This is a genomic window from Paraherbaspirillum soli, assembly GCF_042654985.1.
Taxonomy (GTDB): domain Bacteria; phylum Pseudomonadota; class Gammaproteobacteria; order Burkholderiales; family Burkholderiaceae_D; genus Paraherbaspirillum; species Paraherbaspirillum soli.
Genome location: NZ_JBHSMT010000025.1, coordinates 1 through 57,671 on the forward strand (window position 1 = coordinate 1; position 57,671 = coordinate 57,671).

The 57,671-nt window shown below is 60.2% G+C and carries 51 protein-coding genes (1 of these 51 running past the window's edge); 26 read left to right on the forward strand and 25 right to left on the reverse strand.

Features of this window, described 5'->3' with window-relative positions; all coding sequences use genetic code 11:
- From ACFPM8_RS13345 to ACFPM8_RS13355, 3 genes are all read right to left on the reverse strand, one after another.
- A partial coding sequence (locus ACFPM8_RS13345; protein WP_378998048.1) for a type VI secretion system Vgr family protein occupies positions 1–631 on the reverse strand: 631 nt, incomplete at its 3' end.
- Positions 632–742: 111 nt separating this feature from the next.
- Complete coding sequence (gene ygiD, locus ACFPM8_RS13350; RefSeq protein WP_378998049.1) at positions 743–1,543, reverse strand: 4,5-DOPA-extradiol-dioxygenase; 801 nt, start codon at positions 1,541–1,543, stop codon at positions 743–745.
- Between the two features lie 20 nt (positions 1,544–1,563).
- Positions 1,564–1,980 carry a DoxX family protein gene (locus ACFPM8_RS13355; protein WP_378998050.1) on the reverse strand — a complete coding sequence of 139 codons (417 nt, stop codon included), beginning with the start codon at positions 1,978–1,980 and terminating at the stop codon, positions 1,564–1,566.
- Between the two features lie 126 nt (positions 1,981–2,106).
- Here ACFPM8_RS13355 and ACFPM8_RS13360 point away from each other — a divergent pair, with 126 nt between their 5' ends.
- Positions 2,107–3,024 carry a LysR family transcriptional regulator gene (locus ACFPM8_RS13360; protein ID WP_378998051.1) on the forward strand — a complete coding sequence of 306 codons (918 nt, stop codon included), beginning with the start codon at positions 2,107–2,109 and terminating at the stop codon, positions 3,022–3,024.
- 81 nt (positions 3,025–3,105) lie between these two features.
- Here ACFPM8_RS13360 and phaP read toward each other — a convergent pair whose 3' ends face one another.
- From phaP to ACFPM8_RS13375, 3 genes are all read right to left on the reverse strand, one after another.
- Complete coding sequence (gene phaP, locus ACFPM8_RS13365) at positions 3,106–3,666, reverse strand: TIGR01841 family phasin (protein WP_378998052.1); 561 nt, start codon at positions 3,664–3,666, stop codon at positions 3,106–3,108.
- 202 nt (positions 3,667–3,868) lie between these two features.
- Complete coding sequence (locus ACFPM8_RS13370) at positions 3,869–4,654, reverse strand: M15 family metallopeptidase (RefSeq protein ID WP_378998053.1); 786 nt, start codon at positions 4,652–4,654, stop codon at positions 3,869–3,871.
- Entirely contained in the window at positions 4,654–5,871 is a 1,218-nt protein-coding gene (locus ACFPM8_RS13375; RefSeq protein ID WP_378998054.1) for a patatin-like phospholipase family protein, read from the reverse strand. Before ACFPM8_RS13375 ends, ACFPM8_RS13370 begins: the two co-directional genes overlap by 1 nt.
- Positions 5,872–6,095: 224 nt before the next feature.
- On the opposite strand from ACFPM8_RS13375, the gene ACFPM8_RS13380 reads away from it, so the two are divergent.
- The 3 genes from ACFPM8_RS13380 (at position 6,096) to ACFPM8_RS13390 (ending at position 11,082) form a co-directional block, all read left to right on the forward strand.
- Positions 6,096–7,604, forward strand: a complete 1,509-nt coding sequence (locus ACFPM8_RS13380) for a B12-binding domain-containing radical SAM protein (RefSeq protein ID WP_378998055.1) — start codon at positions 6,096–6,098, stop codon at positions 7,602–7,604.
- Positions 7,605–7,801: 197 nt separating this feature from the next.
- Positions 7,802–10,156, forward strand: coding sequence for a lysozyme family protein (locus tag ACFPM8_RS13385; protein WP_378998056.1), 2,355 nt, complete (start codon positions 7,802–7,804; stop codon positions 10,154–10,156).
- Positions 10,153–11,082, forward strand: coding sequence for a hypothetical protein (locus ACFPM8_RS13390; protein WP_378998057.1), 930 nt, complete (start codon positions 10,153–10,155; stop codon positions 11,080–11,082). The genes ACFPM8_RS13385 and ACFPM8_RS13390 overlap by 4 nt, the downstream gene beginning before the upstream one ends.
- A gap of 160 nt (positions 11,083–11,242) precedes the next feature.
- Here the strand turns inward: ACFPM8_RS13390 and ACFPM8_RS13395 are convergent, their stop codons facing one another.
- From ACFPM8_RS13395 to ACFPM8_RS13425, 7 genes are all read right to left on the reverse strand, one after another.
- Positions 11,243–11,476: a DUF3717 domain-containing protein gene (locus ACFPM8_RS13395; protein WP_378998058.1), complete on the reverse strand. Its 234-nt coding sequence runs from the start codon at positions 11,474–11,476 to the stop codon at positions 11,243–11,245.
- Between the two features lie 180 nt (positions 11,477–11,656).
- The gene (gene rbsD, locus ACFPM8_RS13400; protein ID WP_378998059.1) at positions 11,657–12,049 is read right to left on the reverse strand and encodes a D-ribose pyranase; all 393 of its coding nucleotides are present in this window, start codon (positions 12,047–12,049) and stop codon (positions 11,657–11,659) included.
- A gap of 5 nt (positions 12,050–12,054) precedes the next feature.
- Positions 12,055–12,975, reverse strand: coding sequence for a ribokinase (gene rbsK, locus ACFPM8_RS13405; protein ID WP_378998060.1), 921 nt, complete (start codon positions 12,973–12,975; stop codon positions 12,055–12,057).
- Between the two features lie 45 nt (positions 12,976–13,020).
- The gene (locus ACFPM8_RS13410; RefSeq protein ID WP_378998061.1) at positions 13,021–14,034 is read right to left on the reverse strand and encodes a LacI family DNA-binding transcriptional regulator; all 1,014 of its coding nucleotides are present in this window, start codon (positions 14,032–14,034) and stop codon (positions 13,021–13,023) included.
- Between the two features lie 19 nt (positions 14,035–14,053).
- Positions 14,054–15,019 (reverse strand): ABC transporter permease, encoded by a 966-nt coding sequence (locus ACFPM8_RS13415; RefSeq protein ID WP_378998062.1) that lies wholly within the window; start codon positions 15,017–15,019, stop codon positions 14,054–14,056.
- Positions 15,016–16,563: a sugar ABC transporter ATP-binding protein gene (locus ACFPM8_RS13420; protein ID WP_378998063.1), complete on the reverse strand. Its 1,548-nt coding sequence runs from the start codon at positions 16,561–16,563 to the stop codon at positions 15,016–15,018. Before ACFPM8_RS13420 ends, ACFPM8_RS13415 begins: the two co-directional genes overlap by 4 nt.
- Before the next feature lie 110 nt (positions 16,564–16,673).
- Entirely contained in the window at positions 16,674–17,636 is a 963-nt protein-coding gene (locus tag ACFPM8_RS13425) for a sugar ABC transporter substrate-binding protein (protein ID WP_378998064.1), read from the reverse strand.
- Between the two features lie 202 nt (positions 17,637–17,838).
- Between ACFPM8_RS13425 and ACFPM8_RS13430 the strand changes: the two genes are divergently transcribed.
- Positions 17,839–18,969, forward strand: coding sequence for a nucleoside hydrolase (locus ACFPM8_RS13430; protein ID WP_378998065.1), 1,131 nt, complete (start codon positions 17,839–17,841; stop codon positions 18,967–18,969).
- A gap of 218 nt (positions 18,970–19,187) precedes the next feature.
- Here ACFPM8_RS13430 and ACFPM8_RS13435 read toward each other — a convergent pair whose 3' ends face one another.
- The gene (locus tag ACFPM8_RS13435) at positions 19,188–19,529 is read right to left on the reverse strand and encodes a hypothetical protein (protein WP_378998066.1); all 342 of its coding nucleotides are present in this window, start codon (positions 19,527–19,529) and stop codon (positions 19,188–19,190) included.
- A 360-nt stretch (positions 19,530–19,889) separates the two neighbouring features.
- Between ACFPM8_RS13435 and pip the strand changes: the two genes are divergently transcribed.
- From pip to ACFPM8_RS13485, 10 genes are all read left to right on the forward strand, one after another.
- The gene (pip, locus tag ACFPM8_RS13440; RefSeq protein ID WP_378998145.1) at positions 19,890–20,825 is read left to right on the forward strand and encodes a prolyl aminopeptidase; all 936 of its coding nucleotides are present in this window, start codon (positions 19,890–19,892) and stop codon (positions 20,823–20,825) included.
- Positions 20,826–20,977: 152 nt separating this feature from the next.
- Entirely contained in the window at positions 20,978–22,186 is a 1,209-nt protein-coding gene (locus tag ACFPM8_RS13445; RefSeq protein WP_378998067.1) for an EAL and HDOD domain-containing protein, read from the forward strand.
- A 235-nt stretch (positions 22,187–22,421) separates the two neighbouring features.
- Positions 22,422–23,546 carry a tRNA 2-selenouridine(34) synthase MnmH gene (gene mnmH, locus ACFPM8_RS13450; protein ID WP_378998068.1) on the forward strand — a complete coding sequence of 375 codons (1,125 nt, stop codon included), beginning with the start codon at positions 22,422–22,424 and terminating at the stop codon, positions 23,544–23,546.
- Complete coding sequence (gene selD, locus ACFPM8_RS13455; protein WP_378998069.1) at positions 23,513–24,571, forward strand: selenide, water dikinase SelD; 1,059 nt, start codon at positions 23,513–23,515, stop codon at positions 24,569–24,571. The genes mnmH and selD overlap by 34 nt, the downstream gene beginning before the upstream one ends.
- 42 nt (positions 24,572–24,613) lie before the next feature.
- A complete protein-coding gene (locus ACFPM8_RS13460) occupies positions 24,614–25,486 on the forward strand; it encodes a putative selenate ABC transporter substrate-binding protein (protein ID WP_378998070.1) in 873 nt (290 codons plus the stop codon).
- A 635-nt stretch (positions 25,487–26,121) separates the two neighbouring features.
- Positions 26,122–26,946 (forward strand): phosphonate ABC transporter ATP-binding protein, encoded by an 825-nt coding sequence (locus tag ACFPM8_RS13465; RefSeq protein WP_378998071.1) that lies wholly within the window; start codon positions 26,122–26,124, stop codon positions 26,944–26,946.
- Between the two features lie 2 nt (positions 26,947–26,948).
- Complete coding sequence (locus ACFPM8_RS13470; RefSeq protein ID WP_378998072.1) at positions 26,949–27,794, forward strand: PhnE/PtxC family ABC transporter permease; 846 nt, start codon at positions 26,949–26,951, stop codon at positions 27,792–27,794.
- On the forward strand, positions 27,791–28,588 hold the full coding sequence (gene phnE / locus ACFPM8_RS13475) for a phosphonate ABC transporter, permease protein PhnE (protein ID WP_378998073.1): 798 nt from the start codon (positions 27,791–27,793) through the stop codon (positions 28,586–28,588). The genes ACFPM8_RS13470 and phnE overlap by 4 nt, the downstream gene beginning before the upstream one ends.
- Positions 28,589–28,725: 137 nt before the next feature.
- On the forward strand, positions 28,726–29,403 hold the full coding sequence (locus tag ACFPM8_RS13480) for a response regulator (protein WP_378998074.1): 678 nt from the start codon (positions 28,726–28,728) through the stop codon (positions 29,401–29,403).
- Positions 29,390–30,793 carry a sensor histidine kinase gene (locus ACFPM8_RS13485; protein WP_378998075.1) on the forward strand — a complete coding sequence of 468 codons (1,404 nt, stop codon included), beginning with the start codon at positions 29,390–29,392 and terminating at the stop codon, positions 30,791–30,793. The genes ACFPM8_RS13480 and ACFPM8_RS13485 overlap by 14 nt, the downstream gene beginning before the upstream one ends.
- Before the next feature lie 168 nt (positions 30,794–30,961).
- Here the strand turns inward: ACFPM8_RS13485 and ACFPM8_RS13490 are convergent, their stop codons facing one another.
- Both ACFPM8_RS13490 and ACFPM8_RS13495 read right to left on the reverse strand, forming a co-directional pair.
- The gene (locus ACFPM8_RS13490; RefSeq protein ID WP_378998076.1) at positions 30,962–31,372 is read right to left on the reverse strand and encodes a putative toxin-antitoxin system toxin component, PIN family; all 411 of its coding nucleotides are present in this window, start codon (positions 31,370–31,372) and stop codon (positions 30,962–30,964) included.
- Positions 31,372–31,611 carry a ribbon-helix-helix domain-containing protein gene (locus ACFPM8_RS13495; RefSeq protein ID WP_378998077.1) on the reverse strand — a complete coding sequence of 80 codons (240 nt, stop codon included), beginning with the start codon at positions 31,609–31,611 and terminating at the stop codon, positions 31,372–31,374. Before ACFPM8_RS13495 ends, ACFPM8_RS13490 begins: the two co-directional genes overlap by 1 nt.
- 246 nt (positions 31,612–31,857) lie before the next feature.
- Here ACFPM8_RS13495 and ACFPM8_RS13500 point away from each other — a divergent pair, with 246 nt between their 5' ends.
- Positions 31,858–32,991, forward strand: a complete 1,134-nt coding sequence (locus ACFPM8_RS13500; protein ID WP_378998078.1) for a porin — start codon at positions 31,858–31,860, stop codon at positions 32,989–32,991.
- Between the two features lie 253 nt (positions 32,992–33,244).
- On the opposite strand, the gene ACFPM8_RS13505 is transcribed toward ACFPM8_RS13500, so the two are convergent.
- From ACFPM8_RS13505 to ACFPM8_RS13520, 4 genes are all read right to left on the reverse strand, one after another.
- Positions 33,245–33,451, reverse strand: a complete 207-nt coding sequence (locus ACFPM8_RS13505; RefSeq protein ID WP_378998079.1) for a hypothetical protein — start codon at positions 33,449–33,451, stop codon at positions 33,245–33,247.
- 148 nt (positions 33,452–33,599) lie between these two features.
- On the reverse strand, positions 33,600–37,223 hold the full coding sequence (locus ACFPM8_RS13510; protein ID WP_378998080.1) for an ATP-binding protein: 3,624 nt from the start codon (positions 37,221–37,223) through the stop codon (positions 33,600–33,602).
- Positions 37,220–37,963 carry a DUF4194 domain-containing protein gene (locus ACFPM8_RS13515; protein ID WP_378998081.1) on the reverse strand — a complete coding sequence of 248 codons (744 nt, stop codon included), beginning with the start codon at positions 37,961–37,963 and terminating at the stop codon, positions 37,220–37,222. Before ACFPM8_RS13515 ends, ACFPM8_RS13510 begins: the two co-directional genes overlap by 4 nt.
- Positions 37,960–39,318 (reverse strand): Wadjet anti-phage system protein JetA family protein, encoded by a 1,359-nt coding sequence (locus ACFPM8_RS13520; RefSeq protein ID WP_378998082.1) that lies wholly within the window; start codon positions 39,316–39,318, stop codon positions 37,960–37,962. Before ACFPM8_RS13520 ends, ACFPM8_RS13515 begins: the two co-directional genes overlap by 4 nt.
- Before the next feature lie 235 nt (positions 39,319–39,553).
- On the opposite strand from ACFPM8_RS13520, the gene ACFPM8_RS13525 reads away from it, so the two are divergent.
- From ACFPM8_RS13525 to ACFPM8_RS13540, 4 genes are all read left to right on the forward strand, one after another.
- Positions 39,554–40,093 (forward strand): isochorismatase family protein, encoded by a 540-nt coding sequence (locus ACFPM8_RS13525; RefSeq protein WP_378998083.1) that lies wholly within the window; start codon positions 39,554–39,556, stop codon positions 40,091–40,093.
- Between the two features lie 435 nt (positions 40,094–40,528).
- The gene (locus tag ACFPM8_RS13530) at positions 40,529–41,731 is read left to right on the forward strand and encodes an MFS transporter (RefSeq protein ID WP_378998084.1); all 1,203 of its coding nucleotides are present in this window, start codon (positions 40,529–40,531) and stop codon (positions 41,729–41,731) included.
- 187 nt (positions 41,732–41,918) lie between these two features.
- Positions 41,919–42,206, forward strand: coding sequence for a type II toxin-antitoxin system Phd/YefM family antitoxin (locus ACFPM8_RS13535; protein WP_378998085.1), 288 nt, complete (start codon positions 41,919–41,921; stop codon positions 42,204–42,206).
- On the forward strand, positions 42,203–42,580 hold the full coding sequence (locus tag ACFPM8_RS13540; RefSeq protein WP_378998086.1) for a type II toxin-antitoxin system RelE/ParE family toxin: 378 nt from the start codon (positions 42,203–42,205) through the stop codon (positions 42,578–42,580). Before ACFPM8_RS13535 ends, ACFPM8_RS13540 begins: the two co-directional genes overlap by 4 nt.
- Here the strand turns inward: ACFPM8_RS13540 and ACFPM8_RS13545 are convergent.
- Both ACFPM8_RS13545 and ACFPM8_RS13550 read right to left on the reverse strand, forming a co-directional pair.
- Positions 42,556–42,897 carry a hypothetical protein gene (locus ACFPM8_RS13545; RefSeq protein WP_378998087.1) on the reverse strand — a complete coding sequence of 114 codons (342 nt, stop codon included), beginning with the start codon at positions 42,895–42,897 and terminating at the stop codon, positions 42,556–42,558. The genes ACFPM8_RS13540 and ACFPM8_RS13545 overlap by 25 nt on opposite strands.
- Before the next feature lie 304 nt (positions 42,898–43,201).
- On the reverse strand, positions 43,202–44,083 hold the full coding sequence (locus tag ACFPM8_RS13550; RefSeq protein ID WP_378998146.1) for a LysR family transcriptional regulator: 882 nt from the start codon (positions 44,081–44,083) through the stop codon (positions 43,202–43,204).
- Between the two features lie 100 nt (positions 44,084–44,183).
- Here ACFPM8_RS13550 and ACFPM8_RS13555 point away from each other — a divergent pair, with 100 nt between their 5' ends.
- Entirely contained in the window at positions 44,184–45,506 is a 1,323-nt protein-coding gene (locus tag ACFPM8_RS13555) for an MFS transporter (RefSeq protein ID WP_378998088.1), read from the forward strand.
- 34 nt (positions 45,507–45,540) lie between these two features.
- Positions 45,541–46,551 carry a DUF2804 domain-containing protein gene (locus tag ACFPM8_RS13560; RefSeq protein ID WP_378998089.1) on the forward strand — a complete coding sequence of 337 codons (1,011 nt, stop codon included), beginning with the start codon at positions 45,541–45,543 and terminating at the stop codon, positions 46,549–46,551.
- Positions 46,552–46,678: 127 nt separating this feature from the next.
- On the opposite strand, the gene ACFPM8_RS13565 is transcribed toward ACFPM8_RS13560, so the two are convergent.
- Complete coding sequence (locus ACFPM8_RS13565) at positions 46,679–47,980, reverse strand: NCS2 family permease (protein WP_378998147.1); 1,302 nt, start codon at positions 47,978–47,980, stop codon at positions 46,679–46,681.
- Between the two features lie 665 nt (positions 47,981–48,645).
- Here ACFPM8_RS13565 and xdhA point away from each other — a divergent pair.
- From xdhA to guaD, 4 genes are all read left to right on the forward strand, one after another.
- A complete protein-coding gene (gene xdhA / locus ACFPM8_RS13570; protein WP_378998148.1) occupies positions 48,646–50,127 on the forward strand; it encodes a xanthine dehydrogenase small subunit in 1,482 nt (493 codons plus the stop codon).
- 144 nt (positions 50,128–50,271) lie between these two features.
- Positions 50,272–52,647 carry a xanthine dehydrogenase molybdopterin binding subunit gene (gene xdhB, locus ACFPM8_RS13575; protein WP_378998090.1) on the forward strand — a complete coding sequence of 792 codons (2,376 nt, stop codon included), beginning with the start codon at positions 50,272–50,274 and terminating at the stop codon, positions 52,645–52,647.
- 20 nt (positions 52,648–52,667) lie between these two features.
- Positions 52,668–53,753: a xanthine dehydrogenase accessory protein XdhC gene (gene xdhC, locus ACFPM8_RS13580; RefSeq protein ID WP_378998091.1), complete on the forward strand. Its 1,086-nt coding sequence runs from the start codon at positions 52,668–52,670 to the stop codon at positions 53,751–53,753.
- A 78-nt stretch (positions 53,754–53,831) separates the two neighbouring features.
- Entirely contained in the window at positions 53,832–55,196 is a 1,365-nt protein-coding gene (gene guaD, locus ACFPM8_RS13585; RefSeq protein WP_378998092.1) for a guanine deaminase, read from the forward strand.
- Positions 55,197–55,271: 75 nt separating this feature from the next.
- Here the strand turns inward: guaD and ACFPM8_RS13590 are convergent, their stop codons facing one another.
- Both ACFPM8_RS13590 and ACFPM8_RS13595 read right to left on the reverse strand, forming a co-directional pair.
- On the reverse strand, positions 55,272–56,801 hold the full coding sequence (locus ACFPM8_RS13590; protein ID WP_378998093.1) for a SpoVR family protein: 1,530 nt from the start codon (positions 56,799–56,801) through the stop codon (positions 55,272–55,274).
- Positions 56,798–57,671, reverse strand: partial view of a YeaH/YhbH family protein gene (locus tag ACFPM8_RS13595; protein WP_378998094.1) — the 3' portion only. 392 nt of this gene lie beyond the right edge of the window; only the last 874 of its 1,266 coding nucleotides appear in the window; its start codon lies beyond the right edge, outside the window — the gene reads right to left on this strand; the stop codon is at positions 56,798–56,800. Before ACFPM8_RS13595 ends, ACFPM8_RS13590 begins: the two co-directional genes overlap by 4 nt.

Below are 57,671 nucleotides of genomic sequence, written 5' to 3' on the forward strand. Positions count from 1 at the left end.
TGAACGCCGCATTGGCGTCGGCCAGGATCAGGCGATGCGCGCCGTCGCTGTGCTCAAAGAAATAGCTGATGCCCCATTCTTCGCACAGGCGGCTGAAAAAAGCGAAGTCGGTTTCGTTGTATTGGGTTTGGTAGTCGCGCTTCGGGTAACGGGTGAAGTCGTACAGGCGTTTCTCGACCGGGAAAGCATAATCGACCAGCAAATCTTCCAGCACTTCCACCACGGTCTGTTCCTGGAATATCTTGCTGTTGGTGCGCAGCGTCGCCAGATGCAGCCAGGGCCGCAAAGTCAATTCGTAGGACACATCCCGGCCTGCTTCGCGCAGCATTTTTGCGTCGCTGATCAAGCCCGAGATTTCGCGAGTGCCGACGCCGGGATAGTCGCTGCCGCTGTCGTCCAGTGCGATGCTGACGGTCAGGTCGCGGCCGATGAAATCGTCCAGGTTGAAGCGGGCGGCGAGAGAAAACCGATTATTGACGGCGTCGGGGGTTTTAAGCAGCAGGCGATATTCAAACAGGGAATTGATCCCTTCGCTGCCGCTCAGTCTGACTGCAATCAGTGCCGGCCGGCCCGGCAAGTGTTCGGGGATGGCGGGGCTCTTCGCACTGAGGGTGCGGGAGGCGGTCGGCATGGGGCGGCTCCTTGGTGCGTGTCAGTTTGGCAACTATTGCAAAAGCGGCAATCGTAGCACACTAACAACACCCCATCGGCGGCTGATCAGCCCCGCCTTCCATTCGAATCTTTAGGCGCTGCCAACCACCGCCGTCAACATGCTGATCGAACCGGCATCTATCCCATCCACCGCAACCGAAATCGACTCGTTGGCTTGCTTGCTGCCGATCACGTACAGCAGCGGCAAGAAGTGCTCCGGCGTCGGCACCGCCAACTGCGCATCCTGGCCCAGGTCGGCGTAGTCGATCACTTGTTGCAGGTCGCCATTGAGCAGGCTGTCGCGAATGCGGTCGTTGAAGCGCGTCGCCCAGTCGGGCGCCGGCGCATGCGGGCCGCGGTTCATCAGGCGCAGGTTGTGCACCACGTCGCCGCTGCCGATCAGCAGCACGCCCTGCTCGCGCAAAGCCGCCAGTTTGCGGCCCAGGTCGAAGTGGAATTGGGCCGGCTGGGTGGCGTCGATGCTGAGCTGGATCACCGGCACATCGGCTTTTGGGAAAGCCTTGACCAGCACCGACCAGGTGCCATGATCGAGTCCCCACCCGTGATCCATGTGAACCGGCAGCGGCGCCAGCAAGTCGCGCACCTGCGCCGCCAATTGCGGATCGCCGGCGGCCGGATATTGCATATCGAACAGCGCCTGCGGGAAGCCGCCGAAATCATGGATGGTCTGCGGCATCGCCATCGCGGTGACGGCCGTGCCGCGGGTATACCAATGCGCGGAAACGGACAGGATCGCCTTTGGCTGGCGCGCCGCCAGGCTGGCGCCCAGCTGTTCCCAGGCGGCGGTGTAGCGATTGTCCTGCAAGGCATTCATCGGACTGCCGTGGCCGAAGAAAATCGCCGGCATGCGGCTGGAAACAGTGGTGTTCATCTGCGCATCTCCAAAGAGAATTATTGCTTGCCGTTAGCGGCGGTCCGACCCAGAGCGAACGCGCCGTTGCCCAATAATGCGACCGAGATCGCAGTCACGATCATGAATGCCGGAAATTCCCAGCCGCCGTTGGGGCTGGTGAACAGCCAGCCGTTGCCGGCGTGTACCGATAGCGCGCCTAGCAGCACCGGCAACGACGCCAGGGCGGCGATCCGGGATTGCACCCCAAGCACCATCGCGATGCCGGTCAGCGTTTCGATCAGCACCACAGGGTACACCGACCACGCCGGGAAACCCTGGCTGGCGAAAAAACCGGCAGCGCCCGGCAAAGTGAAGACAAATACTTTCAGATAAGCATGCGCCAGTAAGGCGATCCCCAGCGTGAGCCGGAGCAGCGTTGCGGCGTAGATGGCGGGAGCGGTTTGTTGCGTGTTCATGGTGCGTACCTTGGTGAAATAGAGATTGAAGTGGGCTAAAGCCGCAATGTACATTTTTCCGATTGAAAGAAAAATACTGATCAGAGAAAATGCTATTTCCGGATTTCGAAACAATAAGGTGTTGCGATGAATTTGTTCGAAGCAATGAAAGTATTCGTCAAAGTGGCCGAACTCGGCAGTCTGTCCGGCGCGGCGCGCGCGCTAGGCCTGTCGAATCCATCGGTCAGCCGCCACATCGCCGACCTGGAGCAGTATCTGCAAGCCCGGCTGCTCAACCGCAGCACCCGCCGCTTGAGCCTGACCGATACCGGCAGCGCCTACCTGGAACGCAGCAAGCAAGTGTTGTTCGACCTGGAGCAGGCGACTCTAGCGGCCGGCATGCATGCGGCCAAGCCCAGCGGGGTGCTGCGGCTCAACGCGCCGGTATCGTTCTCCGTCAGTCATCTGGGGCGGGTGCTGCCGCTGTATGCGCAGCGCTATCCCAACGTGGCACTGGACGTGACGCTGTCGGACCGGATCGTCGACCTGATCGAGGAAGGCTTCGACCTGGCGATCCGCATCGGCCGGCTGCAAGACTCCAACCTGGTCACGCGCAAAATCGCGCCGGCACGGCTGCTGCTGTGCGCTTCTCCCGCCTATCTGGAACAACACGGCACGCCGCAACAGCCGAGCGACCTGGAGCGGCACACCTGCCTGACTTACGCCTACTCGATGCCGGGCGACGAGTGGCGGCTGCAGCGGGATGGCAAGACGCATACGGTGCGGATCAAGGGCGGGCTGCACTGCAATAACGGCGACCTGCTGCGCGCAGCGGCGCTGGGCGGGATGGGCATCATCCGCCAGCCGACGTTCATCATCGGCGACGATATTCGCAACGGGCGGCTGGTGCCGCTATTGACCGACTATCACGGCCCCGAGCTGGCGATCCACGCTGTGTATCCGAGCCGCCAGCACTTGTCGGCCAAGGTGCGCACCTTTGTCGATTTCCTGGCGGAGCAGTTTGGCGACGCGCCGGATTGGGATCGCGATTTGCCGCTGAGCTGAGGGCATAAAAAAGGCCGCGGAAGCGACCTTTTTGATATGCCTGAACGATGATGCTTTCTTGCCGGATGATTTCTTGCAGGACTATTTCTTACTGCGTGTGGCTTTGTCTGCGGCTTCGGTAAATTGGGCGGCCGCCGTGTTCAGATTGGTTTCCAGCGCTTCCACCGCTTGCTTGGTGGTCTTGGTCAGTTGCTCGTAACCGGCATTGGCGGTGCCGATCACCGATTTCAGGATGGCAATCGCGCTTTCCGAACCTGCCGGCGCGTTTTTGCCGGCTTCTTCCAGCAAATCGTTGATTCTTTTGCTGGTTTCCGCGACTTGCGCTTCGGCCGCTTTGGTGAAGTCAGCCTGCACTTCGGTTGCGATACTGGCCAGGTGGCGGCCGTAAGCAGCTGCCTTATCCGCGCTGGGCTTGGCTTGCGCCGCCGAGATCGTCATGAATTCCTGCGGATCTTTGGCGCTCAGCAATTGTTTGGTGATGTCGCTGGATTCTTTCAGCGTCTCCTCGGTGGCAGCGATATTGAGCTCGATGACTTTTTGCACGCTTTCGAGGGTTTTGGCGGTCAGCGAATTGAGCAACGCCAATTGAGCTTCAAAGTGCGCTTTGGTCGCTGCGGAAAACTGTTCTTGAAACGGAAACATGATCTTCTCCTGTGTAAAAGAAAGCAACATTGACTAGAACCTGTTCAAGATCACATAGATCCTGAGTTAACGCTTACGATCAGCGACCGTAATATTGCATTGCAGCAGTGACTATTCTAAGAGCGATTGCACACATTTCAAAAATTTTTGTGCGCCACAACAAGACTGGCTTGCGCATAGTCTCCGATGGCCGGCGCCGCCTTTATCCTGCAGCGGCAGCGCACTCGGTTCTTGCCTTCGGCGTTGCCTGATGCGTGCGGCGGCAGGCACGATACGCCGCAATGGAACGCTCAAAAAGCTGGCGCGCCGCCGGCAGCGGCAGTCCGGCCATGCGTTCGGCCATGTTTCGGCTGACCTGGAAATGCTGGTAATCAACCGGCTTTTTCCAATCGCCGCCCCAGATGAAAAAGCCGTGTTCGGCAAATAATTCCACCACCTGCTCGCTGCTGCCCGGCTGCGCATCACCGCCCGGCGGCACGCGCTTGGCGTAAGCCCGACCCGCCTCCGGACTGTACAGCAACCGGCCCTGACCATCGCGCCGCACATACGGGTTTTGCAAGGGGTTGATGTCGATCGCCAGGCCGTAGGCATGTAGCGATAATTGCTTGCCGCCGGTGATCGGTCGGTGGTTGAAAGCCGACGTATTATTGTCCGCCATCGACGCCTCGTCATCGCCTTGATAGTGCTCCATCGGGTGCGCCCGCGCAAGCGGGAAACCACGCTTTAACAGCGTTTCGAAGATCGCCTGGACCTGCGGCGCGGCCGCTGCCATCACCATGATTTCACCATCGTCGCGACGCTTTCCGGCAAAGTCGATGTACGAAAAATGCAGCAGCTGCAACTGTTCGCAGTTGACCGGCGCGGCAGACTGCATCACGTGCCGGCTTTTCAGGATCTCGCAGCGCTCGTGGTCGACCGCAAGCGCCGATGCGCTGCTCAAAGCGAGCGCCAGCATCCCCGCGCACAGCAGCGTCGAATGCAAAGCCATCAGATTGATTCCCGCCCCACCAGCTCATGCACCACCAGGCCCAGGTCGGATTTGCCGAAAGTCACATCGTTGGCCTTGATGCTTTCCGCTGCCTGCATCGCATCGGCGTAGCCTTGCTCCCAGCGCCACTCAACCGATCCGCGCGAGAAATTAATATCCTTGGATGCCATATTCCAGTCGTGACCGCCGTAGCGCAAACGCACCACATGAATCGTACTGTTGTCGGTCAAGCCGGCAAAGTCCTTGAGATCAGTCTTGCTGCGCAGTTCCGGCGGCAGTTTGTCGTACAAGGCCAGCGCCGCGCGGCGCATCTGATACATGCGCAGATAGTTTTCAATATGGCTTTGCGAACGCGAGGCGAAGGCGACATCCTTGCGCCGGTTTTCAATCTCGTTCAAGGTGGTCGGCTCCGGGCCTTGTGCGCTCCACAAATCCACCATCACGCAAATCGTATCGCTGTCGATGTCGGCTTTCGACTCATCTTCCAGCACGATTTCCAGCGGGGTATTGGAATACATGCCGCCATCCCAATACAAATCGCCGTCTATCCGTACCGGTGCAAAACCCGGGGGCAAGGCGCCGCTCGCCATGATGTGTTCGACCCCGATCCGGCGCTCTCTCGAATCGAACTTGACCAACTCGCCGCAGGTGAGTTTCATGGCGCTGACCGTCAGGCGAATCTTGGCCGGCCCGTTCAAAAAATCAAAATCGACCAAGCGCTTCAACGTGTCGGCCAGCGGGCTGGTGTCGTAGAAACTGGCCTGCTCCGGCGCTACCGGCCAGCCCAGCGCGAACGGGTTCAGCTGGCGCGGCGTGAAAAAGCCGGGCACCCCGCGCAGCGTCACATCCATCGTGGTCCACCAGGTATTTGCCTGGCGCGCAACGTCGGTGACTTTGCTCATATCGGCCAGGTCGCCATGCGCCACGGACTCCCAGAATTCCTTGAGCCGCGACAAACGCACCTCACGTTCGTTTCCGGCAATAATCGCCGCGTTGATCGCACCGATCGAGGTGCCGACCACCCAGTCCGGGGTCAAGCCGTTCTCGTGCATCGCGTGGTAAACCCCGGCCTGATAGGCGCCGAGCGCGCCGCCTCCCTGCAATACCAGCGCTACCCGCGGCTCCTCGGGTTTGGCGGTGGCGGTGACGCTGTCCTCGGGTTTGGCGGTGACGCTGTCGTTGGCTGGACGTGACTTGACTGTGGGTTTACTGGTCATGAGGGATCCAATCTTTCGCGTGATGGAAGTGACATATTAACCGCCCCGGCAACTGCAATGGTTATCGTGGGGGCAACTCCAACAAAACACACAAATAATAGCAATTCTCATTTGCGGTCGACTTGATTCCGGTATTGCTGGTGACGAAGGCATTAGCACGACGCTGAGGCGTAAAATGGCGCACTTCCGCAGCTCCCTGCCGCCAATCTTTCCTATCTCCAACTATGACCATCCTGCTGTCCACTCTCAACGCCCGCTATGCCCACGCCTCGCTCGGGCTGCGTTATCTGCAGGCCAACATGGGCGAGTTGCGCGAAGCGACGCAATTGCATGAGTTCGTGATCGGCGCCAAGACCACCGATATCGTCGAAAAACTGCTGTCCCACAAAGCAGCCGAGGGTACCACCATCGTCGGCTTCGGCGTCTATATCTGGAATGTCGAAGAAACCGCCAAAGTGGTGGCGATGCTGAAGCGGGTTGCGCCCGAGATCGTGATCGTGCTGGGCGGCCCGGAAGTCTCTTACGAATCGGCCGAACAGCAAATCGTCCAACTGGCCGATTATCTGGTGACCGGCTGGGGCGACGTCACCTTCCCGCAGCTGTGCCGGCAAATCCTGAACGGCCCCAAGCCGCTGATGAAAACCCATGTCGGGGTGCAGCCGCCGATGGCCGATATCGTCCTGCCCTACAGCTTGTACAGCGAGCAGGACATCGCGCACCGCACGCTGTACGTGGAAGCATCGCGCGGCTGCCCGTTCAAATGCGAATTCTGTCTGTCGGCGCTGGACAAGACCGCCTGGCCTTTTGCGCTCGACAACTTCCTGCTGGAACTGGAATCCTTGCACGCGCGCGGCGCCCGGCTGTTCAAATTCGTCGACCGCACCTTCAACCTGAACGTCAAGACCAGTCTGAAGATTCTGCAATTCTTTCTCGACAAGCTGGAGGCCAATCCGGACGATCCGGTGTTCGCCCACTTCGAGCTGGTGCCGGATCATTTGCCGGATGCGCTGAAGGACGCCATCACCCGCTTTCCGGCCGGCGCGCTGCAATTTGAAATCGGCATCCAGAGCTTTAATCCCGAAGTCCAGGCGCTGGTCAGCCGCAAGCAAAACAATGAGAAGGCGGCGGAAAACATCCGTTGGCTGATGCAGCATTCGCACGCGCACCTGCACGTCGATCTGATTGCCGGTTTGCCCGGCGAGGATATCGAAAGTTTCGCCCGCGGCTTCGATCAACTGGTGGCCTTGCAGCCGCATGAAATCCAGTTCGGCATCCTGAAGCGCTTGCGCGGCACGCCTATCATCCGCCATACCGAAGCCTACGGATTGGTCTTCGACCCGCATCCGCCATACACCATCCTCGCCACCGACCGCATACCGTTCGCCACCATGCAGCGGCTGGTGCGGTTTGCGCGCTACTGGGATTTGATCGCCAACTCAGGCCGCTTCGCCCACACCTTGCCGGTGCTGCTGGGACAGTCGCCGTTCGCCAATTTCATGGCCTTGTCCGATTGGCTGTATGCCAAAACCGACGCCACCCACCGCATTGCGCTGGATCGTCTGGCCGGCCTGGTCGGGGAATGGTTGCGCCTGCAAGGGATGGACGGCGGTGCGGTGAACGACTTGCTCAGCACCGACTACGCCGGCAAGACGCCGAAGGTGCCGGAGCAGCAGAAGCAACCGCTGGCCGGTTCGGTGGCGCCGCAACGGCAGGCGCGTCACTTGGTCCACTAATTTAAGTCACCTCTAAAAACCTGCTGCGCAGCCTCGATATCGGCAGCTCGCTACGGTTTTTAGAAGCTATTCAAAATTCCCATCAACGATAGCAAATCAGAGATTCCTTAAATTCAATTTCAGTTTTTCCTTATATTTTTTAGCAACAAAGCTCTCTTACAATGCAAGCCCTCAACTTGCCTTGCAGGAGACCAGCCGTGCTCATCAGTCCGCCATTCCTGCCACAAGGCAGCTACACCGAAGAAGGTTTTCTGAACGCCGCGATGCCGCCGCCGATCTCGACCGTCAGCGGCACCGGCGGCGCGCCTGAAGGCAGCTTCCCGGTCAGTGGCGGCTTCGAATGGCATAACGGCCTGCACCTGGACTCGCCGATTTTGCCGCACGGTTATGGCTGCTTACCGGTCTGCGCGATCGCCGACGGCGTGGTGGTCTACGCCAAGCCGCCGCCGCAAGAATGCACCGAGCTGAACCACGGCCAAACCTACGGCGCGTTCAGCGATGAGAAAGACGCCGTCACCTGGACCGACACCGGCATGCTGGTGCTGGCCCACACTACCGAAATCGGCGCCAGCGGCCATACTCCGACCACGGTCACCTTCTATTCGGCCTATATGCACCTGTCGCAACTGGCGCCCGGCATCGTGGCCGGCAAAAAAGTGGCGCGCAAGGAGGTCATCGGCCAAGGCGGTCAAATCTACGGCCACCGACGCCAGATCCACTTTGAAATCTGCTGCGACGACGCCAACCTGCAAAAACTGATAGGCCGCAAAATCGTCAACGACTACAGCAACATCGCCGACCCTCTACGCGCCTGGCAAGCGGTGGACCAAGTGCCGCCGGAGGATGGCCGCAGCGACAGCGTGTTCGGCCAGATCCATATCTATTTGTCGGACAAAACCCCGGTCAGATCCAACCCGCCGACCAGTCACCGGCGCAGCGGCGACAACAAGACTTTGGACCAAGTGCTATGGGTCAGCATCGCCTACCAGCAAGGCCGCAGCATCCTGACCACCCGCGACAAATACGGTCAGGTGGTCGCCAGCCGCGAAGAAAAAGAACCGGAACAGTTCGAGTACAAGCTATATAAAACCGCCAGCGAACGCCACGCCAGCTTAACGGACGCGAGCGATTCCAGCCCCAGCGGCTGGTACGAACTGTTGCGCTTCGGCCGCAACCTGGGCCGCGATCCGCTGCCGGCCGATGCCGCGCACTGGCGCAAAATTCCGACCGCCGACGGCGAACTCTGGGCCGACCTGAATGGGCCCGGCACTCGCAAATTCAGCGATGCCGATTGCTTGCCGGTGATGGGCTGGAATTGCTACGACGACGATCCGAGCCCGAACGACCAACGCTGCGATTCGCGGCAAATGAAATTGCTGGTGCGCGACCCGGCCGACCCCGAAAGCCTGCTCGACCGGGTCAAGCTGGCGGCGCGACTGGGCAAACCGGAAGTCCGGGCCAAACTACGGCGCACGATTTGCAAAGCGCCGTGCGAATGGGATCGGAACACGGTCACGAAACGTTACGGCTGGGTTCGGGAAGAGTTCGGCAACCCGGACGACTGGACCCGTTTCGAGCGGCATTTGCTGGCGACCTCGTTTGACGATTTACCGCAGGAATATCTGGATGCGCAATGGCATTTTCATCCGCATGAGTTCATTGCGCATTTCAGGCAGTGCGGGTGGTTGAGTGAACGCGAATTCAAACAACTGTTGCCGATCAATGTTTTGCGCGGGACAGAAAAAGCGGCGGTGTGGGAACCTGTACCTAAGCCAAATGCAAATGAAATCAGTAATCCTGTTTTTACGTATCATCGCATTCCATTGAACAAAACCTTCCGCAAATACTGCATCAATACGCCGCAACGGATGGCTGCTTTTTTCGGAAACTCGATACAAGAAACCACGTGGTGGGGCGAGCTGTACGAAACTCCCGAGCCGTCCGCCTGGTACATCCCCTGGAACGGACGCGGATTTCTGCAATTGACGCACGCCAGCAACTACATCCAGTATTGGAAATTTCGCGGGATCGCGATTGACGACAAAGCGGAAACATCGTTGATTGCGGCCACCAAAAAAGCCAAAGAGATCTGGAACAATAAAAATCGCGAGATTGCTAAAACCGCCAACACCTATCTGGCCGACGAAGTGTCGGGGGTGACGCCGCAGATGAAGGACTGGCGCAACTTGATTGGCAATCGTAGAGACATTCCAGTAGCGATCAACGCTGCCGACAGCGCCGGTGCCTACTGGGCTTGGATGGGCATGGCGCGATATGCCGATCAACCCATCGTGATCGAACGTCGCAGTGCACAAACGAATTTTGGCAGCAAAATTTATTACCGCAGCCCGGCCTTCTGGCAAGCCTCAGCTTGCGTCAATTTGCCTGCGACCGTGAATTTCCTGTACGACCATCGCCTGAACGGCTTTGTCGATCGCTGCGTAGCCTGGGCGCAGGCATTGGCGGTGCTGGCAGAAAATCGCTTTCCTGATGCGCAGGGCAAACTGACACTGGATTATCCAGAAGGGCATACACCAAGGAGGGAGAAATGAAATCCATTGTGTTTCTGAAATGTCGTCACGGATCGTTGTTGAGGGTAAGCGGTATGACACTAGCTTTACTATTCGGGCTATCGTTTCATGTACAAGCCCAGCCTACCACATACAAATACGATCCAGATGCCGCCGCGAGCGGCTTTGGCCTGACGTATCTGTCGTCCCAACTTGCCGTTAATCCTTGTCTAGAGCAAGATGCATGGCGTGACAACGATAACGCCACGGTTTCTGAATACTTTGAGACAGCGCGCAATGCATGGCCAAGTGGTACTTGTGATGATGCAGCGCTACGCCGCCTCATACCAGAAGTGCTTTACACCCGTCATTTGGCGCTTGCCGTCACAGATCGGCCTTTGGCTCTAAAAGAACGTATCAATCTGGACGACCGAAAGCTATCCAAATGTCGTGACCTCATTTGTGTGAAAACGGCACTGCCTCCAATGCTGGATTTCTATCGGAACGCGCTGGAACCTACCCCGAAAAGCTACATTGTCGATCTAGGCGTTAGCGTGCCGGTTCCACTCCAAATTGTTAGGCAATTGAGGCGCAAACCTGAATTAAAAGAGGAGCAGTCCCTTTGCGGCGATGAACCACTCGAATTTGATAGTTTTCGTTTGTCGCCAAAAGCGACGAAGATTGTGACGGTATGGTGCGCAGCTAGTGGCAACGCTACCGAATCTCCACTATGGTGGTTTGAACCACATAAGAAGGGCTGGAAATTGCTGCTGCATATCGGCCAAGTTGGGATGCTTGAGTGGCTGTCATCGGAGCACTTTGGCTACCCGGATTTGAGTACTTCCATTCGAATCAATATGGGGGAAAGCCTCAGGGAAATCTATGCTTTCGACGGTGCGGCATACCGACTTGCGGCGACGTTCAACATGCAAGCAACGGATATTAGTGGCAACCGACTGGCCTTCTAAACTGCGCGATCGCCTGCTATGCGTCCCTCTCAGTCAAGCTAGAACGGTTGATCGACCGTCCCAGCTTAGGCGACTTGAGCCGGGTTGGTCGTTCGCCCAGCTTATCAAGCGGCAGACAAAGAGCTCGGACCGGCATAGCCTAAAAAATCTTGAACAGGCCTTAAAGACGCCCGTTAGCGGCAGCACTGGCTTGCCGCCACGCGGCAATCAGCTGCTGCGCCATCGGTTCCAGCGACTCCAGCGCGATGCCGCTGCTGTGTTCGATGATCATCATCGCGTAGGCGCCGGCCAGCGCGTTGACTTCGGGCGACAGCGCGCACTCTTCACCCAGCGCGGGTCGCTGTTGACGCCAGTAATTGATGGCTTGTTCCAGTTCGGGCAAGGAGATATTCATCGCGTGATTGTACCTGCGGCCATCAAATTTTTCAGATCGGAAATTAGGAGCGCCTCTAAAAACCGTAGCGAGCGGCCTAAGGTCGGGGCGACGATGTTGTAACACCTGCAGCCGTACGGAGGTACAGCGAGCATCACAGCCTCGAGATTGGGCTGCGTAGTAGGTTTTTAGAGACGCTCCTTAAAATACTACCCCGGCGACCAGGATAATATTCGCATAAGGCGTGCATTCGCCGGTCCGGATATGGGCGCGGGCGCTCTGGCTCAGGCGTTTGAAATCGGCATGCGGCAAGATCTTTTTGTCGGGCAGTCCAAGCGCCGCAATCTGCGCCGCCAGTTGCGGGCTGTGCTGTGCCAGCTCGGCCGCCAGCAAGTGATGTTCGACCTGCATTTCGCTCAATACGGTTTGCAGGGTATCCATGAAGCCGGGCACGCCACGGGTGAGCGCCAAGTCGATCAGCGGCACGCCGGGTTGCACCGGCAAACCGGCATCGCCGATCACGACGCTATCGCCATGTCCGAGCGACGCCATCAATTGCGATAGTGCGATGTTGAGTAAGGGGCTTTTTTTCATGTCAGTTATCCAATCAGTTCGTGGCGATAAGGAATCGAAGTTTGCGCGCCCGCCCGCGCCACGCTCAAGGCCGCCGCTTGCTGGCCGAAGGCGATCGCGTCCGCTTCGCTGTGTCCTGCCGCCAGCGCCGCCACAAAGCCGCCGATGAAGGTATCGCCGGCGGCCGTGGTATCGACCGCCGTGACCGCTTGCGCAGCGAAATGACGGGCGCCGCCGGCGAGGGCCGCATAAACGCCTTTCGCGCCCAGCGTGACCAGCACATTGCCGCAACCGCCGGCGCGCAATTTTTCCACAGCGGCATCCAGCGCCGCATCGTTGTCGAGGCTGGCGGCAGGCAGACCGGCCAGCATCGCAGCCTCGATTTCATTCGGTACCAGATATGTCACTTGCGCCAATAGATCGGCCGGCAGCGCTTGTGCCGGGGCCGGGGCCGGATTCAAGATGATGATCTTGCCCAGTTCATGCGCCAACCGGATTGCGTGACGCACGGTCGCCAGCGGCGTTTCCAGCTGCAATACCACCATCCGCGCCTGCGCAATCAAATCGCGTGCGGCGTCGATGTGCGCCGGACTCAGCTGATCGTTGGCGCCGGCCGCCAGCACGATGCTGTTCTGACCGCCGGCATCCACCAGGATCGAGGCCACGCCCGACGCCACGCCGGGCAGCGTCGCGACATGGCTGTCGTCGATGCCGTCGCGCCGCAAGGCCGCACGCAACTCGGCGCCGAAGGCATCGTCGCCCAGGCAGCCGATCATCGCCACCTTGATGCCGTCGGCGCTGAGGCGGGCGCAGGCCACCGCCTGATTCGCGCCCTTGCCGCCGGGGATGGTGCGGAACTGTCCGCCGGACAGGGTTTCGCCCGGGAGCGGCATGCGCGGCACGCTGAGCACCAGGTCCATATTGATACTGCCGATAACAACGATCATTTTTGGAAGGGCTTCCTATGAAAAGTGAAGACTATTAAAGGTGCATTAGTGATGGCTGCCAAATCGTGCCGCGGCCACCGTCGAGCCGCGCACATGCAATTCGGGGGCGACCGTCTGCCGCTGCACCGGCCGCCCGGGATTGGCAATCCGCTGTAGCAGACATTGCGCGGTCAGCTGGCCCAATTTGCGTGTGTTCTGGGCCACGCTGGTCAGCGTCGGGTGCACGAATTGCGCCAGGTCGATATCGTCGAAACCGACCACCGCCAGCGCTTCCGGCACCGCGACGGCGCTTTCCGCCGCAGCCCGCAAAGCGCCGAAGGCCATCAAATCGTTACAGCAAAAAATCGCATCGGGCGCCGGCCGCAAAGCCAGCAGGCGGCGTGCGGCCAGGTAGCCGCCGGCGCTGGTGAAATCGGCGTACAGACACCATTCCGGCGGCAGCGCGACAGCGGCCGCCTGCAAGGTCTGGCGCAGACCGTTGACGCGCTCGCGTGCCACCTCGATCTGCTCCGGGCCGCTGATGCAGGCGATCCGGCGCCGCCCCAACGACAGCAAATGCTGCGCCGCCAACGCGCCGCCGGCCACGTTGTCGACCGCGACCAGGTCGATCGCCATGTCTTTCGGCGCGCGGTCGAGCAAGACCGTCGGCACCTTCATCTTGCGCAGCAACTCGCCGTCGGCCTGCCCCAAGGTGGCCACGATCAAGCCGTCGCAACGTTTGGTCAGCAACATGTTCAGGTAATCGCGCTGCTTGGCCGGATCGTCATCCGAATTGCACAGGATGACGCTGTAGCCGGCGGCGTAACAACCGTCTTCGATGCCGCGCGCCACTTCCGAAAAATACGGATTGGTATTGTTGGGAATGATCAGGCCGATGGTGCCGGTGGCCTTGCTTTTCAGCGAGCGCGCCAATGCGCTGGGCACATAGGCCAGCGCCGTCGCCGCATCCAGCACCCGCATGCGGGCGTCGTCGCTGACCGGCCGGGTCCGGTTAAGGACGTGCGACACCGTGGTGTACGACACCCCGGCCTTGCGTGCGACATCCTTGATGGTTGCCATGCTTGTTCAATGAATCCGTTTAGTGCAGCGTCCGTTCGCCGCGGCGGCGATAGGTGTCCAGCACCACGGCGGCGACGATCACCAGGCCGGTGATGATGCGTTTCATCGGCTCGCTGACGCCGACTTGCGCCAGCCCCGCTTCCAGCACCGAAATAATCAGCACGCCGATGAAGGTGCTGAACACCGAGCCGCGCCCGCCCATCAGGCTGGTGCCGCCGATCACCACCGCCGCGATCACTTGCAATTCCAGGCCGACGCCGCCGTTGGGGTCAGCCGCTTCCAGCCGCGACACCTGGAACAAGGCGCCGACGCCGGCCAGCAAACCCATCAACGCGAACACCAGCACCTTGCTCGGACGCGGATTGATGCCGGCCAGACGGACCGCTTCTTCATTGGTGCCGATCCCGATCCAGTGGCGTCCCAACACGGTCTTGGTCAATACCAGCTGGCCGACGATGACGATCAGGATCGCGCTCAGGAAGGCCGGCGACAGGCCGAACAGGATGGGCGCGCTGATGCCGTCCACCGCGCTGCCGATATATTCGGTGCGCGAATCGGTGACTTGATAGGCCAGGCCGCGCGCCATTTCAAGCACGCCCAGCGACACGATGAAAGAAGGGATGCGCCAGCCGACCGAGATCAACCCGGTCAGCGTGCCGCACAAACTCGCCACCAGCACGCCCAGCACGCTCGCCCCAATCAGCGGCCAGCCCCAGCGCACCATCGCCATCGACAATACCGATGCCGCCAGCGCCATTACCGAGCCGACCGACAAGTCGATGCCGCCGATGATCAGCACAAACGTCATGCCGACCGCCATCACCACCAGGGTCGGAATGTCGTTGGACAGCGTGCTGAAAGTCGCCAGCGTTAAAAAGTTTTCGCTCAAAAAAGAAAACAGCACGCACATCGCAAGCAGGGCGCCGATCAGGCCCAGGTAATTCTTCAAGCCGGCCATATTGCGTTGGAAAGAAGTCGTTGTCATGATGTTTGCTCTTGTTTGTTATTCACATAACCGCTGAAAGCCGCGGCCAGGATCGCCTCCTGGCTCCACTGTCCGCGCTCGAAGGTATCGACCAGGCTGCCGGCGCTCATCACCGCGATGCGGTCGCAGATCAGCATCAGTTCGCGCAAATCGCTGGAGACGATGACCAGCCCCTTGCCTTGCCGCGCCAGTTCCGCCAGCAATTTATAAATATCGAATTTGGCGCCGATATCGATCCCGCGGGTCGGCTCGTCGAACAGCATGATCGGGCAATCGCGATACAACCAGCGCGCGATCACCACCTTTTGCTGGTTGCCGCCGGACAGTTCGCCGACGATTTGCGTGCTGTTGCGGCTGCGGATCCGCAAGCGTTCGATATAGTCGTCCGCCACCGCGCTTTCGGCCGGCTCATCGAGCACGCCGAAGCGGCTCACCGCCGGCAGTTTGGCGAGCGTGGTATTGAGTCCGATGGATTGCGTCAGCAACAGGCCCTGGCCCTTGCGGTCCTCGGTAATCATCGCGATGCCGGCGGCGATCGCCGCTTTCGGCGAATGGATCACGGTCGGCTGGGTTTGATCGCCGATAAAAATCTCGCCGTGATCGGCACGGTCGGCCCCGAAAATCAAACGCAGCAATTCGGTGCGGCCGGAGCCGATCAAACCGGCCACGCCAAGAATCTCGCCGGCGCGCAAATCGAACGAGGTCGGCCGCACTACGTCGCCGCGGCCGATCCCGCGCACCCGCAGCAACGGCGCGCCGAAGTTGCGATGGCCGAGGTCGATTTCAGCCTCGGCCGCGCGGCCCACCATCAACTGCACCAGCGCATCGCTGCTGTAGCCGCCGATGGCGTTGTCGCACACCAGCAAGCCGTCGCGCAAGACCGCGATGCGGTCGGCGACCCGCTTCAATTCTTCCAGCCGATGCGAGATATAGATGATCGCCACGCCTTCCGCTTGCAGCCGTGCGATCTGGGTGAACAACAGTTCGACCTCGCGGTCGGTCAGCATCGCGGTCGGCTCGTCCAGCACCAGCAAACGGCAGCTGCCGATCAGGTTGCGCGCAATCTCGACCATCTGCTGATGACCGACGCCCAACTCGCCAACCGGGGTCCAGGGATCGATATCGGTCAAGCCGACCGCCGCCATCTGGGCCCGCGCCGCTTGCGCCAGCCGCGGCCGGTCGATCCAGCCGAAACGCTGCGGCAACTGATTCAAATACAGGTTTTCGGCAATGCTGAGGGTCGGGATCAGGTTCAGCTCTTGCATCACCATGCGGATGCCGAGATGCTCGGCGGCGCTGCGCGAAGCCGGCTGATAAGCCTGGCCATCCAGCAGCATATGGCCGGTGGTGGCCTGCTCCAGCCCGCAGACGATTTTCGACAGCGTGCTTTTGCCGGCGCCGTTCTCGCCGGTCAAGGCCAATATCTGGCCGGCGCTGATGCTGATCGAAACATCGCTCAACACCGGGTCGACGTAGGTTTTCCCAATCCCGGTCAGGGTCAAGCTGAACATCGGGGCAGGCGCTGCCGTGGATTCATGAGACATATAGCCTCCACCAGCAATGGTGTGGTTTAGAAGCGGTTTGATCCGGTCATGCCGGATCAAATGTGTAGGGTGGTAGCGGGCCGGCGCTGCACACCGGCCCGTGCAGCAATTTACTTGCTGTCTTTGGTCACCAGTTCAACCTTGGTTTCGACCGTGCCGCCCAGGCTGTTCTGGGTCTTCTTGCCTGCGACTGCATTCAACACCTGTTCGATGCCGAATACCGCTTGTTGCGACGCAAACTGGTCGGCGGTAGCCAGCACTCGGCCATCCTTCAACATCGGCTTGATGGCGTTGATGTTGTCGTAGCCGACCACCAGCACCTTGCCGGTTTTGCCGGCCGCCTTGACCGCGGACACGGCGCCGATCGCCATATTGTCGTTACCGGCCAGCAGAGCCTTGATATCCGGATGGGCGTTCAGGATGTTGGAGGCGATCTTGTTGCCTTTGTCGATTTCCCATTGGCCCGACTGCACATCCACCACTTTGGCGCCGGCTGTGCTCATCGCATCCTTGAAGCCCAGCGTACGTTGCTGCGCGTTGGTGGTAGTCGAGACGCCTTCGATGATCGCGACCTTGTCACCGCTCTTGATCTGCTTGGCCAGGTAATCGCCAACCAGCTTGGCACCCTTGCGGTTGTCCGGGCCGACGAACGGCACCGTAATGCCCTTTTCCTTCAACGCCGCGTCATCGAGCTTGTTGTCGATATTGACCACGATGATGCCGGCATCGACCGCCTTCTTGATCACCGGCACCAGCGCCTTGGAGTCGGCCGGCGCAATCACCAGTCCATTCACATGGGACACGATCATCTGCTCGACGATCTTGATCTGGCTGGCGGTGTCCTGCTCGTCCTTGATGCCGTTGGCGAGCAAGTCGTATTGAGCAGCATGCGCTTTTTGATGCTCTTTGGCGCCGTTTTCCATGGTCAGGAAAAACTCATTGGCGAGCGACTTCATCACCAGTGCGACCTTGGGTTTGGCCGCGGCCGGGGTTTGCGCCAGCGCTGGCAAAGCAGGCAATGCGCAGACCAGGACGGAGGCGGCAATCAGCTTGAGGCGGATACGGGTATTCATTAAAAGTCTCCTGATATTGTTGTTGATCAGCAAATCCATTGGCTGTAGGATGCCATCGTAATTGAGCGCGCAAACGTTTGCGCGTTACGATGATAGCACCAGATCCTTTTAAAAAAAAGAAGCCGGAAAATCGGCAAGAGGGGCCAAAAGAGCCTTACTGCAGCAAGTTTTAAATTACCCAATCAGAGAGGGGGGGGTACGCATGAAAATAATCGCGATTCTTTTTGCCGGCGTATTGGGCCTGGCCGGCTGCGCCGAAAAAACACATTCAAGCGCGCCGCAGAAAGTCATCATTGACAGCGACTACAACACCCTCGGCGACGACGGCCAGCTTGGCGTCATGGCCGCGCAATTGCAGGCCCAGGGCAAGATCAAGGTCATGGGCATCACCGTCGTGTCCGGCAATCAATGGCTGAAACAAGGCGTCGCCGATGCGGTGAAGGCGGTCGAACGGCTGGGCATCGCCGACCAGGTCGGCGTGTACGGCGGCTCCAACTATCCGCTGTCGCACGATCTGCCGACGATCCAGAAAGAGCTGACGCAATTCTCCGGCGGCAACGGTTATCTGGGCGCATGGCGCGGCCCCGAACCGCAGTCGGAGCGCGACCTGAAAGCGCCGCCCGACGGCTTTGCCACCCATACCGCGATGAATAAACAGTGCGCGATCGAATTCATCGTCGACACCGTCAAAGCCAATCCGCATGAAGTGACGATCCTGGCCGTCGGCCCGCTGACCAACATCGCGATCGCCGTCCTCCAGCATCCGGAAATCGTGCCCCTGATCAAACAGATTATCTACATGGGCGGCGCCATCAACGTCCCCGGCAACACCACGCCGACCGCAGAATTCAACTGGTGGTTCGATCCCGAAGCAGCGCAAATCGTATTGCGCCAACCGATCCCGCATGTGGTGATCCCGCTGGACGCGACCAACACCGTCAAGCTGGACAAGAAAACCTACGACCGGATCACCCACGATCCCGCCAAGCAAACCGCCATTACCAAGCTGTTCAAACAATTGAACGGCTATGGCGACCACGGCAAGAGCGGTTTTGAAACCGATCCCAAATACACCACCAACATCTGGGACACGCTGACGATCGCCTATTTGCTGGACCCGCAATACGCCACCGAAACGGTGGACCAATGGGTCGACGTCGACACCAGCTTCGGCGCCAACGACGGCCGTTCCAGCGGCTATCCAACCGAGCCGCAGAACGGCGCGCCGCTGCAAAAAGTGCGGATCGTCAAACGCTTCGACAACGCGCGTTTCTTTGATTTGTATGTCGATTTGTTGACGCGGCCGGTGCCGGTGAAGTTGGCGCAACGTTGAACTGGCGCGGTTGGGCTGCGAAGCCCAACGGTTGCGGTGACGGAGATGGAAATGTTGGGCTTCGCCTTCGGCTCAACGCCAAACTACACCGCGCTGTAGGGCGGATGAGCGTAGCGTTATCCGCCGTTTCACCGTGTTAGACGCACCGAACACAGGTGGCACATCCATCGGCGGATAACGCTGCGCTCATCCGCCCTACCGACGTTGGCGGTCAGCGGCTAGGCTTTACGCTGCCTGGCTTGCAACGCGTTCAGGTAATCAACGCAGGCTTGGGCCTTTTCCGCCATCGTGCCGGTAGAAGCCAGCGACCAGCGGAACATCACGTCGGTATCGAACGCGTTCAGCAGCGGCGGACAGTCGGGGTCGCCGTGCTCCTGGAGCAGCGTGTTGGCATGCAGCGCCGACAGGCACTTGTGAATGCCCTGGCTCATGTCGAGCGCGAACGCGATGAATTGCGCCGCCGGATCGCTGCGCAGATCTTTGTCCAACCATGAGAACGGTTGAAGATCTGCTGTATCTGGGATGGGTGGGGATTGCTTGGATTTTTTGGTACTAGTCATGGCGACCTCCTGTTGACGTTGATCGCTGTTCGTATCTCAGGCTTCCAAACCTGATCCCCCAATACTGCAAGGACCGGGCAACTATAAACGTTCTCGGGTGCAATGGCAATTATTGGCTTCCTGCTATTTTTGGATATGTCGTTGGTAGGGCGGATGAGCGCAGCGTTATCCGCCGTTCTGGATGCATCACCCGCCTGTGGGACATCCAACGGCGGAAGACGCTGCGCTTTTCCGCCCTACGATCGTCACGCCGAGCAAGGTCCTGGTTTATCATCATTTGTTTCCCGTGCACCACTCTTTGCCATAAGGATAAAAATGATGACGACTACCCCCGCCCCTGTCGAAACCCCATTGCTCGGCCTGTATCCACCGCTGGAACCATTCAAATCCGGCATGCTGGACGTCGGCGACGGCCATCGGATCTATTGGGAGCTGTCCGGCAACCCGAACGGCAAACCGGCGGTATTCCTGCACGGCGGCCCGGGCGGCGGTTGCAGCGACGATCACCGGCGCTTGTTCAATCCGGACCAATATTGCGTGCTGTTATTCGATCAGCGCGGCTGCGGGCGCTCGACGCCGCACGCTTACCTGGAGGCCAACACCACCTGGCACCTGGTGGCCGATATCGAACGGCTGCGCACCATGCTCGGCGTCCAGAAATGGCTGGTGTTCGGCGGCTCCTGGGGCAGCACGCTGGCGCTGGCTTATGCGCAAACCCATCCGGCCCACGTCAGCGAACTGGTGGTGCGCGGGATTTTCACGGTGCGGCGGCAAGAGCTGCACTGGTATTACCAGGAAGGCGCATCGCAGCTCTATCCGGACCAATGGGAAAAGTTCATCGCTCCGATCCCGCCGCAGGAACGGCACGACCTGATCAACGCCTACCACCGCCGCCTGACCGGGTCGGATGAGGCCGCCAAGCTGGCGGCGGCGCAAGCCTGGAGCGGCTGGGAAGGGGCGACGGTCAAGCTGATGCCCGACTTCACGCTGGTGGAACAGTATAGCGAGCCGGAATTCGCAATCGCTTTTGCCCGCATCGAAAATCATTATTTCGTTCACCACGGATTCATGGAAGAAGGGCAATTGCTGCGCGATGCGGCGCGGCTGCATGGCATCCCCGGCGTCATCGTGCAGGGCCGCTACGATGTCCCCTGTCCGCCGCAAACCGCGTGGCAACTGCATCAGGCTTGGCCGGAGGCGGAGTTTTACCTGGTCGACGATGCCGGCCACGCGTTTAACGAGCCAGGCATTTTGCATCGTTTGATCCAGGCCACGGATAAATTCGCAAATATTTAAGCAGTTGCCCTAAAGTTTCCTGCCGGGATGCCGTTAAGACGGTTGAGACGAAATTGGCTTTATGTTGATGAATACATTTTCTTAAAGCGCTTTTGTTCTGCAGTAGCCCAGACCGCTCAACCCTCAAACACGACATATAGAAACTATCTACTATGCACAACAGCAATTTCATAGTTCGGGAACCATTACTTGATCCAAAACAGCGGGTTATCGGTTATGACTTCGCCTGGCAGGACACCGGGAACAACAGTGCGGAACACAAAGAGGCAGAGGCCGGCGCTCTGCTGACTTTCGTCGCCGAGCATCTGGTCAGCGAGAAATCAGGCTGGCTGTTGGGCGACAAAGTCTTGTTTATGGAAACCGTGCCGGGCCAACTGGACTCGGAGGCAATGAAGAAATTGCCGCCCAAGCACACGGTATTGACGCTCAACAGCAGCGACCTGGCCGAGCCGGAAACCTTGGCGGCGGTGCGGGCGCTGCACACCCGCGGTTTCGGCATCGCGCTGCGCGGCGCCGATGTCTCGGACGAGAACTTGCTGTCCGAAGCGACCCACGTCGAGGTGCAGTTCTCGGCCGACGATTTTGCGGCGCAGGCGAGAAGGTATGCGGCGCTCAAAAAATCGGCGGTGCGTATGGTGGGGCGGCCGGTCACCACCTGGCCCGACTACGATGCGTGCGCCACGCTGGGCCTGGATGCCTTTGTCGGCAAGCTGCATCTGACGCCACGGCCGGGCAACACGGCCAAAGGCTTGAATCCTACCCAGCGGACCATCGTGCTGATCATGGACATGGTCACCCGGAACGACGACATCCAGGACATCGAAAACGCCTTCAAGCGCGATCCTGCGCTGTCCTACAAAGTGCTGTGCTTTATCAATTCGGCCGCATTCGGCTTGAAGAATGAAGTGCAATCGCTGCGCGCGGCGCTGTCTTTGCTCGGCTACAAGGCGCTGTTCCAATGGCTGTCTTTGCTGTTGGCGAATGCCAGCTCCAGCGGTTATTCGCCGGTCCTGATGGAAACGGCGATTATCCGCGGTCGCTTCTCCGAGCTGCTGGGGCAAGATCATCTGCCCAAGGGCGAGGCTGAAAACCTGTTCGTGGTCGGCATTTTCTCGCTGTTGGATCGCCTGCTCGGGATCACGATGGCCGAGGTGCTGGAGACCATCCAGTTGTCCGACGAAGTCAAGCAAGCGCTACTGACCCGCGACGGTCCGTATGGCGCTTACCTGGCGCTAGCCGAGGCATGCGAGCTCAATTCAATGCTGGTCGGCCCGCTGTCGGCCTCGCTGAAAATCAGTCCGGAAGAACTCAACGTGGCCCACCTGTCGGCGCTGTCCTGGGCGCAAAATATCGGCATTTAAGAAGTAGGGCGGATGAGCGCAGCGTTATCCGCCATGATGTGCCGCATGCGGTAGATTCGGAAGGCGTTGCGTCGGAAGGGTGAAGCAGGGGTTTCGGATGGCATGCCATCCACCTGCGTAACGGTATCCGCTTGCAAGCGGATACGCGCCCTGCAAGGGCTGCGCTTTTCCGACCTACATCAATCATTTGCCGGATAATGTCGGCTCCAACCCGACACCGTCCCCAAATACGCCGATGAAATACCCCGCAGTGCTTCCGTTCGCCGAGGTCCTCCCCCAGCTCGATCAATTCGACGCCATCATCGACGTGCGCAGTCCGTGGGAATTTGCCGAAGACCATATCCCCGGCGCCATCAATTGTCCGGTGCTGGACGACGCGCAACGGGTGCAGATAGGCACCATGTACAAGCAGGTCAACGCGTTCGAAGCGAAAAAGCTGGGCGCGGTGCTGGTCGCCAAAAACATCGCTCAACATATCGAAACCCAATTCCTGACGCAGCCGCGGGAGTGGCAGCCGTTGATCTATTGCTGGCGCGGCGGCAACCGCAGCGGCGCGATGGCGCACATCCTGGCCAAGATCGGCTGGCCGGTGGCGCAGCTGGACGGCGGTTACAAAGAATACCGCCGGCACGTCAATACCGCGTTGGCCGAGTTGCCGCAGCGCTTGACGTTCAAGGTAATGTGCGGTCCGACCGGCAGCGGCAAAAGCCGCCTGCTGCAAGTGCTGGCGGCACAGGGCGCGCAGGTGCTGGACCTGGAGCAGCTGGCGGCGCATCGCGGCTCGGTGTTGGGCAATCTGCCGGCGCAGGCGCAACCGGCGCAAAAGACCTTCGAGAGCCGTATCTGGGATTTGCTGCGCCGTTTCGACCCGGCGCGGCCGGTCTTCGTCGAATCCGAAAGCAAAAAAGTCGGCAATCTGCGGGTGCCGGATGCGCTGATGGAAAAAATGCGCAGCTCGTCCTGCATCGCCCTGACCCTGGCGCGCGCGGAGCGGGTCAAACTGTTGATGGAAGATTATGCGCACTTCATCAACGACCCCAGCCTGTTGAACGCCCAGCTCGACTGCCTGCGCTATTTGCACGGCCGCGACACCATAGGCCGCTGGCAGCAAATGGCTTTGGACGGACGGATGGCGGAATTGGTCGACGAGTTATTGGTGAAACATTACGATCCGGCTTATCTGCAATCGATCAAACGGAATTTCGAACAATTTACGGCGGCGCAAGGTCTAGAATTGCAGGATATTTCGGCGGCGGCCTTCCTCCAGGCCGCACTGCACTTGCATTCCAGCACGCCTCAATCTCCGACCTCACCTCCAGGACCTTTATGCGCGACCTTACCGAAGCAAGCATCAAATTAACCTCTTTCTCGCACGGCGGCGGTTGCGGCTGCAAGATCGCGCCGGGCGTACTGGCGCAGATTCTTAAGAATTCCAGCGGCTTCCCGGTGCCGAAGGAATTAATGGTCGGCATCGAAACCGCCGACGACGCCGCCGTCTATAAACTGAATGACGAACAGGCGCTGATCGCGACCACCGATTTTTTCATGCCTATCGTCGACGATCCATTCGATTTCGGCCGCATCGCCGCCACCAATGCGATTTCGGATGTGTATGCGATGGGTGGCACGCCGATCATGGCGCTGGCGCTGGTCGGCATGCCGATAGACAAATTGCCGCTGGAAGTCATCGGCCAGATCCTGAAAGGCGGCGAGACCATTTGCGCCGAAGCCGGGATCCCGATCGCGGGCGGTCACACCATCGACTCAGTCGAGCCGATTTACGGGCTGGTGGTGCTCGGCCTGGTGCACCCGTCCAAAGTCAAACGCAATGCCGGCGCCAAGGCCGGCGACCAAATCATCCTGGGCAAACCGCTGGGGGTCGGCATCCTGTCGGCGGCGCTCAAGAAAGATGCGCTGGACGCGCAGGGCTACGCCGCGCTGATAGCGAACGCCACCAAGCTCAACAAACCGGGCTGCATGCTGTCGGAACTGGCCGGCGTCCATGCGCTGACCGATGTGACCGGCTTCGGTTTGCTGGGGCATTTGCTGGAACTGGCGCGTGCCGCCGACTTGTCGGCCCGGCTCGAGATCGGACGGATTCCGCTATTGCCGAACGTGCAGCAACTGGCCGAGCAGGGCTATATCACCGGCGCCTCCGGCCGCAACTGGAGCGGCTACGGCCACCAGGTGCAACTGGCGCCTGCGATTAGCGCCGTACAGCGCGCCTTGCTGACCGATCCGCAAACCTCCGGCGGCTTGCTGGTGTCGTGCGATGCCGGCGCGGTGGAGCAGGTGCTGGCGCTGTTCCGGAGCGAAGGCTTTGCCGATGCCGCCGTCATCGGCGAAATGCAGGCGGGTGCGGCCGGGGTGCAGGTCGCGTCGTAAGCCAACTGCCTCTCATATTTTTTACCCTACAAAAGGTTCGCCATGATCCGTTTTTCTTCTTCCATCAAATCGTCGCTGGCTGTCGTGCTGGCCGCCGTGTCGCTGGGCGCCACCGGCCTCGCTTATGCGCAGCAGGTATTGCGGGTATCGGCGATTCCCGATGAAGCGCCGACCGAGCTGCAACGCAAGTTCAAACCGCTGGGCACTTACCTGGAGCAAAAACTCGGAGTCAAAGTCGAGTTCACCCCGGTTACCGATTACGCCGCCTCGGTCGAAGGCTTGATCAACAACAAGCTCGACCTGGTGTGGTTTGGCGGCTTTACGTTTGTCCAGGCCAACACCCGCAGCGGCGGCAAGGTGATCCCTATCGTCCAGCGCGAGGAAGATGAAAAATTCAAGTCGGTGTTCATCACCACCGACAAGTCGATCAACAAGCTGGAGGATTTGAAAGGCAAGAATTTCACCTTCGGCTCCGAGTCCTCCACCTCCGGCCACCTGATGCCGCGTTCGTATTTGCTGGCAGCCAAAATCAATCCCGACACCGACATGAAGCGCATCGCTTTTTCCGGCGCCCATGACGCCACCGTCGCCGCGGTCGCCGGCGGCAAAGTCGATGCCGGCGCGCTCAATATCTCGGTCTGGGAAAAACTGGTAGCGGCCGGCAAAGTCGACAGCAAAGTCGTGCGCGTGTTCTACACCACGCCGGGCTATTACGACTACAACTGGAGCGTGCGCTCGGACATGAACCCGGCGTTGCGCAAGAAATTGACCGACGCCTTTTTGAGCTTGAATAAAAACGACCCGCAGCAAAAGGAAATCCTGGATTTGCAACGGGCGACGCGTTTCATCCCGACCAAGGCGGAGAATTATGTAGCGATTGAGGCGGCGGCGCGTAATGCGGGACTATTGAAGTAATTGCGGGACAGAGTTTAAGAGGCACCGTAGCGTGCCGAATTACTCTGTCCCCAACTGATTAGATAAAACGTCTAAATTGCAATGAAAAGCATTTGCGGGACAGCAGCGTAGGTTGGGCTGCAAAGCCCAACGTTTGATAGCGATTAAAGAAATGTTGGGCTTTGCAGCCCAACCTACGTTCTATGTCCCCGCACACGAACCACGGAGCGCCGAAGGGTTGGGGTTGTTTTTGACGTTGTAGTTGACGTTGCAGTTGACGTCGAATTCCGCATTGAGACGCTGCCAAATGGGACGACTGTTAGCCGGGAATTGTGGGAAGGCATGTTTGAGCCGAAGGCGAGTTTGTCTTCACACCCGGCTAATAGTTGGCGCATTTGGGGACCCGCCTACGGCGGGCAGTGGCTTGCGGTCGCCTTTTGTTTGCTTACTTTATTTTGGCGAAGCAAAATAAAGTAAGTCGCCGTCAGGGCGAAAAGCTGAGTTCGTCAAAACATCAGCATCTAAAATCAACCCTCGGCACTCCGTAGCCCGCTCAGCGGGGTCAGAGTAATTTACGCGATAACCCTGCGTAAAAAAACTCTGACCCCGGTGAGCTACCTCATCGCAGTATCCAGAAAACCCGGCCCATATCGAGCATGACATTCTCACTAACCAATCTGTCCGTCCGCCACCCCAGCGCAACCGCTCCCAATGCGCTCAGCGACCTCAGCCTGTCGGTCGCGCAAGGCGAACAGATCGCGCTGATCGGCCCATCCGGCGCCGGCAAGACCACCTTGCTGCACACACTGGCCTGCGCGCTGCGGCCAGAACAAGGCAATTTCACGCTGTTCGGCGCCGACCCGTGGCGCTTGAGCAGCAGCGCCCGGCATGCGATGCGCGCCCGCCTTTTTCTGGCGCCGCAAACCCCGCCGCTGCCGCCGCGCCAAAGAGTGGTCAGCGCGGTACTGGCCGGGCTGCTGCCGCAATGGAGCGTTTGGCGGGCCGTCATCTCGCTGATCAAACCGACAGACCCAGCCGCCGCATTCGACGCGCTGGCGCGTTTTAATTTGCAGGACAAACTGTATGCGCGAGTCGACCGCCTGTCCGGCGGCGAGCGCCAACGCTGCGGCATGGCGCGCTGCCTGATCAGCCGCGCCGACGCCTTCCTGGTGGACGAACCGCTGTCGGCGCTCGACCCGGCATTGGCCCTGCATACGCTGGCGGTGCTGCAGCAAGAAGCGACGGCGCGCCAAGCCACGCTGATCTGCAGCCTGCATCAGCTGGAACTGGCGCGCGCCCATTTCCCGCGCATCATCGGCTTGCGCGACGGCCGGATCGTGTTCGATGTGCTGCGCGAAAACCTGACCGAAGCCATGATAGCGTCGCTGTATCGGCATGCCGATCGGCCACAAGCTGCGGACCAAGCGCCGCCAACGCCGGGGTTCGACATCCACGCCGCCGTGCAGACTGCGCGCTGCTGACCATGCGCTCTCTATCTGCCGCCGCCGCGCTCAAGCAACACCGGGACCCCGCTTGGCGCGGCCGGGTCATAGTCTGCATCGTCGCCGTCGCGCTGTTGTGGCCGGCGCTGGTGTTCTGCGAATTCAAACCGTGGATCTTGTTGGATGCGCAAAGCCTGCATGCGGCCGGCAAATTCCTGGCCGGCTTTGTGCCGCCCGCGCACTCCGTCGAATTTTTAACAATGGTGGCCGCCGCGACCTGGGAAACGGTGGCGATGGCGACGGTCGGCATGACGCTGGCGCTGGCCGGCGCGATACCGATGACCATCCTGGTCACGCAGCGGCTGTCGATCTCGCGCCTGGGTACCGGCCGCAGCGGACTGCCGGCGAGGCTGATTCGGCAAGCCGGACGCTGGCTGCTGGTGTTGCTGCGCAGCGTGCCGGAACTGGTGTGGGCCTTGCTGCTGGTGCGCATCGTCGGCCTCGGCCCGACCGCCGGCGTGCTGGCGATTGCGCTGACCTATTGCGGCATGTTGGGCAAGGTGTATGCCGAGATCCTGGAATCGGCCGATGCCCACGCCACCGAGAGCTTGCTGAACAACGGCAGCGGCAGGCTGGCGGCGCTGTTGTATGGCGCGTTGCCGGAGTCGGCGACCGAGCTGGTGTCCTACACCGTGTATCGCTGGGAATGCGCGATCCGCGGTTCGGTGGTGATGGGTTTTGTCGGCGCCGGCGGGCTCGGTCAACGGATGGACGAGTCGATGAAAATGCTGGCCGGGGATGAGTTGTCATCCATGCTGCTGGTTTTTGTTTTACTGGTGGCTGCTGCCGATGGTGTCAGCAGCATGCTGCGCAGGAGGCTTGAATGAGGCATCGCTCGCAGCCGCCCAAAGCGCCGGCTTGGCGCGCATCGAGTATCGCCTTGCTGCTCGGCTTGTCGGCCTTGGTCATCGTCAGTTTTATCTCGCTGCCGTTGCACTGGGGCGCACTATTTACGCAGGAAGCGCTGCGCACCAGCGTCGAGTTCCTGCGCGGATTTGCGCCGCCTGAGAGTGCGCCGTCATTCCTGCTCAAAATCGCGGTCGGCACTGTCGAAACCTTGTCGATGTCGACCATCGGCACCCTGCTCGCGGCGCTGCTCGGGATCGGCTTGGCGCTGCCGGCCAGCGGCCGTTTCGGCAACAGCGCTCGGCTGACCACCCGGCTGCTGCTGAATGTGTTGCGCTCGATCCCGGAACTGGTGTGGGCCGCCATCCTGCTGATCGCGGCCGGGTTGGGGCCGTTCGCCGGCACGCTGGCTTTGGCGGCGCACACCAGCGGCGTGCTGGGACGGCTGTTCGCCGATGCCTTTGAAAACAGCTCGCCGCTGCCGGAAGCAACGCTGCGCATCAACGGCGTGCGGCCGCTGGCGGCATTCCTGTATGCGACCTTGCCGCAGACCGCATCGCAAATGCTGTCGTACACCTTGTACCGCTGGGAAAACAATATCCGCGCCGCGGCGATTCTCGGCGTGGTCGGCGCCGGCGGCCTGGGGCAGATGCTGAAATACCATTTGTCGCTATTCCAGATGCAAGCCGCCGCCAGCGTCATGCTGGCGATGCTGCTGATGGTGGCCGCGGTGGATGCAGTCAGCTTCATGCTGCGGCGCATAATGAGCAAATGAGAAGCAAATGAGATACGAGAAGTAGGGCGGATGAGCGCAGCGTTATCCGCCGATGGATGTACTTCACGTGTTTGACGCATATAGAACGGCGGAAGACGCTTCGTTTTTCCGCCCTACTTACCTATCGAGACCTATTTATGCGCATTTTGCTAGTTGAAGACAACCGCCCACTGTCCGAGTGGCTGGCACTCACGCTGCATCGCAGCAACTATACGGTCGATTGCGTCTATGACGGCGCCGATGCCGATCATTTGCTGCTGACCCAGCAATACGCGCTGGTGATTCTCGACCTGTCGCTGCCCAAGCTGGACGGCAGCGAAGTGCTGAAACGGCTGCGCGCCCGCCACAACAACGTGCCGGTGCTGATTCTGACCGCCAACAATTCGGTCGAGGGCCGCATCGTCGGCTTGAATACCGGCGCTGACGATTACCTGGCCAAGCCGTTCGACGTCAACGAGCTGGAAGCCCGCATCCGCGCGCTGCTGCGGCGTTCCAACCAGCAACGCAATCCGATCCTGCAGTGCGGCTCGCTCAGCTATGACAGCAACAGCCGCATCTTTTCTATCGACGGCCAGGCGCTGTCGCTGACCCGGCGCGAACACGCGGTGCTGGAAGTGCTGATCATGAAAATGGGCAAAACCGTCAGCAAGCAAGCGCTGGCCGACAGCCTCTATGCGCTGGCCGAAGAAGTGTCGCAAGACGCGATCGAAGTCTATATCCACCGCCTGCGCAAAAAACTGGAACACGGCGACGCCGCTATCATCACCCTGCGCGGACTGGGCTATTTGCTCAAGCAGCAGCATGCAGCTGCTTAGACTGAAAAGTTTGCGCACGCAATTGCTGGCGTGGCTGCTGGTGCCGCTGGCCTTGTTCGTCGCGTTCAATGCCTGGGTCACCTACGACAATGCGGCCGAGATGGCGACCGTGGTGCACGACCGCATGCTGCTCGGCTCGGCCCGCATCATGGCGGAACAGATACGCTACGAAGACGGCGCGTTGCAGGTGGTGATTCCGCCGGCGGCGCTGGAGTTATTCCAGTCCGACGCCCATGATCGCGTGTATTACCGCATCGTCGCCGCCGACGGCACGCTGCTGGCGGGCCAGCCCGACCTGCCCGGCCCGCCGCGTCCGATGCATAACGAAGAAGCTTTGTATTTCAACGCCGTCTTTCGCGACGATCCGGTGCGCATCGCCGCGTTCGCGCAGCCGGTATTCGGCAGTCCGGCGCAAGGACCGGTATTGATCGAAGTCGCGCAAACCCTGCGCTCTTACAAAATATTGTCGGACCGGATGTGGGAGCACACGGTGCAGCAGCAACTGGCGATACTGGCGCTGGTGGTGCTGCTGGCATTGCTCGGATTGCGGCACGGGTTGGCGCCGATGATGCGCTTGCGCGACCGAGTCCAGCGCCGCAAACCCGGCACGCTGGAAGCGCTCGATACCGCGCCGGTGCCGCACGAACTGACGCCGCTGGTGCACGCCATCAACGACTATGTCAGACGGCTGGACGAACACATGTCGGCCCAGGGCCGCTTCATCGCCAACGCCTCGCACCAGCTGCGGACCCCGCTGACGGTGCTCAACACCCAGGTCAGCTACGGCCTGCGCAGCAGCGAGATCCAGGATAAGGACGCTGCGCTGCGCGCGATCAACAGCGGTGTGCAACACGGGATCCGGCTGGTCAACCAGTTGCTGACGCTATCCAACGCCGAAGCCGGCATCGGCCATCCGCTGCGGCAAACCGATGTCGACCTGATTGCGGTGGTGCAGCAAGTGCTGGAAGAATTGGCGACCTTGGCGCAAGCCAAAACGATCGACCTCGGCTTCGAGTTCCGCGAGTCGCCGGTAATGGTGCATGCCAGCCCCTCGATGCTGGAAGAACTGGTCGCCAATCTGGTCGACAACGCGCTGCGCTACACGCCGGACGGCGGCACGGTGACGGTCGCCGTCACCGCCGATCAGGACCGCGTCGCGCTGCGCATAGAAGACAATGGCCCCGGCATCCCGGAGAGCGAGCGCGAGCACGTATTCGAGCGTTTCTACCGGCTGCGCGAAGATCGCTCGGATGGCTGCGGATTGGGGCTGTCGATTGTGCGCGAGATCGCCTTGGCCAGCGCGGCGCAGGTGGTTTTGGGCAGTCCGGCTGGCGGCAGCGGGTTGATTGTGACGGTGTTGTTTCCGGCACTGCCGCACAAACCCAGTTAATAGAGCCGCGAAGGTTGGGCTGCAAAGCCCAACGTTTGGCCATGATTAAAGAAATGTTGGGCTTTCCAGCCCAACCTACCCCCTATTAACGGACCACGGAGCGCCGAAGTTTTAAAAAGCCCAGGCTGTTGCCGCGTCCGCTCACTGCTTTATTCGCGTCAAAAGCAGTCACAGCACTTCCGAACAGAACGCGCCTGGAGTGACAATCCGCGTTCGGCCAAAACTCCCTTTCTGCAAGAGTCCCGCGCGACGGTCTCCCGTAACCAGATAATCTGCATCCCCGGCAAGAGCCATCGCGAGTAAAAACGCGTCGTTCGGATCATCCGCCTCAACTTCGGAGGTGAGTCGATCCAGAACAATTGCGCGCTGAAGATTGTTAACCATCGCGCCCACATGATGTGGTTGCAATACAGCCTGAAACTTCGGATAGCGGCTGGCGCGCCGCAGTTCATCAAGTTGCACCACTGAGGTGACGACCTCAAACTTGGCGGCACGCCAAGCTCGGTAGATGACGTCTGGCGCACCGTGCGGCGATATGAGTGCCGAGAGCAGCACATTGGTGTCGAGTACAACCCGCATCAGTGATTACTGGCCCACTGTACGGCTTCATCTATGATCGCGGCCAGCTCTCCTTCACTCACCCCGGCATTAGCCGCCTTGACTTGCTCGGCCGTCAACTCAAGGATGTGGGCGCGAACAGCTTCTTCAATGAAACGTGACAAGTCGCCTTTGCGACCGCCACCTTGGCTCGCCAGAAACATACGAAGAGACTGATCGGTGTCGGGCGAAACTGCAATATTCCAACGGACTGTGTTCATGATTGCTCCCTATACGGTGTTTATGTGTTTATACACCATTAAAAAACCCTGTTCAAGGCATCCCAACGGCCGTAGTCTTTTGGGCAAATCCTTACAAACAACCCCGCCTGCACCCAGCCTTGCCGCTGTGGCACCAAACCCACAAAGATTCAACAACTGAAAGCAATCAGTAAGCTGCCGACTTTTATAGTCTGCTGACTGATCCAGGACGATCAGCCGAATCAACTATAAATATCTGGAGACAAAATGAAAAAATCGCTACTGGCGCTGGCCGTCGTGGGCGCATTGGGCTGTGCCGGCACCGCCTCCGCGCAATCCAACGTCACCATCTACGGCTTGATCGACGCCACCATCAGCACCGTCAATCACGCCGACAGCAACGGCAACCGCCTGACCGGCATCCCGGTCGCCTGGTTCAGCGGCAACCGCATCGGCTTCCGCGGTAACGAAGACCTGGGCGGCGGACTGAAGGCGATTTTCAAGCTGGAGAGCGAATTCGTGGTCGGCACCGGCGAGATGGACACCCCCGGCGTGCTGTTTAACCGCGATGCCTGGGTCGGCTTGCAAAGCAACACTTTCGGCCAAGTCACGCTAGGCCGTCAAAACACGCTGGCGCGCGATTTCGCGCAGATCTACGGCGATGCGTACGGCTCCAAGCTCGGCCCGGAAGAAGGCGGCTTCACCAACAATAACAACTTCAAGCAAATGATTTTCTACGCCGGCAGCGCGACCGGCACCCGCTACAACAATGGCGTGGTGTGGAAGAAAGTGTTCGACAACGGCGTGGTCGCCGGCCTCGGATATCAGTTCGGCAATGTCGCCGGCGCGTTCTCGACCAACACCACCAAGTCGGTCGCGCTCGGCTACAACGGCAGCAACTTCCTGGTCTCCAGCTTCTATAACGAAGCCGACGTCGGCAACGCCCTCAACAACAGCACCGAGAAACACAAATCCTACTCGCTGGGCGGCAGCTACATGTTCGACCTGGTGCGCCTGAACGCCGGCTATTTCCATTACACCGCGGAGCAAGGCATGCTCGGCAAGCGCAAGGACGACGCTTACACCGTGTCGGCCAAATTCACCCCGCAAGGCGTAATGGATTATGAAATCGGCTATCAAGTCATGAAGGCCAACAACGCCGCCTACAACCTGGCCGGCACCGGCACCCTGAACGCCTACGCCGACGCCAGCCTGGCCAACGCCACCGGCAGCGGCAAGAAATCCACCGTCTACGGCTCGGCCTTCTATCACATGTCGAAACGGACTGAACTGTATGTCGCCGCCGACTATATGAAACTGGACGACGGCTATCGCGTCGCATCGGCTCATGGGTTCAAGAACCAGACCGAATTCGCGGTCGGCATGCGGACCAAGTTTTAAGCGGCTGGCATTGAGAAAAGGCCGGTGGCGACTGCTTGTCGCTACCGGCCTTTTTTATTGACACTTACGTAAAAAATGCCAGGAGGTAGGGCGGATGAGCGTAGCGTTATCCGCCGTTTTGGATACGTCATCAATCGCATGCAGCACATCCAGCGGTGGATAACGCTGCGCTCATCCACCCTACTTCTCTGCAAGTTCCAACATTTCTTTAATCGCTGCCAAACGTTGGGCTTTGCAGCCCAACCTACGAATCTCATTCATGCAGACCGATATAAATGATGACCAGACCGCAGACCGCCATCAAGCCGATCATGAACCAGAAGAGCAGCGGATTTTCCGAACGCGTAATCACCCGGCCTGTCTTCAGCCGCATCTCTTCACGTGTGGCGGAAAATAGGGTCGCAAGCAAAATGACAACGCCCAAGACTGCGTAATGTGAATGAGTGTGGTTGGTTGGCATTTGAATTTAATAGCTAGAGTTTGGGAAAAGTGCAGCGCGTTTCGACCAGCCTGTAGGTTGGGCTGCAAAGCCCAACATTTCTTTAATCACCACCAATGTTGGGCTTTGCAGCCCAACAGAACGCGGTTAAACATGAGCCATCGGGATCTCAAGCCGCCGCCTGCTCCGCCGCTTCAAACAACATCTGCGCCTGTTCCCGCACCTGCGTGCGGCGCTGTTCCCACAGCACGCGCAATTGGTCGGAGCGCAGTTCGCGTTCGTCCGCTTCCGACACGAAGCCGACTTCGCCGTTGCCTTCCGCTTCGGTCCGGCTGAAGCTCCATTCGCGCGAGAATTCCGGCTTGATGGCGCCGGCGTGCTTGGTCGGCATCGCGCACAGCAGCTGCATGCCGAGGTGGTCGCGCAGGAAGGTCAGGACGTCGCGGGCGCGGCCTTCGTCCATCTTGGCGAACGATTCGTCGTTGACCAGCAGTTGCAGGTTGGAGCCCTTGTCGAAATGCTTGAGGCGGTTGGTGACCACGGCGGCGTGGATGATGTAGGCCGGGGTTTCCAGCTGGCCGCCGGAGCCGGTGCCCCATTCGGACAGACGGATGTGCGAGCCGCTGTCGGCGTCCTTGAAGATTTCGTAACGGCGGTAGTTGCGGTAATCGGCCACGCGCTGCAATTCCTTGACGGCGCGTTCTTCATCGTCCGACAACAGCAGTTGCACCAATTTGTCGCGCACCACGCAGTTTTCCTTGCTCAGATCCGGGGTGCCGAACAGGTGGCCGGAATCGTGCGATTCGGACAGTTCCGCGGTGGCGCTGAAGAAGTCGTAATAGGCCTTGAACTCGGGCACCCATTCGGACCAATCGATGCGGAATTTGTCGGTGCCGAACTTGAGCTTGTCGAGCTCCAGGTTGAGCGTCTTCAAGGTGCGCACGCCGGTATCGACGGCGTTGCGGATCTCGTAGCAGAACTGTTTGGTGAAGACGTCGTTGAACGAAGCCTCGGCAGTGCGCAACTGCTCCAGGTTCTTGATCAGACCGATATCTTTTTGCCGCGTCAGCTGCGCCCGGGTGCGGGTTTGCAGTTCCACCATGCGCGCATACAGCGGCGCAAAATCGCCGTCGCGCGCATCGTCGCCCTGGCCGATGTCGAAGCGTTCATCTTCTCGTGCGTGAGCGTGATATTCGCCGAGTGCGTTGCGGACGTCGCCATACACTTGCCAGCTGCGCTGATGCTGTTGCGTGACCCGCTGTGCGGCTTCGTGCGGCGAGTAGGTGCTGTCGGCAACCCAGGCGCCGACCTGGTCGGCCAGCGCGGTGAACGACAGGCTGGCGTTGGTGACGCACAGCTGGCGCAAGGCGGCGGTGTCGGCATCGACCCGGGTTTGCCGGCTGCTCATGCCCAGTTGCAGCCGCGCGATCGCGCTGTGATGGCTTTGCATGGTTTTTTCGTGACCGCCGATGTGACGGATGCAGGCGCTCTTGCGCGTTTCCAGCTGGGCGATTTCGACGTTCAGCGCTTCCGCTTCATCTTCCAGTTTGCTGACCATGGTCAGGTCGAGCCGGCCCAAATCCTGCCGTGCGGCGTCGATTTCGCGCACCACTTTTTCCAGGTCATTGATGGCGGCGAACGACGGGCATTGCAGCTGTCCCATCAAGGCCAGCGCGCCGGCCAGTTCGCGCAATTGTGCGCGCACCTGCGTCAGCTCCTGTTCGGCGGCGGCATGATCTTGCTCGGCGCGTTGCCGCGCCAGGCGCTTGGCTTCCTTGCCGAACACCAGCATGTCGGTCTCGGCCGAAAACATGGTGCGCGCGCCGCTGCCCTTGCCGTCCTTGGTCAAGCCGCGCGACACATGGCGCAAGGCTTCGGCGTCGGCCACTTTCACTACCTGGCCGAATTGTTCGTGCAGGTAGGCATGCGCAATCGGATGCTCGGTGGTCAGCGCGTGGATGATGGAATCGCTCGGCGTTCTTTCGGGTTTGACGTGCTTCAGGCACAGGCTGCCCTGGATCACGCTGGCGCGCAGTTTGCGCTGGCGCACGAATTCGATCGCGCGCGCTTCCCAGGCTTGTTCCACCACCAGGCTGAAACGGGCGCCGCCCAGATAACCTTCGATCGCCGGTTGCCAGTCTTCCGCCATCGGCTCGATCAGATCGCACAACACCTGGGCCCGGGCACCGACCAGGTCGGTGCGGAATTCTTTCAGCGCATGACGGATATGCGACGGATAATCGGCGCCGCCTTCGGCCAGATTGGCCTTGCGCGACGCGGCGTCTTTCTCGCGCCGCAGCAGGTCGCCTTCGCTGGCGCGCAGTTGCGCGATCTGCGTGTGCAGCGCGGAGACAAAGCTGTTTTCGGTGCCGGCCAGCGCCGCATGCAAGATGGTCAGGCTGGCATCGACGTCCTCAAATGCGTTGACCAGCATCAGCGATTTGAGCACGTCCACTTCGTCCGCACGGCTCAGCTCGGCGATGCTTTGCAGGTGGCGGCCGATATCCAGATCGGCGGTGGCGGACAGGGCTTGCACCACCTGCCGCGCAGCATGCGCGATCTCGCTTTGCTGCGGCGGGATCTGCATGCCGGCCACGCTGCGGGCGGCGGTTTCCAGCTGTTGCGCGGCCAGTGCATTGTGTTGCAGCGAGGTGAACACGGCTTTGATCTTGCTGCCGACTTCGGCGATCTGGTGCTGAATCCGTTTCTTTTGCTCGGCCGCCGGGATCCCCATCATCTGCGCGTGCAACTGCGTCAGGCTGCGGTTTTTGGCGTTGCGTTCCTGTTCCAGTTTGTCGGCGTTCTCGGTCTCGTCGGCGATCAATTCTTCCAGTGCGATGATGGCGTTGGTGGCGTTATCCAGCTGGCGCTGGTCTTCGCGCAGGGCCAGCGCCGACACCAGCAACTGCGACTGCGTCGCCAGTTCGTAGGCGTGCGCGGTGTCGCCGACGGTTTTGCCCAGGCGTTCGAGGCGCTTGACGTTGTCGGTCAGACGTTCGCCTTCCTGCCGCAAGGCATTGACCTGGCGCATCAGCTTGCTGATCTGGCCGATCCGCTGCGACAGTTGGCTGGTGTCCAGTTCCAGGATTTGATGCTTGACCAGGTCGTCGACGCTGCCGATCGGCTTGTGCGCGATCGACTGGCTCCAGGCTTTGGCGGCGCCTTCGGCTTCGGCGAAGGAAACGGTTTTCTGGCCGCGGAAACGGCCGTACAGTTGGCACAGGTATTCGCGCTTGCTGTCGCGGAAATTGATCACGCTGCGGTATCGGGCCGACAGGTGCTGTTCGATCTTCTCGACCGCCACCACCGCCATGCCGCCGTCCAGTTCGGACGAAGTCAGGTCTCCCAGCTTGAGTCCGGCGCCGTCCACGATCAACAGCGCCAGCCGTTCCGCCACCGCCTGGCGGCGCTCGCCGGCGCCGTCGACGCGGGCGGAGGCCGCCACCAGCGCGGTGAATTCGCGCCCTTCTTCGCCTTCGCTCGGCTTGAATACCGCGGCGATGTAACCGTGCGCGCCGTTGGGACGGGCGAACAGATTGTCCTCGGCGCCGACGATGTAGGACCACAGGGTGCGCTTGGTTTTGCCGTTGCGCGCGCCTTGCGTGGTTTCATCCTGGCCGGGGTTGTAGCTGAAGATGTTTTGATAAACGGCGGTCATGACGGTCTGCAATGCATCCAGCATCGTCGATTTGCCGGAGCCGGTAGGGCCGGTCAGCAGGGTCATGTTGCCCATCGGGTATTCCTGCGAGCGCAGCGCGCCCCAGTTCACCAGGATCAGTTTTTCCAGCTTCATTCGGTGCTTCCTTGTTGTTCTTCACTGCTCGGTTCTTCGGCGTTGCTGCGTTCCTGCAATCGGCCTTGTTCGTCTTCGGCGTCGGCCTCGGTTCCGGCCGCCGGCAGTTCGCCTTCCAGCGCGGCCTCCAGCATGTCGTCGCTGATGATGCCGAGTATGGTCGAGCGGATCGCCAGCAGCGCGTCTTCGTCATCCATCGAAAAGGTCGGCGCCAGGCGGATCAGGCGATGCCGCTTGAGGTCGTTCAACAAGCGCTGGCGTTCCACCACGGTAGCGGGCAGCGCGCGCTTCAATTGGGTTTGCAGCGTCGCCGCCAGTTCTTCGAAACGGATCAAGACTTCGCCAGCATCGGTCAGGCGCATGCCGCCTTCGGCCAGCCCTTGCTGATACTGAAAGCGCAACGCCAGGGCGGCGGCGACGAACTCCGGCGTCAGGCGCGCGCGCAACGCCGGCACCGGTTCCAGGCCGTCTTCCGGCAGGCCGGGGATCACCGCGCCAGGTGCATACAGCCGGAAAAATTCGCCCTTCTGGTTATGCTCCAACCGAAACCCGGCGAGCTGGAAATAGTCGTTCAGGCAGGCTTCGATTCTGCGGGCGTCGTCGTACAGGCGTTGTTCGACGCCGTCTTCTTCACGCACCACGATGCCGGCGCCGAACAGGCGGCCGACGATTTCGCGGAAGCGTTCGGGCGACAGATTGTGCAAGCCCAGTTGTTGATTCAATGCCTCGTTCAAATTCATTTTTTCATCTCGATCTGATAATCATCTCCGGCGTAAAACGCGTTCCAGAGTTTGCCCGGCAGTTTGGTCACGGTCAGCTTGTCGTCGCGCGCGCCGCGCACCGCTTCCACCAGTTGCATGTTGTTGAGGACGTCGGTGGTGCTGGCCACCGGCAGCGTCGAGAGCCGGATCGGCCGGTCGCGCACGTGCAGCTCGGCGCGGATGCGGTGCACGATGTCGTCGTTGGACAGCGCGAAGGCGTCGGCCTCGGCTCTATGCATGGCGGCCGCCAATCGGGCGTCGCGCGTCACCTTCGGTTGCGCGGTGACGGTCAGTGCCTTGCGCCGCTGCGAGGCGCTGCGCAACTTGAACGAGGCCGGGTCGAGCAACCGCACTTCGGCCGGCGCAATCGCCTGCCCCAGCCGTTCCAGCAATTGATCCTGGGCGCTGCCGCTGCGGCCGGCGACTTTGCCGATGGCGATGCTGTACGCCTGCCGCGTCTGGCCGCCGCGCAGCATCAGCGCTTGCTGCACGATGCTGGCGGCACGCTGCATGTAGACGCTCATGGCCTTGATCAGCTCGGGGTGTTTGGTGGTGCAGGCGGCCTCCACCATTTCTTCGATCCGTTCCAGCATCCAGTCCAGGGTCGAATCGCCGACCCGCTCCTGACTGGCCCAGGGTGCGATGTCGTCCAGCTGGGTTTCCAGCGCCTGCAATTTTTCCGGCGGTAGACGGTGCAGCTCGGCGATCACGTCGCGGATCGCCTGACGATGGCGCTCAATGCTGTCGGCGGTCAGTTGCTTCTTGAATTCTTTCTCGAAGCGGTCGAGGAATTCCATGAAGCCGTCCCACGGCGTATGCGATGCCTCTAGCATCAGCCGCCTCACCAGCTCCTGGAAATAATCGACGCCTTCGGATAAATCGCTGATGACTTTCTCGGCGTAATCGTAAGCGTCGATCAAGTCATAGGCATCGACGTTGCGCAAGGCGGCATTGAGTGCGTTGCGGCAACTGCGGACATTGCGCTGGCGGGTCCGGGCGCGATGGCGGTCGAGCGCCCAGAACGCTTCGGCGAACAATTTGCCGGCGCGGCTGAAACGATAAGCCGTGACCAGGCCGGCGCGGTCGCCGAATGTTTCCAGCCAGCCATCCCGCAGCAGGGTGCGCAACACCGCGCTGGTGCTTTGCTGGTCATCCGCGCCGTCCGGGATAAAACCCTCGTCGTCGGCTGAAATATCGTCGGTCGCATCCGCCAGCAGCAAGCTCTGGCGCGCTTCCTGCACCACCGGCAACAGCAGCTCGCGCAAGCTGTCGCGGGTCAGGTTTTGCGCATAATCGGCGCTCGGGCCATGCAGCCGCTCGTACAGGGCGTGCACGCAGGCAACTACGACGGTACGGTGTTTTCCTGCAAGGGGTCTAAAGAAATGAAGACGATCTGATTCAAAAAACAAGTGATTCTTCCTGCGCAAGTTTGCCGAGACTGGGAACAGTGTGCCTTGGCTGAGTAGAGGATTAAAATTGTTCAGCATTTTACCCGCCCGGACCGGGTCAGCGGCAGATGATATCGGCCCGCATCCGATCCGCGAACCGACTCATTGAGAGAACGACATCATGCCCTACCTATGCGAAGCCTCCCGTGCGACATTGGTCGTCATCGACTTGCAGGAAAAACTGATGCCGGTGATTGCCGACGCTGCCGGCATCCTGAAACGCACGGAGCTGCTGATGCACGCCGCCAGGCTGCTTGACATCCCGGTCGTCGGCACCGTGCAACAACCGCTGCGGCTGGGCGATATCGTGCCGTCGATCGGCCCGCTGCTGCACAAGTCGATCGAGAAGACGGCATTCGATGCCTGCGCCGTGCCGGAGTTTCTGGACAGTCTGGCGTCGGAGCGCGACGACCTGGTCATCGTCGGCTGCGAAGCGCATGTGTGCGTGCTGCAAACCGCGCTCGGCCTGCTGCATAGAAAGCGGAAAGTGAAGCTGGTGGTCGATGCGATCGGCTCGCGCCATGCCGACAACAAGCTGGCGGCGATCAATCGCGCCACGGCGGCCGGTGCGGAAATCGTGACGTCGGAAATGGTGATGTTCGAATGGATCGGCAATAGCGAGCACCCGCGATTCAGGGAAGTCCTCAAGTTAATCAAATAAGGCTGGCTCGCGTAGGGCGGAAGCGCAGCCCTTGCAGGGCGCGTATCCGCTGGCAGGCGGATACCGTTCAGCAGGCGGATGGCATGCCATCCGAAACCCCTGCTTCACCCTTCCGCCGTTGGATGTACCACCAATGTTTGATGCATCCAGAACGGCGGAAGACGCTGCGCTTTTCCGCCCTACTCCTTTATGACCGGCCATTTTGAGGCGCCAAAGTATAGATATAACCTATAGCAATCAGAGGAATCCACCATTGGATTCAATAATTACTTTGCCGCACAATACGCACTCACCCGAACGCACAACCGGCAATCCCGCGTTTTGATGCCCGCCTGAAAATTTATCCCAGGCAAGCTACACTGCCGCTCCAATCTGCACCATGGCGGGATGCACTCGCTGTCGTGCAGATTTCTTCATTTTGAAAGGCGTTGAACAATGCAAGAACCTTCCTCCACCAAGCTCAGCCCGGGTCTGGTCATGCTGATGTCGACGGCGACCGGCGTGGCGGTGGCCAGCAATTATTATCCGCAACCGTTGCTGCACACGATCGCCGGCCAGTTCGGCATCACCAACGGCAGCGCCGGCTTTATCGTCACCGTGGCCCAGTTGGGCTACGCGTTGGGGCTGGCGCTGATGGTGCCGCTGGCCGACATGTTCGAGCGAAAAAAACTGATCATCGTGATGACCTTGTTGTCGGCCGCGGGATTGGTGCTGACCGCACTGGCACCTGCGCTGCCGTTGGTGCTGATCGGCACCGCGTTGACCGGGCTGTTTTCTGTCGTGGCCCAGGTGCTGGTATCTTTTGCCGCCACCCTGGCGGCGCCGGAACAGCGCGGCAAAGTGGTCGGCAATGTGATGAGTGGTTTGCTGCTGGGCATCTTGCTGGCGCGGACCGTGGCCGGCTATCTGTCTTCCATCGGCGGCTGGCAAACGGTTTATTGGTTCGGCGCCGGCATGCTGCTGTTGACCGCGGTCGCACTGGGCCGCACGCTGCCGCGCCACCACCAGTCGCCGGGGCTGAGCTACCCGCGCTTGCTGGCGTCTATCCTGACCTTGTTCGTGCAAGAGCCGGTGCTGCGCATCCGGGCCTTGCTGGGCGGCGTCATTTTTGCCGTATTCAGCGTGTTGTGGACCTCGATTTCGTTTTTGTTGTCGGCTGCGCCTTTCCATTATTCGGACGGCACGATCGGCTTGTTCGGGCTGTTCGGCGCGGCCGGCGCGCTGGCCGCCTCGCCGGTAGGACGGCTGGCCGATCGCGGCAAGGCCGGGCTGGCCACCAGCGTCGGCTTGAGCGCGTTGCTGCTGTCATGGCTGCCGCTGGTGTTTGCCAAAAGCTCGCTGCTGGCGCTGATCGTCGGCATCCTGGCGCTCGACCTGGCGATCCACGCGGTGCATGTGACCAATCTCAGCGTGATCACCCATATCCGTCCGGAAGCCAGAAACCGGCTGATCTCCGGCTATATGACCAGCTATTTCATCGGCGGCGCCTGCGGTTCGCTGTTGTCGGCAGCGATGTTCGCCCGGGCTGGTTGGTATGGCGTGTCGGCGGCAGGGGCTGCGTTGAGCGCGATTGGGTTGATTGTGTGGTGGGTCAGCGAGCGCAGTGGAGCGGCCAGGGCGGCGATTCAGCCGTCCTGACAGAGGGGCACCTCTAAAAACCTACTGCGCGGCCCAATCTCGGGGCTGCGATGCTCGCCGTACAGTCGTACGACTCCGCTTCTCGCCCCGACCTTGGACCGCTCGCTACGGTTTTTAGAGGTGCCCAGGGGTATCCGTGCGTGCCATATAATGTACAAAATTTTGCACATTTAACTGAGGGTAAGTCATGGGAATCTCTGCAAGCGACATCGTGCCTTTCTCCCTGGCCCGCGCCAACCTTTCTGAATTGGCTGAGCAAGTAAAAGCCGGGGCCGAGAAAATCATCACCAAGAACGGCGAGAGCTATATCGCATTGATCGACGCGCAACGACTGGACTACTACCACCAGTTGGAGCGCGAACACATTCACCTGCTGTTGATCGATGACGCCGGCAAAGGGCTGGACGATGTGGCGGCAGGCCGCGTGAAAGATGCGCGCTCGGCGCTGCAGTCGCTGAAACGCCGTCGCTCATGACCAAGAAAATTGCGGTCAAGCTCACCGCTCACTTTGAAAAAAACCTTGATCGCATCGAGCAGTTCCTGACCGCGGCTGACGCCCCGCAGGCGTTTGGCGCTTTGTTGGATGGGTTGATGGAAAAAGTCATTCCGAACCTGGAACGATTTCCCGAGATGGGGCCGTCTTTCATCAAAAGACCGGCCCGCTCGGTGGAAGCGAATAACGGCTTGGCGGCGCTGCGCAACAAGCTTGGACAAGGTGAGTTACACGAATACCTGATGGCCGATTATCTGATCCTGTATGCGCGGTATGAAGATGTCGTTTACTTGCTTTCGATTAGACATCATCGGGAACTGTCGTTTGACTTTCAGGCGTTGTGGCCGCCTGCTTGAACGCGCCCCGTCGCTTCATTTGGCAGTTCGTTGAGACCGTCCACATTCCGCTCAGCCTGTTCTGCCAACATGCCGGCGACGACAATCGCCAGCCGCAGCGGCCGCTCGCTGGCGACGGCGTCCAGCACCGGAGGAAAATAGTCGTCGGCATAATCGCCTTGCGCCAGATAACTGGCGTGCACCAGTTCCAGACAAGTTTGTATGCCTCGGCACAGATCCTTCGTATCAGCCACGCACTGCGCCAATGCATCGGCGCGTAATGCATCGTTCAGCCATGAAAACGGTTGATGAAGTGATTTAGGCGTTTTTTTGCTCATTGCGGACTCTTTCTGGTGGTGGTTTTCCGAGTCCGATATTGCTACAGGCTTGTTGCTTGGTAAATGACGCAGCACGTCAATTTGATGACACGACACGTCATTTCCAATCAAATTTTTCGCATTTTTTTCAGATTAAAGTTTGGCGGCAATATTGCGAGAGGAAGAATCAACGTGAGTAGGGCGGATGAGCGTAGCGTTATCCGCCGTTCTGGATGCGTCATCAATCGTATGCAGCACATCCAGCGGCGGATAACGCTGCGCTCATCCGCCCTACATTCTTACTTGCTCTGCTTAGCGCACCGGCTCACGTAAACAGCCTCGTCAACGCCACCCGCGCATTGCTCACCAGTGCATCTTCCCCGGCTTTCGGCGGCAACAGATGGAACTCCGCCATCGGCAGCGCCGGCAGTTTCCATTCCGGCGGGCAGGCCACGATGCCGGCGCCGATTGCCGATGCGTTCAGGCAGGACACGCCCAAGCCAGCCGACAGCGCCAGCTGCAGCCCAGCCACGCCGGAGGCCGAATGGGCGATCTGGTATGGCACTTTGTGCTGATCCAGCAATTTCAGAATCAATATCTGCAGCGCGCAGGTGGCGGGCAGGACCAGCAGCGGCATCGGTCCTTCCGCTACGTCCTCGACGTCGGCGGACGTGACCCATACCAGCTGTTCGCGCCGGACCACGATCCCGGGCGGCCGGCTGGTCACTGCGCGCTTGCCATCCAGCGGTAGCATCCGCATCGACAGGCCGATGTCGAAATCGTTGTCTGCTTCGGTGCTTTCGATCATCGCGCTTTTCAGCACGGTCACGTGCAGGCGCAGGCGCGGATATAGTTGGGTGAAGCTTTTGAGAATGCGGGCGATGTCGTGCGGACGGTAGTAGTCGGTGATCGCGATGCGCAGTTCGCCGTCCAGGCCGCGGCCTTGCAAATCTTCGAACGCGGCTTCGCTCATCGCCAGAATCCGCCGTGCGTGCGCAAGCAATTTGTCGCCGGCCGGGGTCAGGGCGACGCCCTGTTTGCTACGCAACAGCAAGGGCTGACCGGCGCGCTCTTCCAGTTTCTTGAGTTGTTCGCTGACCGATGACTGCGACAGGAAAACGCTGGCGGCAGTGGCGGTGACGCTGCCGGTGTCGGCGGCGACGACAAAGGTGCGCAGCTGGTTGAGGTTGAATTCGTTCACGGCAATCCTTCGGAAAACACGATGGATGTCATCATATCTTCCCGCTTTTCCGATGGCAAGCGTTTGCGTAGCATGGCTGCATTCCATCATTTTTCAGGAAAACGTCATGTTTAATAAATCGTCTTCAACCATGCCAGGCGGCCGCGATCGCCAAGCCTCGCTGCGTCAGCCCAACCATCGCTGGAAGGTGCTCGGCCTCGGCGTCGCGGCCAATGCCAGTTTTTCTGCGGCGTTTTCGGGCTTGCCGACCACGGCGGTGTTCATGCGCTCGGATTATCACCTCGGCAATGCCGAACTGGGGCTGGTGCTGGGCTTGCTGGGACTGGGCATCGCACTCAGCGAGTTGCCTTGGGGACTGCTGACCGATCGCTTGGGCGACCGCCGGGTATTGTTGAGCGGCCTGGGAGCGACCGCGGCGGCGCTGGTCCTGATGGCCTTGTTCGCTGCGCCGACGCACTCGCACGTTCCCGGCTTGCCGTGGCTGGCGGCGGGGATGCTGGTGGTCGGTTTGATGGGCGGCAGCGTGAACGGGGCTAGCGGGCGCGCCGTGATGAGTTGGTTCCGCGAAGGCGAACGGGGACTGGCGATGAGCATTCGGCAAACCGCGGTGCCGCTCGGCGGCGGCTTGGGCGCGCTGGTGTTGCCGACGCTTGCCGGCTGGGGCGGATTTGCCTCGGTCTATGCGCTGCTGGCATTGCTGTGCGCGGTGACGGCGCTGTTCGCCTGGCACTGGCTGCATGAGCCGCCTTCGGATGTCGTAGCACCGGCAGCGGCCGCCAAGAAATCATTACCCGCCGCGGCAACCGCTGGCAATCCTCTGCGCGATGGCCTCGTATGGCGCATCGCGATTGCGATCGGGGTGCTGTGCGCGCCGCAATTGGCGGTGCTGACTTTCGCCACCATTTTCTTGCACGACTTCAGCCATGCCGGAGTCGCAACCATCAGCGCGACCATCGTGGCGATCCAGGTTGGTGCGATCGTGATGCGCATCTGGAGCGGCCGCTGGACCGATCGCAACGGCAATCGGCGTGCATATATGCGCACTTGCAGCCAACTGACCGCGCTGATTTTCGCCGCTCTGGCCGTGATCGTGGTGTTTGCCGGCAGCGGCCCGCAGCACGCCGGCGTGACGGCGGCGATCATTGTCATGCTGTTGCTGGGCGGAATCTGCGGGTCGGCCTGGCACGGCGTGGCCTATGCTGAACTGGCGACGCTGGCCGGAGCGCAACGCGCCGGGACCGCACTGGGCATGGCCAACACTTGCGTGTTCGTCACGATGTTCGTCACGCCGCTGGCGATCCCTGCTTTGCTGGCAGCGTGGTCTTGGCCGGCAGTATGGGTAGTCGGCAGCATTTGCGCGCTGATCGCGTTGCCGCTGTTTCCCCGTCCTGAGCCGACTGTGGCGCGCATGAAGGTTCAAGCGGCGTAGTCATAAATTTCCAGTAGGCACTAAAATAGCCGCCATGACATTACCTTTGCCACCACTGCTGCCGGCCCCCGGCAATGTACTGAGCGCCGACGGCCAGCCTCGCTTCGGCCGCTTTGCCGGAGCGACCGGGGAAATCGATTGGTCGGCACTGGCGCCGCCTTATGCGCGCAGCGGATGGTGGCGGCGGTTTCATCACAAGCGCTGGCAATACGTGGCGCTGTCCACCGCCGAACTGTTTTGCGGCATCGCCATCGTCGACGTCGGCTGGACCAATACCGCTTTCGCGTATGCGTTCGACCGCCGGCAGCGCAAAGTAGTGGCGGCGTTCTCGCAGGATGGGGTGCCGGGCTTGAGCGCGCAGGTCGGAGATGGCCCGGGCGCGGCCAGCCGCTTCCGCTGGTTCGGCAATCGGATCGACTATCGGCCTGCCGCTGACGGCAGCGAGCATGGCCTGCAGTTGCGTTGCGGCCGGTTCGAGATCGATGCTGTATTCGATGCGACCGAAGCCGCGCCGTTATTGCTGGCGGTGGGGCCGATTGAAAAAGGCTCGGTGCACGCCACGCAAAAATCGTCCGGCATGCCGCTTGGCGGCCAGGTACGGGTTGGCGGTCAGCGCTATGACTTGAGCGGCGGGGTCGCCAGCTTCGATTATTCGAACGGCTTGCTGGCGCGCGAAACCGCGTGGCTTTGGGCCTCTGCGCATGATCTGGAATGTGGATTCAACCTGCAGGCCGGTTACTTCGGCCAGCAGGAGAACGTGCTGTGGCTGGATGGGCAACTGCATCCGCTGGGTCCGGCCCGATTTGATTTCGACCCGGCGGCACCGCTGGCGCCGTGGCATATCGTCACCGACGACGGCTTGCTGGATCTGCACTTCCAGCCGGCAGGAGCACGCCATGAAAACAAGAATCTGCTGATAGCCGCCAGCCGCTATGTGCAAGCGATCGGCACTTTCAGCGGCTGGGTCAAGCCGCGGCGGGATGCCGCGGCGCGTCCGCTAGAACAGTTGGTGGGCGTGACGGAGGATCATTTCTCACGCTGGTGAGCAAGTAGGGCGGAAAAGCGGAGCGTCTTCCGCCGTTGGATGTCCTACAGGCGTGTGATGCATCCAGAACGGCGGATAACGCTGCGCTCATCCGCCCTACGGGTGCTTGCAGATTTTGAACAGGTTCTTAACCCCCGCCCAGGTGGATGAATTTGAACAGGAACACCGCGGCAATAATCCAGACCACGACCGGCACTTGTTTGGCGCGGCCGCTGAACAATTTCAAGGCCGCATAGGAAATGAAGCCGAACGCAATCCCATTGGCGATCGAATAAGTGAACGGAATCATCAGCACGGTGATGACGGCCGGCACGCTTTCGGTAGTGTCTTCCCAATCCAGATGGACCAATTCGCGCAGCATCAGGCCGGCCACATAAAACAAGGCCGGCGCCGTGGCGTAGGCCGGTACCGCACCGGCCAGCGGGGCGATGAACAGGCAAGCCAGGAACAAGACGCCGACCGCCAGCGCGGTCAGACCGGTACGGCCGCCGGCTTGCACCCCGGCCGCACTTTCGACATAGGCGGTGGTGCTGGACGTGCCGAGCGCGGTGCCGATCACGATCGCCGTGCTGTCGGCCAGCAGGGCTTTGTTGAGGCGTTCCATTTTGCCGTTCTTGAGCAGACCGGCGCGGCCCGCCACCCCCATCATGGTGCCGGTGGCATCGAACAATTCAACCAGGAAAAACACCAGCACCACGTTCACCACGCCCATCGACAGCGCACCCATGATGTCGAGCTTGAACAAGGTCGGCAAAACCGATGGCGGCATCGAGACCACACCGGTGAATTGGTTGCCATCCAGCACAAAACTGAGCACGGTGACGGTCAGGATGCCGATCAGGATCGCGCCTTTGACCCTGAGCCGGTCCAGCACCACGATCATCAGGAAACCGACAATCGCCAGGATCGCCGGCATCTTGTGCAGGTCGCCCATTTGCACGAAAGTGGCCGGGCTGGACACCACGATGCCGGCGCTCTTGAGCGCGATGAAGCCGAGAAAGAGCCCGATCCCGGAAGTAATCGCGATCCGGATCGTGGGCGGGATGCCGTTGACGATCATGCTGCGTATCCCGACCAGGCTGACGAAAATGAACAGGCAGCCGGAAATGAACACCGCACCCAGCGCCACTTCCCACGGCACTCCCATGCCTTTGACCACGGCGTAAGCGAAGTAGGCGTTCAAGCCCATGCCCGGCGCCAGTGCGATCGGATAGTTGGCGTACACGGCCATGATCAGGGTGCCGACCGCGGCGGCGACGCAGGTGGCGACGAAAACCGCGCCTTTCGGCATGCCGGCATCGCCCAGGATCGAGGGATTGACGAAGATGATGTAAGCCATCGTCAGGAAGGTGGTGAGACCGGCGATCAGTTCGGTACGAACATCGGTGCCGTTTTCTTTCAATTTAAAGAATCTCTCCAGAAACTGCATTATGTTGCCTTGCCGACTATTGCCTGGAGCAAAGCCGACGCCAGCCTCGGCACGGATTTCCGCGCCGCTTTCCTTTAATTCATGCATGCTGTTGTCTCCTGATTATCGTGAGGAGACGGCGGTGGCTGGACATGCCCGTTCACCTTGGGAAGCCCGTCCGGATTGCATCCACAACTGTCTCTTTGATGGTTTTTGGTCGCTAACGCACCAATTTTCCCTGCTTTGCGCAGTGTTCTGGCGGGCACCTCTAAAAACCGTAGCGAGCGGCCCAAGGTCGGGGCGAGAAGCGCAGCCGTACGGAGGTACGGTGAGCATCGCAGCCCCGAGATTGGGGCGCGCAGTAGGTTTTTCGAGGTGCCCTGGCGTTGTAATGTCATACAGAATGAGGTCACAAGAATGCTCCGGGCTAAATGTTAATTATTCCGGCGTGATGATAACCGCTCCGGGCGCTTGATAGAACCGAATGCGGCCTCCAAAACGTTCTTGTTGCCGTTGGCAAACGTCTTTTCGCTATTTCATTCTGCAGATAATAGACATCAGTCGTCGGGCACTATAGGGGGCTGGCGCGAGTGCTAAGCTGTGATGATAAAACCATCAGAACGGAGACCATCTTGCCTACGTCCGCCTCTCACTCTCAGCAAGCCCAGCCGGCCCAGTTGGCTCAGTTGGACAATGTGATCCACTTCTACTATCGCGGCGCAGTCCACAGCGTCGAGCAAGGCGCGCCCACTCGTACCATCCTGCAGCACTTGCGCGAAGACCTGCATTGCACCGGCACCAAGGAAGGTTGCGCCGAGGGCGATTGCGGCGCCTGTACCGTGGTCATCGGCGAACCGACTGCCGATGGCGTCGTGTTGAAATCGGTCAATTCCTGCATCCAGTTTTTGCCGACGCTGGATGGCAAGGCGCTGTTTACCGTGGAAGACTTGAAGCAGGACGATGGCGCCTTGCATCCGGTACAGCAAGCGATGGTCGAGTGCCACGGCTCGCAATGCGGTTTCTGCACACCGGGCTTTGTGATGTCGCTGTGGGATTTGTATCTGAAGCAGGATGGCGGCCCGACAGCCCCCGCCTGCCAACCCTTGCAACGCAAGCAAATCGACACCGCGCTGTCGGGCAACCTGTGCCGCTGCACCGGCTATCGTCCTATCATCGACGCCGCGCACCGCATGGGTGAACTGCCGCCGGTCAGCTTCGACCGCGCCGCATTGCAGCAAGCGCTGCAGCCATTGCAGCGCGACGACATGTTTACTTACCGGCATGAGGGCCAGACTTTTTATGCGCCGCGCACGCTAGCGCAACTGGTGGCGGTGCGTGCCGCTCATCCGACCGCACGCATGCTGGCCGGATCGACCGATGTCGGCCTGTGGGTCACCAAGCAAATGCGCGATCTGGGCGACATCATTTATCTCGGCCAGGTCGCCGAACTGACGTCGATCACGCTGCGCGACCGGCAGCTGGAGATCGGCGCCGGCGTCACGCTCAACGACGCTTACGCCGAGGTCTGCAAGCACTATCCCGAGCTGTCCGAAATGTGGCAGCGCTTTGCTTCGCTGCCGATCCGCAATGCGGGGACGCTGGGCGGCAATGTCGCCAACGGCTCGCCGATCGGCGACTCGCCGCCGTGGCTGATTGCGTTGGGAGCACAAGTCGTGTTGCGCGGCCCGGCCGGCCAACGGGTGATGCCGCTGGAAGCGCTGTATCTGGATTACATGAAAAAAGACATGCAGGCGGACGAGTTGGTCGAAGCGGTGCGCATCCCGCTGCCGCATGCCGGGCAACGCTTCCGCACTTACAAACTGGCCAAGCGCTTCGACCAAGACATCTCCGCGGTGTGCGCCGCGTTTTCGATCACGCTGGATGGCGACTCGATTCGCGAGGTCCGCATTGCTTACGGCGGCATGGCGGCGACTCCCAAGCGCGCGGCGCTGACCGAGGCCGCGCTGCGCGGACAAACATGGACTGAGGCGACGCTGGATGCCGCCATCGCATTGATGACGCAGGACTTCCAGCCGCTGTCCGATATGCGCGCGTCCAGCGACTACCGAATGAAGACCGCGCAAAACCTGCTGCGCCGCTTTTGGCTGGAAACCCGCACCGATTCACCACTGCGGGCCGACCAGGTCAATCCATTCGCGTGTGTCTGAACACATAAAAAATATCGTAGTCGGAAAAGCGCAGCGCCTTCCGACGTTAAACGGCAGTAGGACTATGCGCTACGGCGGAAGGCGCTGCGCTTTTCCGCCCTACCAGTCAAATCCGACATAGCGCGCAACCACGAGCGAGACGCCATGAATACGCAAACTGAAGCCTTCATCAAAACACATCCCCCGGCGCAGGGCGGCAGCACGGCCTGGGCTGAAGTCGGACAATCGCATCCGCACGAATCGGCAGCGCTGCACGTGCTGGGCGAGGCGACGTATACCGACGACATTCCTGAAGCGCAAGGCACGCTGCATGCTGCGCTCGGCATGTCGCAAAAGGCGCACGCCCGCATCCGTTCGATCAACCTGGATGCGGTGCGCAGCGCGGCCGGCGTGGTGGCCGCGCTCACCGCCGCCGACATCCCCGGCACCAACGATTGCGGACCGATCATTCATGACGATCCGATCCTGGCCGATGGCCTGGTGGAATATGTCGGCCAGCCGATCTTCGTGGTAATCGCCGACAGTCACGACAATGCACGGCGGGCCGTGCGCAAAGCCGTCATCGACTATGAAGAATTGCCGGCGATCCTGACCCCGCAAGCGGCGCACGCGGCGCAATCGTATGTACTGCCGCCGATGCGGCTGGCGCGCGGCAATCCGCAGCAGGCTTTCGAGCAAGCGGCGCATCGGGTCAGCGGTCAGCTCTACGTCGGCGGCCAGGAGCAGTTTTACCTGGAAGGCCAGATTTCCTACGCGATCCCGAAGGAAAACCAGGGCATGCTGGTGCTGTGCTCGACCCAGCATCCGACTGAAATGCAGCACGTGGTGGCGCACGCGCTGGGCGTTCATTCGCACAATATCGTGGTCGAATGCCGGCGCATGGGCGGCGGCTTCGGCGGCAAGGAATCGCAGTCGGCGTTGTGGGCGGCGGCGGCGGCGATTGCCGCGGCCAGACTGAAACGGCCGGTCAAGCTGCGCGCCGACCGCGACGACGACATGATGGTGACCGGCAAGCGTCACTGCTTTCATTACGATTACCAGGTCGGCTACGACGACAGCGGCCGCATCGTCGCGGCCAAGCTCGAGATGGTGACGCGCGCCGGTTTCTCGGCCGACCTGTCGGCCCCGGTCGCGACCCGCGCCGTGTGCCACTTCGACAATACGTATTACTTGTCGGACGTCGATATCCGCGCCATGTGCGGCAAGACCAACACCCAGTCGAACACAGCGTTCCGCGGCTTCGGCGGGCCGCAGGGGGCGATTGCGATCGAATACATCGTCGACGAGATCGCCCGCAATCTGGGACGCGATGCGCTCGATATCCGCAAATTGAATTTCTACGGCCGCAACGATGAAGAGGGCCGCAACGTCACCCAGTACGGCCAGAAAATCGTCGATAACGTGATCCATGAACTGGTCGATGAGCTTGAAGCCAGCAGCGATTACCGCCAGCGCCGCGCTGCGGTCGAAGCCTTCAACGCCGCCAGTCCGGTGCTCAAAAAAGGACTGGCGCTGACGCCGGTCAAATTCGGCATCGCATTCAACGTGACCCATTTCAACCAGGCCGGTGCGCTGGTGCATGTATACACCGACGGCTCGGTCCTGGTGAATCACGGCGGCACCGAAATGGGCCAGGGCATCAATACCAAAGTGGCGCAGGTGGTGGCGCACGAGCTCGGCATTCCGCTGGCGCTGGTGCGCGTCAGCGCCACCGATACCAGCAAGGTCGCCAATACCTCGGCCACCGCGGCATCGACCGGCGCCGACCTGAACGGCAAGGCGGCGCAGGATGCGGCACATACGATTCGCCGGCGGCTGGCGGACTTTTTCGCCACATTGCATCCGGGCGCAGGCGAGGCTGCGGCAGTGACCTTTGCCGCCGGCGCCGTGCATCTCGGCGCACAGTCGATGTCGTTTGCCGAACTGGCGCAAAAGGCATATCTGGCGCGGGTGCAATTGTGGTCGGACGGCTTCTACGCCACGCCAGGCTTGCACTGGGACCCGAAGACCATGACCGGCCGGCCGTTTTCTTACTTTGCCTATGGGGCGTCGGTGTCGGAAGTGGTGGTCGATACCCTGACCGGCGAATGGAAGTTGTTGCGCGCCGATGCGCTGTACGATGCCGGCCAGTCGCTGAATCCGGCGCTCGACATCGGCCAGGTTGAAGGGGCGTTCATTCAGGGCATGGGCTGGCTGACCACCGAGGAACTGTGGTGGAACAAGGATGGCAAGCTGATGACGCATGCGCCGTCCACTTACAAGATCCCGGGCGTGTCCGATTGCCCGCAGGATTTCCGCGTCAATTTATACAAGAACCGGAACGTCGAAGACAGCATTCATCGTTCCAAGGCGGTCGGCGAACCGCCGCTGCTGCTGCCGTTCTCGGTATTTTTCGCGATCCGCGATGCGATCGCTAGCGTCGGCGGCAATCGCTTCAATCCGCCGCTCAATGCGCCGGCCACCAGCGAAGCGATCCTGAAGTCAATCGAGGCAGTGCGCGTCATGACGCGCGCCGCCTGATCCATCATGGGAGCCTGAACATGAACCATTGGCTGCATGCGCTGACCACGCTGATGACGCAAACGCCACCGACTTCCGCCGCGATCCTGATCACGGTGGCACAGGTGGAAGGCTCCGGCCCGCGTGAACCGGGAGCCAAAATGGTGGTGACCTCGGTGGCGCAATTCGACACCATAGGCGGCGGCCATCTTGAGCTGCGGGCGATCGAAATTGCGCGCGAGATGCTGCGGGAAGGATTGTCGATCAGCCGCGAGCGGCGCCTGCAAAGATTTCCGCTCGGGCCGTCGCTCGGCCAGTGCTGCGGCGGCGTCGTCCATCTGGCGTTCGAACGCATCACCTCGGCCGACGCCGATTATTTCAGTCATCTGCAAACGCGCCTGTGCAACGCCGAAGACAGCTGGCGCGTGGTGGCGCTGGATGCGGCGTTGCCGCCGACCCTGTGCGACAACGATGGTCAACGCGTGCACGGTCCGGGCGGATTGCCGGCCTTGCCGGCGCTGCCATTCACGGCTGACGGCCCCTGCCGCGTTCTGCATGGCGCCAGCGGTCAGCGCTGGCTGCTGGATGGCTGCCTGGCGGTGCGGCCGCAATTGTTCCTGTTCGGCGCGGGGCATGTCGGTGCTGCGATCGTCAAGGCGCTGGGCGATTTGCCCTGTCGCGTGGTCTGGGTCGACGAGCGCGAAGAGATGTTCCCGGATCTGCTGCCGGCCAACGTCAGCATCGAGGCCACCGATGTGCCGGAGGCGCTGGTGGACAGCGCTGCGCCCGGTTCCAGCTTCTTGGTGATGACCCACAACCACGCGCTGGACCAGCGTTTGTCGGCGCAAATTTTGCGGCGTGACGACGTCGCCTGGTTCGGCCTGATCGGATCGAAAACCAAGCGCATGCAGTTTGAGCATCGCTTGCGCGAGCGCGGGATTGCGCCGGAGCGTTTGGCCGAGATGGTCTGTCCGATCGGCATCCCCGGCATTGTCGGCAAGGAACCGGCGGTCATCGCCGCGTCGGTCAGCGCGCAATTGCTGCAGGCCTGGGAACGGATCGCGCAGCAGCAGCAACGGTCTGCGGTGTCATCGCGGATGCAGGAAGCTACGGCTGGCATTGCTTAAGAGCTGCCCTTGATGCGGCGCTAACGATCATCCGATAATGCTGTTTGTTTGCTTATTTGCTTAAGAAGGAAGTACCTCATGGCAGTCGCCAATCTCTCCGATCTCACCAACCTCAATCCGTCCACCCTGCAAGCCTATCGCGCCAGCGTGCTGCATTTCACCGCCGATCCGGCACAACATGCGGACGCTTATGCATGGCATGCAGATGGCTTGCTGGTGGTGGCCGATGGCCGGGTGCTGATGGTCGGCGACTATCTGCAACTGGCGACACAACTCAAGGCGTCGCTGTCGACGGAGCTGGAGATCCATGATTATCGCGGCAAGATCATCATGCCGGGCTTTATCGACACCCACGTCCACTATCCGCAAACCGACATGATCGCGTCGCCGTCGCCGGGCTTGCTGCCATGGCTGGAAAAGTACACCTTCCCGACCGAACGCAAGTTCAGCGATCCTTCCCATGCCAGCGACGTCGCGCACTTTTTTATCGACGAACTGCTGCGCTGCGGCACCACCACTGCGATGGTGTATTGCACCGTGAACCCGACTTCGGTCGATGCATTTTTCAACGAGAGCGAAAAGCGCGATCTGCGCATGGTCGCCGGCAAGGTGCTGATGGATAGGAATTGCCCCGCCTTTTTGCAAGATACGGCCGAGGGCGGCGTTCGCGAAAGCGAAGAGCTGCTGAAAAAATGGCACGGCCGCGGCCGTCAAATGTATGCGATCACGCCGCGCTTCGCGCCGACTTCCAGCAACGCTCAGATGCAACTGACGGGCGAACTGGCACGCGCTTATCCGGACGCATTTCTACAGACTCACGTCGCCGAAAATACCGACGAAGTAGCCTGGGTCAAGTCACTGTACCCGGATGCGCGCAGCTATCTGGATGTCTACGACAAGTACGGCATGTTGCGGCCGCGCTCGATGTACGCGCATTGCATCTGGCTCGACGACGGCGATCGGCAGCGCATGGCGGAAACCGGATCGGCGATTTCGATTTGCCCCACTTCCAATCTGTTCCTCGGCAGCGGCCTGTTCGATTTTGAGCGTGCCGATGCGTTGCAGGTGCCGTTGTCGCTGGCTACCGATGTCGGCGGCGGCACCAGCTTTTCGATGTTGCAGACGATGAATGAGGCCTACAAGGTCGCCCGCATGGGCAATTGCTTTCTGCCTGCGTTGCGGATGTTCTATCTGGCGACGCTGGGCGCTGCCCGCAGCATGCGGCTGGAGGACACTATCGGCAATTTCGCTGCGGGCAACGAAGCCGACTTTATCGTGCTCGATCCAAAAGCGACGCCGTTACTGGCGCGTCGCAGTATGCGCACGGAGAGCCTGGAAGAGTTGCTGTTTGCGCTGGCGCTGCTGGGGGACGATAGGACTATTGCGGCGACTTATGCCGCCGGCAAACTGGTGCATAGACGCGAGTATCCGTCAGACATTTAATTCGAGCGAAGCGTTGCGATGCTTGCTGGATTTTGACGACGCAGTCGCCGTGAAGGCGACCAGCGGGCGTTGCGTCTACGGCCGTAACATATACCGGTTGTCGCTGACGCATTCGTAGCGTTGCAGGATATTGCCGAACTCGTCCACGCTTTCCAGGTACACATCGAAATGCCACAGGCGCGCCATGTGCCGCAGCATTTCATCCGTGTTGTTGGCCAGCGGTCGGCCATCGCTGCGGAAGTGGCGCAGCGTCAGACTGCGATCGCCGCGCGTATTGACTGACCAGACCTGGATATTCGGCTCGCGATGATTGATGTCGTATTGCCGGGACAGCACTTGACGCACGTATTGATAACCGGCGTCGTTATGAATCGCCGAGACTTCCAATTCGCTGCGGTTTTCATCGTCCAATACGGAAAACAGGCGCATGTCGCGTATCAATTTGGGCGACAGATATTGCGCGACAAAGCTCTCATCCTTGAAGTTGCGCATCGCGTAATGCAGTGCGTCCAGCCACGGCGTACCCGCCAGTTCGGGGAACCAGAGATAATCTTCCTCGGTCGGTTTTTCACAGATGCGCCGAATGTCGCACATCATCGAAAATCCCAGCGCATACGGATTGATCCCGCTGTAATACGACTTGGTGATCGGCGGCTGGTACACCACGTTGCTGTGCGAGTGCAAAAATTCCATCATAAAGCCATCGGTCAGGCGGCCTTGATCGTAGAGCGTGTTCAAGATCGTGTAATGCCAGAACGTGGCCCAGCCTTCGTTCATCACTTGCGTTTGCCGTTGCGGATAAAAGTATTGCGCGACCTTGCGTACGATACGGATGACTTCGCGCTCCCAGGGCTCCAGCAGCGGCGAATTTTTCTCGGCAAAATACAACAGGTTTTCTTGCGGCTCGGGCGGGAAGCGTCCACCAACCTGTTCGGCCATTTCTTCCTTTTTTTCCGGCAAGGTGCTCCACAGTTCATTCACCTGCGATTGCATGTATTGTTCGCGTTCGCGGCGCTGCGCCTGCTCTTTTGCCAGCGACAATTTCTGCGGCCGCTTGTAGCGATCGACGCCGTAGTGCATCAGCGCGTGACATGAATCGAGCAGTTCCTCCACCTTCGACAAGCCGTAGCGCTCTTCGCATTCGGCGATGTGGCTCTTTGCGTACACCAGATAATCGATGATTGCGCGCGCATCCGTCCACAACTGGAACAGGTAATTGCCCTTGAAGAACGAGTTATGTCCGTACGCCGCATGCGCCACCACCAGCGCCTGCATCGTCATCGTATTTTCTTCCATCAAATAGGCGATGCAAGGATCCGAGTTGATGACGATTTCGTAGGCCAAGCCCATTTGCCCGCGCTTGTAATCGCGTTCGGTGGTGAGGAAATGCTTGCCGAACGACCAGTGCCGATAATTGACCGGCATCCCGGACGACGCATAGGCATCCATCATTTGTTCGGCCGAAATGATCTCCAGTTGAATCGGATAAACATCCAGTTTATAGCTGGCCGCCACCCGCGCAATTTCCTGTTCATATTGTTCGATCAGCTCGAAGGTCCAATCGGATGGGCACGGCAGCGGCTTGTTGACCGGGCAGGAACTCATGTTCTCACCTGTTTTTCAAATAACTCGCGGAATACCGGATAAATCTCGCCCGCCGTTTGTACTTTTTTCATTGCGAAATGAGGATAAACGGCGGCTACCTGCTCGTACTCGGTCCATAAATTCTGCTCTTCGACGGTCACCTGGATGTATGCAAAATAGCGTGCTCGCGGCAGGATTTCCTGCTCCAGCAACTGTCGGCATTTCGGCGAATCGTCATTCCAGTTGTCGCCATCGGAAGCCTGTGCGCCGTAGATATTCCAATCGCCGGGAGGATAACGATCGTCAATGATCTGCTTCATCAATTCCAGCGCGCTCGACACCACCGTACCGCCGCTTTCCTGCGAGTGAAAGAACGTATCTTCATTCACCTCGTCGGCACGCGTGTGGTGACGGATGAAGACTACCTCGATATGTTCGTAACTTCTGGTAAGGAACAGATAAAGCAGGATAAAAAAGCGCTTGGACAAATCTTTGCGTTGTTCGTCCATCGATCCCGATACGTCCATCACGCAAAACATTACGGCCTGGGTCGACGGTTGCGGCAGCTTGATGCGATTGACGTAGCGCAGGTCGAATGGATCAATGAAAGGAATGCGCCAGATACGCCCTTTCAAGTGATGGATATCCTCTTCCAGGCGTCTGATTTCGTCGCGCCTGTCTTCTGGATCCGCCTTCAGCGTTTCCATCAGCTGCTCCAGTTCGCGCAACTTGGCTACCAGCGGCGAACCCAATGCGATGCGACGCCCGAGCGAACTGCGCAGCGAACGCACGATGTCGATGTTGTTAGGCGTGCCGTCGACGGAATAACCTGCCCGCATGCTTTTCCAACTCGGCACGGACATCAGATTGGTCTTGATCAAGCGCGGCAGT

Coding starts and splice junctions, on each gene's coding strand:
- ygiD (WP_378998049.1), bottom strand. CDS start 1,543: ATGAACACCACTGTTTCCAGCCGCATGCCGGCGATTTTCTTCGGCCAC.
- ACFPM8_RS13355 (WP_378998050.1), bottom strand. CDS start 1,980: ATGAACACGCAACAAACCGCTCCCGCCATCTACGCCGCAACGCTGCTC.
- ACFPM8_RS13360 (WP_378998051.1), top strand. CDS start 2,107: ATGAATTTGTTCGAAGCAATGAAAGTATTCGTCAAAGTGGCCGAACTC.
- phaP (WP_378998052.1), bottom strand. CDS start 3,666: ATGTTTCCGTTTCAAGAACAGTTTTCCGCAGCGACCAAAGCGCACTTT.
- ACFPM8_RS13370 (WP_378998053.1), bottom strand. CDS start 4,654: ATGGCTTTGCATTCGACGCTGCTGTGCGCGGGGATGCTGGCGCTCGCT.
- ACFPM8_RS13375 (WP_378998054.1), bottom strand. CDS start 5,871: ATGACCAGTAAACCCACAGTCAAGTCACGTCCAGCCAACGACAGCGTC.
- ACFPM8_RS13380 (WP_378998055.1), top strand. CDS start 6,096: ATGACCATCCTGCTGTCCACTCTCAACGCCCGCTATGCCCACGCCTCG.
- ACFPM8_RS13390 (WP_378998057.1), top strand. CDS start 10,153: ATGAAATCCATTGTGTTTCTGAAATGTCGTCACGGATCGTTGTTGAGG.
- ACFPM8_RS13395 (WP_378998058.1), bottom strand. CDS start 11,476: ATGAATATCTCCTTGCCCGAACTGGAACAAGCCATCAATTACTGGCGT.
- rbsD (WP_378998059.1), bottom strand. CDS start 12,049: ATGAAAAAAAGCCCCTTACTCAACATCGCACTATCGCAATTGATGGCG.
- rbsK (WP_378998060.1), bottom strand. CDS start 12,975: ATGATCGTTGTTATCGGCAGTATCAATATGGACCTGGTGCTCAGCGTG.
- ACFPM8_RS13410 (WP_378998061.1), bottom strand. CDS start 14,034: ATGGCAACCATCAAGGATGTCGCACGCAAGGCCGGGGTGTCGTACACC.
- ACFPM8_RS13415 (WP_378998062.1), bottom strand. CDS start 15,019: ATGACAACGACTTCTTTCCAACGCAATATGGCCGGCTTGAAGAATTAC.
- ACFPM8_RS13420 (WP_378998063.1), bottom strand. CDS start 16,563: ATGTCTCATGAATCCACGGCAGCGCCTGCCCCGATGTTCAGCTTGACC.
- ACFPM8_RS13425 (WP_378998064.1), bottom strand. CDS start 17,636: ATGAATACCCGTATCCGCCTCAAGCTGATTGCCGCCTCCGTCCTGGTC.
- ACFPM8_RS13430 (WP_378998065.1), top strand. CDS start 17,839: ATGAAAATAATCGCGATTCTTTTTGCCGGCGTATTGGGCCTGGCCGGC.
- ACFPM8_RS13435 (WP_378998066.1), bottom strand. CDS start 19,529: ATGACTAGTACCAAAAAATCCAAGCAATCCCCACCCATCCCAGATACA.
- ACFPM8_RS13445 (WP_378998067.1), top strand. CDS start 20,978: ATGCACAACAGCAATTTCATAGTTCGGGAACCATTACTTGATCCAAAA.
- mnmH (WP_378998068.1), top strand. CDS start 22,422: ATGAAATACCCCGCAGTGCTTCCGTTCGCCGAGGTCCTCCCCCAGCTC.
- selD (WP_378998069.1), top strand. CDS start 23,513: ATGCGCGACCTTACCGAAGCAAGCATCAAATTAACCTCTTTCTCGCAC.
- ACFPM8_RS13460 (WP_378998070.1), top strand. CDS start 24,614: ATGATCCGTTTTTCTTCTTCCATCAAATCGTCGCTGGCTGTCGTGCTG.
- ACFPM8_RS13465 (WP_378998071.1), top strand. CDS start 26,122: ATGACATTCTCACTAACCAATCTGTCCGTCCGCCACCCCAGCGCAACC.
- ACFPM8_RS13470 (WP_378998072.1), top strand. CDS start 26,949: ATGCGCTCTCTATCTGCCGCCGCCGCGCTCAAGCAACACCGGGACCCC.
- phnE (WP_378998073.1), top strand. CDS start 27,791: ATGAGGCATCGCTCGCAGCCGCCCAAAGCGCCGGCTTGGCGCGCATCG.
- ACFPM8_RS13480 (WP_378998074.1), top strand. CDS start 28,726: ATGCGCATTTTGCTAGTTGAAGACAACCGCCCACTGTCCGAGTGGCTG.
- ACFPM8_RS13485 (WP_378998075.1), top strand. CDS start 29,390: ATGCAGCTGCTTAGACTGAAAAGTTTGCGCACGCAATTGCTGGCGTGG.
- ACFPM8_RS13490 (WP_378998076.1), bottom strand. CDS start 31,372: ATGCGGGTTGTACTCGACACCAATGTGCTGCTCTCGGCACTCATATCG.
- ACFPM8_RS13495 (WP_378998077.1), bottom strand. CDS start 31,611: ATGAACACAGTCCGTTGGAATATTGCAGTTTCGCCCGACACCGATCAG.
- ACFPM8_RS13500 (WP_378998078.1), top strand. CDS start 31,858: ATGAAAAAATCGCTACTGGCGCTGGCCGTCGTGGGCGCATTGGGCTGT.
- ACFPM8_RS13505 (WP_378998079.1), bottom strand. CDS start 33,451: ATGCCAACCAACCACACTCATTCACATTACGCAGTCTTGGGCGTTGTC.
- ACFPM8_RS13510 (WP_378998080.1), bottom strand. CDS start 37,223: ATGAAGCTGGAAAAACTGATCCTGGTGAACTGGGGCGCGCTGCGCTCG.
- ACFPM8_RS13515 (WP_378998081.1), bottom strand. CDS start 37,963: ATGAATTTGAACGAGGCATTGAATCAACAACTGGGCTTGCACAATCTG.
- ACFPM8_RS13525 (WP_378998083.1), top strand. CDS start 39,554: ATGCCCTACCTATGCGAAGCCTCCCGTGCGACATTGGTCGTCATCGAC.
- ACFPM8_RS13530 (WP_378998084.1), top strand. CDS start 40,529: ATGCAAGAACCTTCCTCCACCAAGCTCAGCCCGGGTCTGGTCATGCTG.
- ACFPM8_RS13535 (WP_378998085.1), top strand. CDS start 41,919: ATGGGAATCTCTGCAAGCGACATCGTGCCTTTCTCCCTGGCCCGCGCC.
- ACFPM8_RS13540 (WP_378998086.1), top strand. CDS start 42,203: ATGACCAAGAAAATTGCGGTCAAGCTCACCGCTCACTTTGAAAAAAAC.
- ACFPM8_RS13545 (WP_378998087.1), bottom strand. CDS start 42,897: ATGAGCAAAAAAACGCCTAAATCACTTCATCAACCGTTTTCATGGCTG.
- ACFPM8_RS13555 (WP_378998088.1), top strand. CDS start 44,184: ATGTTTAATAAATCGTCTTCAACCATGCCAGGCGGCCGCGATCGCCAA.
- ACFPM8_RS13560 (WP_378998089.1), top strand. CDS start 45,541: ATGACATTACCTTTGCCACCACTGCTGCCGGCCCCCGGCAATGTACTG.
- ACFPM8_RS13565 (WP_378998147.1), bottom strand. CDS start 47,980: ATGCAGTTTCTGGAGAGATTCTTTAAATTGAAAGAAAACGGCACCGAT.
- xdhB (WP_378998090.1), top strand. CDS start 50,272: ATGAATACGCAAACTGAAGCCTTCATCAAAACACATCCCCCGGCGCAG.
- xdhC (WP_378998091.1), top strand. CDS start 52,668: ATGAACCATTGGCTGCATGCGCTGACCACGCTGATGACGCAAACGCCA.
- guaD (WP_378998092.1), top strand. CDS start 53,832: ATGGCAGTCGCCAATCTCTCCGATCTCACCAACCTCAATCCGTCCACC.
- ACFPM8_RS13590 (WP_378998093.1), bottom strand. CDS start 56,801: ATGAGTTCCTGCCCGGTCAACAAGCCGCTGCCGTGCCCATCCGATTGG.